50 protein-coding genes and 5 pseudogenes (2 of these 55 only partly in view) are annotated in these 57,671 nt (G+C 35.0%); 54 read left to right on the forward strand and 1 reads right to left on the reverse strand.

Annotation, left to right across the window (positions count from 1 at the left end; genetic code table 11):
• Positions 1-491 carry the start of an NCS2 family permease gene (locus BQ5371_RS05095; protein WP_071132829.1) on the reverse strand. It extends 883 nt beyond the left edge of the window, so 491 of the gene's 1,374 nt are visible here — the first part of the coding sequence; the start codon lies at positions 489-491; its stop codon lies off the left edge, out of view.
• A 212-nt stretch (positions 492-703) separates the two neighbouring features.
• Between BQ5371_RS05095 and BQ5371_RS05100 the strand changes: the two genes are divergently transcribed.
• The 54 genes and pseudogenes from BQ5371_RS05100 to BQ5371_RS05350 all read left to right on the forward strand — a co-directional run.
• The gene (locus tag BQ5371_RS05100; RefSeq protein WP_071132830.1) at positions 704-1,411 is read left to right on the forward strand and encodes an ABC transporter ATP-binding protein; all 708 of its coding nucleotides are present in this window, start codon (positions 704-706) and stop codon (positions 1,409-1,411) included.
• Between the two features lie 26 nt (positions 1,412-1,437).
• Positions 1,438-3,744, forward strand: a complete 2,307-nt coding sequence (locus BQ5371_RS05105) for an ABC transporter permease (protein WP_159428259.1) — start codon at positions 1,438-1,440, stop codon at positions 3,742-3,744.
• A gap of 15 nt (positions 3,745-3,759) precedes the next feature.
• Complete coding sequence (locus BQ5371_RS05110) at positions 3,760-5,181, forward strand: condensation domain-containing protein (protein WP_159428260.1); 1,422 nt, start codon at positions 3,760-3,762, stop codon at positions 5,179-5,181.
• 29 nt (positions 5,182-5,210) lie between these two features.
• The gene (locus BQ5371_RS05115; protein WP_071132833.1) at positions 5,211-8,069 is read left to right on the forward strand and encodes a type I polyketide synthase; all 2,859 of its coding nucleotides are present in this window, start codon (positions 5,211-5,213) and stop codon (positions 8,067-8,069) included.
• Positions 8,070-8,078: 9 nt separating this feature from the next.
• A complete protein-coding gene (locus BQ5371_RS05120) occupies positions 8,079-9,602 on the forward strand; it encodes a class I adenylate-forming enzyme family protein (RefSeq protein ID WP_071132834.1) in 1,524 nt (507 codons plus the stop codon).
• Between the two features lie 2 nt (positions 9,603-9,604).
• A complete protein-coding gene (locus tag BQ5371_RS05125; protein ID WP_071132835.1) occupies positions 9,605-10,363 on the forward strand; it encodes a thioesterase II family protein in 759 nt (252 codons plus the stop codon).
• Entirely contained in the window at positions 10,347-12,317 is a 1,971-nt protein-coding gene (locus tag BQ5371_RS05130) for a non-ribosomal peptide synthetase (RefSeq protein ID WP_071132836.1), read from the forward strand. The genes BQ5371_RS05125 and BQ5371_RS05130 overlap by 17 nt, the downstream gene beginning before the upstream one ends.
• Positions 12,318-12,334: 17 nt before the next feature.
• The gene (locus BQ5371_RS05135) at positions 12,335-13,006 is read left to right on the forward strand and encodes a 4'-phosphopantetheinyl transferase family protein (protein WP_071132837.1); all 672 of its coding nucleotides are present in this window, start codon (positions 12,335-12,337) and stop codon (positions 13,004-13,006) included.
• A 165-nt stretch (positions 13,007-13,171) separates the two neighbouring features.
• Positions 13,172-13,918 carry a 30S ribosomal protein S2 gene (rpsB, locus tag BQ5371_RS05140; protein ID WP_071132838.1) on the forward strand — a complete coding sequence of 249 codons (747 nt, stop codon included), beginning with the start codon at positions 13,172-13,174 and terminating at the stop codon, positions 13,916-13,918.
• Positions 13,919-13,954: 36 nt separating this feature from the next.
• A complete protein-coding gene (gene tsf, locus BQ5371_RS05145; RefSeq protein ID WP_071132839.1) occupies positions 13,955-14,866 on the forward strand; it encodes a translation elongation factor Ts in 912 nt (303 codons plus the stop codon).
• Positions 14,867-14,957: 91 nt separating this feature from the next.
• Positions 14,958-16,157, forward strand: coding sequence for an alanine racemase (alr, locus tag BQ5371_RS05150; protein ID WP_083377438.1), 1,200 nt, complete (start codon positions 14,958-14,960; stop codon positions 16,155-16,157).
• A complete protein-coding gene (locus BQ5371_RS05155) occupies positions 16,150-17,253 on the forward strand; it encodes a Spy0128 family protein (RefSeq protein ID WP_071132841.1) in 1,104 nt (367 codons plus the stop codon). The genes alr and BQ5371_RS05155 overlap by 8 nt, the downstream gene beginning before the upstream one ends.
• A 137-nt stretch (positions 17,254-17,390) precedes the next feature.
• Positions 17,391-18,905 (forward strand): IMP dehydrogenase, encoded by a 1,515-nt coding sequence (locus BQ5371_RS05160; protein ID WP_071132842.1) that lies wholly within the window; start codon positions 17,391-17,393, stop codon positions 18,903-18,905.
• 191 nt (positions 18,906-19,096) lie between these two features.
• On the forward strand, positions 19,097-20,653 hold the full coding sequence (gene guaA, locus BQ5371_RS05165; RefSeq protein ID WP_071132843.1) for a glutamine-hydrolyzing GMP synthase: 1,557 nt from the start codon (positions 19,097-19,099) through the stop codon (positions 20,651-20,653).
• 247 nt (positions 20,654-20,900) lie between these two features.
• Positions 20,901-22,133 (forward strand): PIN domain-containing protein, encoded by a 1,233-nt coding sequence (locus tag BQ5371_RS05170; RefSeq protein ID WP_071132844.1) that lies wholly within the window; start codon positions 20,901-20,903, stop codon positions 22,131-22,133.
• Positions 22,134-22,542: 409 nt separating this feature from the next.
• Positions 22,543-22,785, forward strand: a complete 243-nt coding sequence (locus BQ5371_RS05180) for a hypothetical protein (RefSeq protein WP_071132845.1) — start codon at positions 22,543-22,545, stop codon at positions 22,783-22,785.
• 302 nt (positions 22,786-23,087) lie between these two features.
• Positions 23,088-23,276, forward strand: coding sequence for a hypothetical protein (locus BQ5371_RS06950; protein ID WP_162493128.1), 189 nt, complete (start codon positions 23,088-23,090; stop codon positions 23,274-23,276).
• A 6-nt stretch (positions 23,277-23,282) separates the two neighbouring features.
• On the forward strand, positions 23,283-23,564 hold the full coding sequence (locus BQ5371_RS05190) for a CD1845 family protein (protein ID WP_135354810.1): 282 nt from the start codon (positions 23,283-23,285) through the stop codon (positions 23,562-23,564).
• 90 nt (positions 23,565-23,654) lie between these two features.
• On the forward strand, positions 23,655-24,425 hold the full coding sequence (locus BQ5371_RS05195; RefSeq protein WP_071132847.1) for a replication initiator protein A: 771 nt from the start codon (positions 23,655-23,657) through the stop codon (positions 24,423-24,425).
• On the forward strand, positions 24,422-25,273 hold the full coding sequence (locus tag BQ5371_RS05200) for an ATP-binding protein (RefSeq protein WP_000588833.1): 852 nt from the start codon (positions 24,422-24,424) through the stop codon (positions 25,271-25,273). Before BQ5371_RS05195 ends, BQ5371_RS05200 begins: the two co-directional genes overlap by 4 nt.
• A complete protein-coding gene (locus BQ5371_RS05205) occupies positions 25,270-25,755 on the forward strand; it encodes a PcfB family protein (RefSeq protein WP_000606558.1) in 486 nt (161 codons plus the stop codon). The genes BQ5371_RS05200 and BQ5371_RS05205 overlap by 4 nt, the downstream gene beginning before the upstream one ends.
• Positions 25,752-26,738, forward strand: a pseudogene (locus BQ5371_RS05210) (type IV secretory system conjugative DNA transfer family protein); the annotation flags it as partial. The gene BQ5371_RS05205 and the pseudogene BQ5371_RS05210, both read left to right, overlap by 4 nt.
• A 96-nt stretch (positions 26,739-26,834) precedes the next feature.
• Complete coding sequence (locus BQ5371_RS05215) at positions 26,835-28,661, forward strand: recombinase family protein (RefSeq protein ID WP_071132848.1); 1,827 nt, start codon at positions 26,835-26,837, stop codon at positions 28,659-28,661.
• 130 nt (positions 28,662-28,791) lie between these two features.
• A pseudogene (locus BQ5371_RS07110) lies at positions 28,792-28,914 on the forward strand (TetR/AcrR family transcriptional regulator); the annotation flags it as partial.
• 60 nt (positions 28,915-28,974) lie between these two features.
• Positions 28,975-29,373: a hypothetical protein gene (locus tag BQ5371_RS05220; protein ID WP_000184355.1), complete on the forward strand. Its 399-nt coding sequence runs from the start codon at positions 28,975-28,977 to the stop codon at positions 29,371-29,373.
• A 170-nt stretch (positions 29,374-29,543) separates the two neighbouring features.
• A complete protein-coding gene (locus BQ5371_RS05225) occupies positions 29,544-30,137 on the forward strand; it encodes an MptD family putative ECF transporter S component (protein ID WP_002842188.1) in 594 nt (197 codons plus the stop codon).
• Complete coding sequence (locus tag BQ5371_RS05230; protein WP_000398547.1) at positions 30,138-30,824, forward strand: energy-coupling factor transporter transmembrane component T family protein; 687 nt, start codon at positions 30,138-30,140, stop codon at positions 30,822-30,824.
• A gap of 12 nt (positions 30,825-30,836) precedes the next feature.
• Complete coding sequence (locus tag BQ5371_RS05235; RefSeq protein WP_019132843.1) at positions 30,837-32,252, forward strand: ABC transporter ATP-binding protein; 1,416 nt, start codon at positions 30,837-30,839, stop codon at positions 32,250-32,252.
• Positions 32,253-32,255: 3 nt separating this feature from the next.
• Positions 32,256-33,968 (forward strand): ABC transporter ATP-binding protein, encoded by a 1,713-nt coding sequence (locus BQ5371_RS05240; RefSeq protein WP_019132842.1) that lies wholly within the window; start codon positions 32,256-32,258, stop codon positions 33,966-33,968.
• 1 nt (position 33,969) lies between these two features.
• Positions 33,970-35,712, forward strand: a complete 1,743-nt coding sequence (locus BQ5371_RS05245; RefSeq protein ID WP_019132841.1) for an ABC transporter ATP-binding protein — start codon at positions 33,970-33,972, stop codon at positions 35,710-35,712.
• Between the two features lie 254 nt (positions 35,713-35,966).
• Positions 35,967-36,383, forward strand: a complete 417-nt coding sequence (locus tag BQ5371_RS05250; protein WP_001074479.1) for a sigma factor-like helix-turn-helix DNA-binding protein — start codon at positions 35,967-35,969, stop codon at positions 36,381-36,383.
• A gap of 83 nt (positions 36,384-36,466) precedes the next feature.
• Positions 36,467-36,796 carry a DUF3847 domain-containing protein gene (locus tag BQ5371_RS05255; RefSeq protein WP_009346081.1) on the forward strand — a complete coding sequence of 110 codons (330 nt, stop codon included), beginning with the start codon at positions 36,467-36,469 and terminating at the stop codon, positions 36,794-36,796.
• Positions 36,797-37,039: 243 nt separating this feature from the next.
• A complete protein-coding gene (mobQ, locus tag BQ5371_RS05260) occupies positions 37,040-38,692 on the forward strand; it encodes a MobQ family relaxase (RefSeq protein WP_071132849.1) in 1,653 nt (550 codons plus the stop codon).
• 2 nt (positions 38,693-38,694) lie between these two features.
• Positions 38,695-39,459 carry a phage replisome organizer N-terminal domain-containing protein gene (locus tag BQ5371_RS05265; RefSeq protein ID WP_071132850.1) on the forward strand — a complete coding sequence of 255 codons (765 nt, stop codon included), beginning with the start codon at positions 38,695-38,697 and terminating at the stop codon, positions 39,457-39,459.
• Between the two features lie 173 nt (positions 39,460-39,632).
• Complete coding sequence (locus tag BQ5371_RS05270; protein ID WP_001222545.1) at positions 39,633-39,956, forward strand: hypothetical protein; 324 nt, start codon at positions 39,633-39,635, stop codon at positions 39,954-39,956.
• A gap of 21 nt (positions 39,957-39,977) precedes the next feature.
• Complete coding sequence (locus tag BQ5371_RS05275) at positions 39,978-40,985, forward strand: ORF6N domain-containing protein (protein WP_071132851.1); 1,008 nt, start codon at positions 39,978-39,980, stop codon at positions 40,983-40,985.
• A 111-nt stretch (positions 40,986-41,096) separates the two neighbouring features.
• A complete protein-coding gene (locus BQ5371_RS05280) occupies positions 41,097-41,282 on the forward strand; it encodes a transposon-encoded TnpW family protein (protein ID WP_071132852.1) in 186 nt (61 codons plus the stop codon).
• Between the two features lie 11 nt (positions 41,283-41,293).
• Positions 41,294-42,106 (forward strand): annotated as a pseudogene (locus tag BQ5371_RS05285) (VirD4-like conjugal transfer protein, CD1115 family); the annotation flags it as partial.
• Positions 42,107-42,271: 165 nt separating this feature from the next.
• Entirely contained in the window at positions 42,272-42,583 is a 312-nt protein-coding gene (locus BQ5371_RS05290) for a single-stranded DNA-binding protein (RefSeq protein WP_000807041.1), read from the forward strand.
• 3 nt (positions 42,584-42,586) lie between these two features.
• A pseudogene (locus BQ5371_RS06870) lies at positions 42,587-42,715 on the forward strand (Maff2 family mobile element protein); the annotation flags it as partial.
• 724 nt (positions 42,716-43,439) lie between these two features.
• Positions 43,440-45,308, forward strand: coding sequence for a group II intron reverse transcriptase/maturase (gene ltrA / locus BQ5371_RS05295; RefSeq protein ID WP_456297576.1), 1,869 nt, complete (start codon positions 43,440-43,442; stop codon positions 45,306-45,308).
• A gap of 151 nt (positions 45,309-45,459) precedes the next feature.
• Positions 45,460-45,558 (forward strand): annotated as a pseudogene (locus BQ5371_RS06875) (Maff2 family mobile element protein); the annotation flags it as partial.
• Between the two features lie 19 nt (positions 45,559-45,577).
• Positions 45,578-46,441 (forward strand): VirB6/TrbL-like conjugal transfer protein, CD1112 family, encoded by an 864-nt coding sequence (locus tag BQ5371_RS05300; RefSeq protein ID WP_071132855.1) that lies wholly within the window; start codon positions 45,578-45,580, stop codon positions 46,439-46,441.
• A gap of 17 nt (positions 46,442-46,458) precedes the next feature.
• A complete protein-coding gene (locus BQ5371_RS05305) occupies positions 46,459-46,722 on the forward strand; it encodes a hypothetical protein (RefSeq protein WP_001042378.1) in 264 nt (87 codons plus the stop codon).
• Positions 46,723-46,725: 3 nt separating this feature from the next.
• Positions 46,726-47,115, forward strand: a complete 390-nt coding sequence (locus BQ5371_RS05310) for a PrgI family protein (protein ID WP_000332195.1) — start codon at positions 46,726-46,728, stop codon at positions 47,113-47,115.
• Positions 47,027-49,456, forward strand: coding sequence for a VirB4-like conjugal transfer ATPase, CD1110 family (locus tag BQ5371_RS05315; protein WP_015017150.1), 2,430 nt, complete (start codon positions 47,027-47,029; stop codon positions 49,454-49,456). Before BQ5371_RS05310 ends, BQ5371_RS05315 begins: the two co-directional genes overlap by 89 nt.
• 4 nt (positions 49,457-49,460) lie before the next feature.
• Positions 49,461-51,593 carry a CHAP domain-containing protein gene (locus BQ5371_RS05320; protein WP_071132856.1) on the forward strand — a complete coding sequence of 711 codons (2,133 nt, stop codon included), beginning with the start codon at positions 49,461-49,463 and terminating at the stop codon, positions 51,591-51,593.
• A 12-nt stretch (positions 51,594-51,605) separates the two neighbouring features.
• Entirely contained in the window at positions 51,606-51,842 is a 237-nt protein-coding gene (locus BQ5371_RS05325) for a hypothetical protein (protein ID WP_047200382.1), read from the forward strand.
• Positions 51,820-54,009: a CD1107 family mobile element protein gene (locus tag BQ5371_RS05330; protein WP_047200381.1), complete on the forward strand. Its 2,190-nt coding sequence runs from the start codon at positions 51,820-51,822 to the stop codon at positions 54,007-54,009. The genes BQ5371_RS05325 and BQ5371_RS05330 overlap by 23 nt, the downstream gene beginning before the upstream one ends.
• Positions 54,010-54,107: 98 nt before the next feature.
• Positions 54,108-55,814 carry a DNA topoisomerase 3 gene (locus BQ5371_RS05335; RefSeq protein ID WP_047200380.1) on the forward strand — a complete coding sequence of 569 codons (1,707 nt, stop codon included), beginning with the start codon at positions 54,108-54,110 and terminating at the stop codon, positions 55,812-55,814.
• Between the two features lie 83 nt (positions 55,815-55,897).
• Positions 55,898-56,077: an AbrB/MazE/SpoVT family DNA-binding domain-containing protein gene (locus tag BQ5371_RS05340; RefSeq protein WP_047200379.1), complete on the forward strand. Its 180-nt coding sequence runs from the start codon at positions 55,898-55,900 to the stop codon at positions 56,075-56,077.
• Positions 56,078-56,096: 19 nt separating this feature from the next.
• A complete protein-coding gene (locus tag BQ5371_RS07195) occupies positions 56,097-56,333 on the forward strand; it encodes an AlbA family DNA-binding domain-containing protein (protein ID WP_456297577.1) in 237 nt (78 codons plus the stop codon).
• 3 nt (positions 56,334-56,336) lie between these two features.
• Positions 56,337-57,524, forward strand: a complete 1,188-nt coding sequence (locus BQ5371_RS05345; protein ID WP_456297578.1) for an ATP-dependent DNA helicase RecG — start codon at positions 56,337-56,339, stop codon at positions 57,522-57,524.
• A gap of 86 nt (positions 57,525-57,610) precedes the next feature.
• On the forward strand, positions 57,611-57,671 hold the 5' portion of the coding sequence (locus BQ5371_RS05350; protein ID WP_071132857.1) for a helicase-related protein. The gene runs 8,696 nt beyond the window's last position; 61 of the gene's 8,757 nt are visible here — the first part of the coding sequence; its start codon is at positions 57,611-57,613; its stop codon lies off the right edge, out of view.

Raw genomic sequence — 57,671 nt, forward strand, 5'->3', positions numbered from 1 at the left:
GTAGCTGGGTCAGCTGTTACAATTCCTGCACCTTTTAGACCTATGATTACAATGAACAAACCTATGCCGGCAGTTATTCCATATTTTAAATTCTGAGGAACATCATTAACAAGTTTTTCACGGAAATTAGTAAAACTCAAGAGGACAAAGATTATACCTTCTACAAAAACAGCAGTTAATGCGATTTTCCAAGGATCTTGAATACCAGCTTCCGCCATTGGAATACATACTGAGAATGAAAAGTACGCATTAAGACCCATTCCTGAAGCAAGTGCTACAGGGTAGTTAGCGTAGAATGCCATAATCAGTGTTGCAAAGGCTGCAGATACTGCGGTAGCTGTAAAGACAGCAGCACTATCTAAACCTGAAGCGGCGAGCAAGCTAGGGTTTACAGCAAGAATGTAGACCATGGAAAGAAAGGTGGTCACGCCTGCGACAATCTCCGTTCTAACATCTGTTCCATGTTCATTTAGCTTAAAAAATTTTTCCATTTTTCTCTCCTTGATGAAATATTTAATATCAAAAATACGTATCAATTATATGTTTGAAAGCAAAATTAATCAAGGAAAAAAGAGATAATTTGGTTATAAATATTATAAATATAGGATTGATTTGTATTAAGTGATGGTTTAGTATATGAGTTAGTTCAATTTAACTAATCAAATAATTAAATTAAAGCTTATATCTTAAATAAAGGAGAAATATGAATACGCCGTTAATTGAATTTCGTGACGTTTACCGTTCTTACGGACAAGGAGAGACAGAGTTCTATGCAGTAGAAAACATTAATTTTACTATTAATCGCGGCGAATTTGTCGTAATCCTAGGTCAATCTGGTGCCGGAAAGTCAACGGTACTCAATATGCTAGGTGGAATTGATCAGCCAACAAAGGGTTCTCTCATAATAGATGGCGATGATATCTCAGGTTATAACGAGGATCAAATGGAGGACTACAGGGGAAGAAAGATAGGATTTATTTTCCAATTTTACAACCTACTTACGGGTCTAAGTGCATACGAGAATGTAGCTATAGCTAATGAAATAGTACATCTACCTTTTAACGCAGATGAGATGCTTCAAGCAGTAGGGCTTTCTAAGAAAAAAGGGAAGTTCCCAGCACAGCTTTCCGGCGGAGAACAGCAACGCGTATCGATTGCAAGAGCTCTTGCAAAAGACCCTGAGATTATTCTTGGCGATGAACTTACAGGTGCACTTGATGCAAATACGGGAAAGGATGTTCTGAAACTTGTTATTAATATTTGTAAAGAAAATAACAAGACACTCATAATAGTAACACATAATGCAGCAATAGCAGAATGCGCAGATAAGGTAATACATATGCGCAATGCAAAGATAAAAGAAATAAAGATTAACGAGAATCCACTTCCGGTAGAAAGGCTTGATCTGTGATGTTCATAAAAAAGATGTTGCGTGATATGAGAAAGAACTTGATTCCTTTTGTATCGCTCATGATACTTGCGATGGTTGCCATGGCCGGCTTCACCGGACTAAGCAGCTCAAACATCGGAATGGAGAAAGTTCGTGCAAAATATCATAAGGACACAGTCCTTGCTGATTACTGGGTCTACGGTAAGAGCTTTAATAAAGAGCAGTTAGAAAAACTTACAAACAGTAAGGGAGTAGAGAAAGCACAGTTCAGAACTCAGGTTGAAACGCTCTCTACAGATAAAGACTATCCTATTACACTCTTCATCGAAGATGAAAACAAGGTTAGTAAACCTCTGAACATTAAAGGCGCTAAATTTGATCCCAAGTCAGAAGATGGCATATGGATTAATTCAAGATATGCAGAAGCTAATAAAATAAAGATAGGCGATGAAGTAACACTCAGATATAACGGATTTAAAATTCGTGAGAAGGTAAAAGGCCTGATGATGATGCCTGAATTTGAGTACTATAAGGCAAACAAGGACTCAGATCCGGACTTCAAGGACATAGGATATGCATATATAGGTAAAAAAGCATTTCTTAGAACTATATTACCTTATGGGATGGATCAAAACTTTCTGACAGAGGAACAGGTTGAAACTTTTTTGCCAAACTCCCAGATACTGATTAAATCTAACGAAAGCAGGAGAAATATTGAAAAATCAGTAATAGATGCAATTGGCAGTGATTACATGGCAATTCTAGAGCAAAAAGACCAGGGGGGGATTCAAAATTTTACTGATGAGATAGAACAGCATAAAGTATTTGCAGTCCTATTTCCAATGATATTTTTGCTAACGGCAATAATGGTAATGGTTACAACAATGTCTCGTGTCGTAATGGAACAGAGGGTTCAGATAGGTACAATGAAGGCACTTGGGGTAAAGCGGAAGAAAATCATTCGTCACTACATGTTCTTCGGATTCTTCCTTTCTGCAATAGGTACTGTTATTGGAGCCCTTTTGGGACCTAAGATCATAGGCGAGAAATTCCTAGGATTGATATTGAGCATGCAGTATACCTTGCCTTCATGGATTACCGGATACTCAATTAGTTTTGCTTTTGTAGCTATTTTGATTATAGGGACATGTACAGCAACAGCGTATCTATCTACAAAGAAAATTATAAAACTGAACACAAGAGACATTCTTTATCCGAGAGCACCTAAGACGGTAAGAAAATGTGTATTTGAATACCTGCCTTTTTGGAACAAATTCAGCTTTGCAACAAGATATAATCTTAGGAATTTCTCGAGGAACAAGGGAAGAAATTTAATGGTTGCAATAGGAATTGCAGGAAGCATGGTTCTGGTTCTCGCTTCGGTGGGCTGCATGGATACTTTGGCGTATATGAAGGAATGCAATTTTTCCCATATACAGAATTTTAAGTACGAGATTAGATTGTCAAATGGTATTGATGAAGAAGAGGCAGAAAAAATTGCGAAAGATGTTTCAGGTGATCTGCTTATGCTAGATAAAATTCAGGTTAAGAAAAAAGAAGATGGAGTTTCAAAGAACACAAATGTAACTGTATTAAATAATAAAGATAAATACCGCCTTATAGATGTCAACTTAAAGGAGTATTCATTAAAAGAAGGCGATATTGCAGTGAGCAGGCGTTTTGCTGATCAACATGGATTCAAAAATGGAGACACAATATACTGGAAGGGAATCGGAAGCGATAAATGGATAAAGAGCAAGATAAGTCTTATTAACTGGAACATGAGTAACCAGGGGCTTACGATACTAAAGCCAACCTATATAGATGGAGGAGGAGTATATCACGGGAATGTTTGTCTTAGTGATAAGAACCTAAAAAATTATAAGAATGATAACGTATCAGCTGTCATAAGTCGAAATAGCAGACTTGACGCTTGGGATAACGGGGTGGAAATTTATGAACTCATAATACTCAGTTTCATAGTAATGGCACTGATAATAATGCTCATCGTTATCTATAATTCGGCAGTACTTGCATTTAACGAGCGAAACAAAGAATTTGCGACCCTTAAGGTTCTTGGAATAAAAAAGAGGGGCCTTAGGAAGATAATGATTTCACAAAATATATGGATGACAGTCGTTGGTGGACTGCTGGGAATACCCCTTGGCAAACCGGTTCTAAATCAGATGTTCGTTTCAAATGGCGGAGGGCAGGACTTCTTGACTAAGATATATTTAAAATCTTATTTTATAAGCTTTATTGCCGTATTAATCGTTTCTCTCATTGTAAATTATATATTTACTAAAAAGATGAAGAAGATAGATATGGTTGAATCCATGAAGGCGAACGAATAAATGGAAAGGAGATATATGGATATTAAAACAAAAAGATACTCATTAATGACATATCCAAGGAGAAAATTGATTCCCAGATTGTTTCGAAAAGTTGAGCTTTCATTTATTCCGCAATCTTTTTCCCTCCTTTATAAAACAGTAGGGGGACTAGGAAGCAATAACGCTAAGATACTAGCAAACCTGACATTTCAACTTCCATTGGAAGGAGACCTTGATACAGCACGTCTTGAAAGAAGTATTGCTAGGGTTAGGAATGAGGAAGGCATACTGAGGTCATATTTAATAGGTAAATTTGGGAAGTTCTATGTACAGGAAAAAGAACCTCAGGAATTTAATCTTATAGAGGTTGATCTCCCTGGAGAAGATAGGGATGAAAGAATAGATAGCTGTGAGAGATATCTAGATGAACAAGCAAGGACCCCACTTGACCTATTTGATCCTGATGGAGAACAGGTGAGGTTCAGGCTAATAAAAATCGATGATTCACTTCATTTTCTGATGTTTATGATTTCGCACATAGTTATTGACTACGGTGGGGTAACTTCGATAATAAACAGAATTTTCAGGTACTATAACGATGAAAGTGCTGAGAAATTATTCTGTAAGGGTTTTGATGAGTTTATCAAAAGAGAATACGAATTCTTAGAAAGCCCAAAGAGCAGGGAAGAAAAACAGTATTGGAAGGATTTACTTAAGGGATATAAGAGAAACACACTCAGTAAGGAGCGGTCAAAAAGAAATACTGAGCGGAATAAGGATGTCAGCCTTTACCTTGATAAAAAGGCCATCGAAGAGGTTTCTCGTAGAGAAAAGACAAGCACCTTCAATATGTTAATGCTGGGGTTTCATCTCTCGCTTGCAAAGCTTTTAGATGTTAATGATGTGGTTTCTTCGTACATAATATCAAACCGAGCAGATAAGGAGTTTCGTGATACTCCAGGACTTCTGGCACGACTAATGTATTGCCGTACGGTATTCAACCGTGATGACACTTTTAAAGATGCTCAAGCTATGATCAGAAAGAGTATTGGAGAAGGATATTCACATAGAAGGGCAGCACCTGAATGCGGGCTAAAAAGTTCAATGTTCATACTAGATGAAAACATAGGAGAAATAACAGGTGCACCAAAGTTCAACGACGAACCGATTAACGTACATGCAAGGATAAATATAGAAACATGGGAGGGAATGTTCCCGTCAGGAACCTTTATGGTAATGGTTTTACCGGAAGTGGATGGACTTAGTGTAAAGCTCATAGGAGATAACAGGAAATACGGAGATCAGCTTATAGCGATAAGGGATAACCTTGAACTTGCCATACACTTTATGTCGCATTACAGCAATCGTCCGTTGAGGGAATTTTTTAGATCGGATCTTGAAATGGACAATGTGGATATTGAACAGGATGATTTGGGAATAATGGTGCTGTCGTATTAAAACAGCTATTTGTTATAAAAGAGGGAAAAATGAAGTATAAAAAAATAGCAGTAATAGGGCTTAGCGGACGTTTCTCCGGAGCGGAGAATAAAAGAGAATTTCGAAAGATTTTGAACGATAAAAAGGTACAAATATCTGATCCGCCGAAACATAGGCTGGAATTGGTAAAATTAAACGCTGAAGCAGAATATATGAAATGTGCCTATATAGAGGACATAGAAAGATTCGATAACGACTTCTTTGGAGTACCTGCAAGAGAGGCAAGGCTCATGAGCCCAGAACATAGAATGAGTTTGGAACTTGTTGCAGAAGCTATTCTTGATGCAGGATATTCGCTTTCTGAATTCCGAGGGTCACTTTGTGGAGTATATATTGCCTGCATAAACAGCGAATACAATCAAATGATTAAGAAACAAAGCTCAACATCAATTATAGGTAGCGAAGCCTATATGCTGAGTGGAAGAATCGGATACCAATTTGATTTGAGGGGTTCGAACTACACAATTAACAGTGCTTGTTCATCTTCAATGACAGCACTTAATATGGCGTGTGAGAAATTGACCCTTGGAGAGATTGAAAGCGCAGTAGTAGGAGGAATTACATTATTCATAAATGTTCCAAGAGCTAAAGAAAATATTTACGATGCTATGGGGATAATATCTGATGACTATACGCTCAATTCCTTCGATCAAAGATCAGACGGAACAGTGATGGGAGAAGGTGGAGCATATGTTTTACTAAAGCCTCTAGATGAAGCAATAAAGGCAAATGATCATATCTATGGGGTAATTGTAAGTGGAGCAGTTAACGGTGACGGAGGACGGTGTTCCAATGTTTCTATGCCTAGTATGGAAGCTCAAAGAGATGTTGTTATAGATGCTTGGAAAGATGCAGAAATCGAAAATCTAACAGAAGTAGAGACACACGGAATAGGCGCTATGGTTGGCGATGCCGTAGAAGCAGAGAGCCTTAACAGGGCTGTGAAAAAATATGGACTATCAGATAAGAGACTTCTGATGAGCACTTTAAAACCGAATATAGGCCATCTCTTTGTTGCATCAGGTATTTCTTCTTTTATAAAGATACTAATAGGATATGAAAACGATGAAACCTATCCGATCGCAAACTTTGAATGCCTCAACGATATGGTCAACTTTGACGAAAGTGGATTAGAACTTGTACACAAAACATATAAATGGCCAAAAGATTCCAAGAGGATGACGGGCGTGAGCTGCTTTGGGCTTTCCGGATGCAATACACATCTTGTCGTTGAGAATTATTTAGAAGAAAGAGATGAAGAGGTAAAGAGTAAAGCAAAGGTTCCTGTAAAGATATCTGCCAGGACAAAGGAAGCCTTTAAAGCTCAAGCTAAATCAATTACCGATTATATCAGAGAAGAAAACCCTAGATTTGATGATATTACACTTACAATGAACGTGGGAAGAGATGATTATGAATATAGAGCTTTGATAGAAGCAGGTTCATGCGAAGAGCTTTCGGATAAATTAGCAAGTGTAGAGCCGTATGAGTTGATTGACGGTGGAGAAAAAATCCTTACAGTGTGTGCAATCAAGACAACAACGGATGATGTTAATTCGATTTTGAATGCTTGTAGAAAATATGAGGAATTAAAAAAATCAGGCATAAGAATAGATTTACTTCTTATAGATAAGGGAATTAAGTCAGCTCTCGAATATATGAAGGGTAAAAAGAGCAAGGATGTCTTCTTAAATGAAATGTCATCAATGACACCTGATCTTAATTCTGAAGGGTTTGAAAAGCAGATTGCAAGCCGGCAAAAGAGCGGTGTTAAGACGTTAGTGTTTGATCTTTCGCCAGACAGGCTATCTTGGAAAAACTCTAGCGATGAATCTATAAAGATAGTATTTTCATCTAAAGATGAGAGCAATATAGAGGTTTTGAATGAATGCTATAAGGCAGGTATGGACATTAAATGGAATAACCTCGTAATTGAGGGTGGGAGGAGAATTTCAATCCCATCATATCCATTTTCAAAAAAGAAGATATGGCTTAAGGATACGGACCTCGCAATTGAGGATAAAGAAGATTATTCCCTCTCGCTTGTTGAATCAAGGCTTCTTAACACAGTAAAACTACGCGTTGTTTTTGCCTCGTTTGGTGAGAATGTAGAGAGTGTCAACTTACACAAGGCACCTTACAACAACAGATTGTTCAGGGAAGGGTTTTACCCAGTAACAGGAGCGATAGATGCTGACTACAAATTGGCAATGCTCAGGTATATAGAAAAACACAATATTAGACCGGATGTATTTATATCGGACAGGCTAGGACTTGCTATTTATAAGTACTGGAGAGGGTGGATAAATGACGAATCACTCAGAGACGCTATATTAAATATGGATTCAGATAGAGAGAGTGAAGTTCATAATGCTAAGGAAAAAATCTTAGACATGTCAAAAGAAGGCCCTATATTAGTGCTCGATTTTTCCAAAAGCGGATTATTCAAAGAACTCGATACAGGTGAAAACATAATAGTTCTAAATCTTTTTGAAGAAAGGGAAAGACGCGCTGCAATAGAGGATAGAGGCACCCATGCATTGGGCATTTCAGGGATTGATGAAAACATAGATGTGGATTCATTGAATGAAAAGAGGGATGCTGTAATTGAAAAAAACGAAGAACAGTTAAAGGCTGAAGAGTTTCTGATGAACCTTTGGTCATCGGCATTAAACATAAATGAGGAGATAAAAAAAGAAGATGATTTCTTCGCACTTGGAGGTAATTCACTTGTGATGCAGTCAATGTCAGACAAGATAAACGAGCATTTCTCAAAAAAATTCGACATATTTGAAATCTATGATAATGAAACGATTGAAAAGCTTGCAGCGACAATACTTGCAGCATAAGGAGGATTTATGAAGACCAGTTCTATTTTACGAGATTCTTTATGCGAGAGCATAATCGATATGGTAAAAATTCAGGCAGAAGAAAATGGGGACGAAATTGCAGTATATACGAAAAAAGACTCTATTAATTACAGAGAACTGATTGAAAGAGCTTCGATTATTGCCGGATATATGAAAACCATTGGAATAAAGAAAGGTGACTTCGTGATACTTGAAGCAGTATCTGATATTTCATATGTGCTCACATACCTTGCAATTCAGATAGTAGGGGCTATAAGCTCACCTGTTGAACGCGGAGTCCAGCTTGAAAAGCTCGAATATGAGATAAGTCTTGTCGGTGCCGTATATTATTTTTCAAGAAATGACAACAGAATAAAATCTGCACCTACTATGCACTATGATGAGCTTTTAGCTGAGGCAAATGACTGGAATTTGCCACTTGAGTATGAGAGACCACTTCTTAGCGATATAAGAGAAGTGATTTTTACAACGGGAACAACGGGAAAATCAAAAGCTACACTTCATTCAACTCTAAATATTGAGACAAATACTGTAAACACGGTAAAGGGAATAGGAATAAACAGTTCTGATATAGTTCTAATTCCTCTTCCACTAAACCACTCATTTGGTATGAGAGTCCTTAGAGCTGTGTTCTCAGTGGGAGGGGCGGTAGTCCTTCAGAGTGGAGCTGTTTTCTCTAGTGCAATTATAGAAAATATCAGAAAATTTAACTGTACTGCTATGGCTTCAGTTTCTGCGACAATGGAGTCTGTAATAAGGGAGATTGGAGAGGAAATGGTAAGTAAAGAATTCTCCTCACTAAGATACATAGAGTTCAGTGCAGGTGCTGTTTCCGTTCCTCTTAGAAAAAAATTGCTAAAGCTTCTTCCAAATACAAGACTCTTTAATACTTGGGGTTCATCGGAGAGCGGAGGTTGCGTCTTTATGGAGTTCAGCAAGAGATCTGATAAGATAAATGCCTTAGGTGTGCCGATAAATGGTATTAGACTAGGCATTTGGTCGGACGAAAAAAACGATTTTCTGAAGGGATGCGGGAAAGAGAAAATTGGTAGACTTGCCATAAAGGGTAATATGATCTTCAGCGGCTATCTGCACGAGGACAATAAGTATAAGGAATCCGTTGACAAGGGTTGGATGAAAACTGCAGATCTCGTGTGGCGAGATGATGAGAACTTTTACTACATCCTAGGTCGTGCTGATGACATTATAAATGTAGGTGGAGAAAAGGTTGCTCAGAGGGAGCTGGAAGATATTGCATCGCTCATCCCTGGAATTGAAGACTGTGCATGCATAGGAATTGAAGATAAAAGCGGGCTTCTAGGACATATTCCTGTTCTCTACTATACAGGTAGCGTGGAAATCGATGAAGAGGCGGCAAAGGGAGTTTTTGTCAAGAAAATTGGAAACATGCTTATGCCCAGAGAATACATTCGAATAGAGGAAATACCTAGAAATTATATGAAGAAAAAAGATTATAAGGCATTGAAAAAGATATACGATGGAAACAATTGATAATGAATATGATTGACAGCAAATGGATATATGGAGCTGATAACAAACCGTTATCAAAGGTTAGATTGTTCTGCCTTCCTTATGCAGGGTGCGGCTCATCCATGTATATATCGTGGAAAAAATACTTTCCTGAGGAGGTTGAGCTTTGCCCAATTCAATTACCAGGAAGGGAGAACAGGAGAAAAGAAGACTTATGTTGCAATCTAAGACTTTTGGTCGACGAAATGGCTGAAGGAATTGCAAGCTTTCTAGACAAACCTTTTGGAATATTCGGATACAGCATGGGAGGAGTAATAGCGTATGAGTTAGCTCTAAAGATAAAGGAGAAATATAAGAGGTCTCCGTTCGTGATCTTTATGGGAGCATCGACGGTTTTTATGGACTTAGATAATGTAAGCGGGATGAAGGAAAATGAACTAAAGAAATACTTGAACTTTATAGGCGGAGCTGAACTATCGGAACTGAACAATCCCAGCTTTCAGGAAGAATTTTTTCCTGTGATAAGGAATGACTACAGGATGATTGAGAGCTATCACTTTAATTTCACACCTGCACCATGTAGAATATGCAGTTTTGCATCAAAAGAAGACTGCGCTGTACCTTTTCAAAATATAAGTCTATTAAAGTTTTTAACAGATGAATTCAGCCTAATAACAATGCGCGGTTCGCATTTCTTCATTCGTGATGACGAAAGGGAGATCACCAAAACAGTTTTGATGCATTTAAGGAAAGGAGCATTCTTGGATGGAATTTCAATATAATACAATATGTGAATCATTTATGGCGAAAGAATCGGATGAGAAAGAAAAAAATCAATTGAAGTTTCTTGGACATAATGGTGAAGTTATTGGGATGAGTTATGAGGAGTTAAGACATAAGGCTGTTTCTATAGCTAAGGAGATTTCAAGCTTTATAGATCCACATGACAGGGTTATCCTATCAGTAACAGAGCCATCATTATATATACCTTTCTTCTGGGCAATACTTATTTCGGGTGGAACTGTAGTTCCGTTTTTTTGTTCAGTTGAAAGCCTATCGATGAAAAACGATGCAGATGCAAATAAACTAAAGATAATAACGAGGATAAGCAAGGCGAATAGCATAATTGTAACGGAAGATAAGATAGACACAATTGAAGAGATAATTCCAAATATAGAAATAAAAAGCACTGATGAGATTTTATCATCTGTAAACAGGGACGATGCTGATTATGAAAAAGAGCCGAGATATATTCCAAAGGTCAGCGATCTTGCCATGATACTATTTACGTCAGGCAGCACAGGTGATCCCAAGGGAGTTCCTTTTACACATGGCAAACTGCTTAAGGGAATACTGATAGACCAGAGTGCTTTAGAATATACAGATAAAACGAGATTTTTCAACTGGTTTCCAATGGAACATGTTGCACCTCTCAATTTATTTCATATCTTGCCACTTCTTCTTCGTGCTGAACAGGTTCATATAAAATCGGAGGAGGTCCTACAAGATCCGAAAGCTTGGCTTAAATTCCTTGATAAATTTAAACCCTCTGTTACATGGGCACCCGATTCGATATTCTCTGTACTTATAAGGCAGAGAGAAGAGATAGATAATATGGACATTGATCTTTCATCGCTAAGGGAAATAATAAATGCCGGTGAAATGATAAATTACAGAAATTGCAAGGAGTTCCTAGAAATTATTAAAAACAAGGGCTGTAAAGAGGTTCTTATGCTGCCTTTTTGGGGAATGACTGAAGCGGTAGCGGGTATTACAATAACCAGGGCAATGGGAAAGATAAGCAAGGGGAATATAATATCTGTCGGTAAAGCAATAGATGGATTCCAGCTTCGTATAGTGGATGATCAAGGGGAGGTCATAAACGAAGAGGGTGTGGAAGGAGAAGTTCAGGTAAAGGGAGAACCTATATTCGATGACTATATCAACGATGATATCAACGGGGAATTTCAGGACGGATGGTTTATAACAGGAGATATAGGGTCATGGATTTCAGGAGAGCTTGTGTTAACGGGTCGTAGCTTTGACCGCCTTATTGTAAACGGTGTAAACTATTCAGTTCCAGCAATTAATCAGAAGATTGAAGAATACTGCAATGAACGAGGTTACAGCAATACTATATGTGCAATAGCTTCAATTAACGAGGACTCAAGGCGAGACGAACTTATAATTTTCATAGAAGTAGAAAATGAAAATAAAGAGATAAAAAAAGATCTTTATGGATTAATAAGAGAGGGATTTAAATCCTTTTCAAATATTATGTGTAAAGAAATAGTATTTGTTCCAAATGGAGAAATTCCAAGAACATCAATAGGGAAGATAAAGAAGAAGGATTTACATAGAAGGTTTAGAGAAGGATTCTACGAAGAAAATTCAAAAGATATAGAATCAAAAGCAGATAAACATAGAGAGCCTGGAGAGATTTCAGAGGAGGAAAGACTGCTTGGACTGATCTTTTCAGAAGTGTTAAATATAAAAGAGGAAGGGCTTAACCATAGTGCAAATTTTTTTGAAATTGGGGGGACCTCCGTTCTGGTTCCGATGCTCTTGAAACACGTTTTAAATATGTTCAAGGTCAAGATAAGTCCTATGGAATTTGTAGAAAACGCCGATGTAAAAAGCCTCATGAGCTTTATAAATTATAAGAAGGCTGATATGGAAGATATGGCAGACATATCAGACATAGAGGAAGACCTGTGCGAAGTAGTAGTTATCTAGATACATTGGATGTATACGTGTTTAAAGATTTCGATGGCATATCGATAGAAGTTCTAATGGATAGGTTCTCAAAACTTCCAAGCTCCTGGAGTGGAAACGTCAAAAGGCTCAGGTATGAAAAGGATCAGAAGACAGCTATAATCGCAAGACTTCTACTGGCTTATGCATTAATAAACAGTGATTACAAAATAAGCATAGATTCATTACCTGATTATTCATTTGGAGAGTTTCGAAAGCCTAAGTTTGATAAGGAATCATTATCATTCAATTATTCTCATTGCAAGGCGGCAAGCATCTGTGCCATAAGTAAAAAAAATGTTGGAGCTGATATTGAAGGACTTGATATAGATATCGAAACACTTAGCTTGGCTGTAAAATCTGTAGCAACATCGGAAGAATGGGAAGCATTAAATGATGAAAACGGTTCTAAGGTGGACCTTCTCAGATTATGGACAGCAAAAGAGGCATATGGAAAGTGGCTAGGAGTCGGTCTCAGATACGATTACAAAAACAAGCCTTTTATAGATGTATTAAAAAAAGATTGCAATAAAAATCTAAGAATAATTAAGTTAGAGGACGAAAAAAATCTATACTCAGTACATAATCAAGGGATTGTCTTCAGCATATACGGAGAGGGAAGCCTTAACATAGAGGAAATAAGCTGGGATGAGCTCATTAAAAAAATATAAAAAGCTTGATATTAACAACTTAATTATATATAATACTTAAGCTTGTATTTAAGTAGATAAATACAGGGAAATTAGCACATCAAAGCTTATGCTACGGTGCCCGAGCGAAAATGAGGGTTTAAAGCATTTACGTTTTGGTGGAAGAGAGAAACCGGAGGTTAAATTATGTCAGTAGTTTCGATGAAACAATTATTAGAAGCAGGTGTTCATTTTGGTCATCAGACAAGGAGATGGAACCCTAAGATGGCACCATACATTTTTACAGAGAGAAATGGAATCTACATCATAGATCTTCAGAAGACAATAAGAATGGTCAATGATGCGTATAATTTCGTTAAAGAAGTTGCAGCAGAAGGGCGTCCAATTCTTTTTGTAGGAACGAAGAAGCAGGCTCAGAATGCAATCGTAGACGAAGCAAAGCGTTGCGGAGAATTTTATGTAAATGAGAGATGGCTTGGAGGAATGCTAACAAATTACAAGACCATCAGTGCAAGAATTGATCGCCTTAATCAGATTAATGAAATGGAAGAAGATGGAACTTTCCAGAAATTAGTTAAAAAGGAAGTAATAAAGCTTAAGGCAGAGAGAGATAAGCTTGAAAAATCTCTTGGTGGTATCAAGGATATGAAGGGTATGCCTGGAGCAGTATTTGTAGTAGACCCTAAGAAGGAAAAGATTGCGGTAAAGGAAGCTAGAATTTTAGGAATACCAGTAGTCGGAATGATAGATACAAACTGTGATCCTGACGATGTAGATTATGCGATCCCAGCTAATGACGATGCGATTAGAGCGGTTAAGCTTATAACCTCGCTAATGTCAGATGCTATTATTGAAGCTAAGGAAGGCGAATCTCAGGATGTTAGCGAAGAAACAGAGACAGTAGATTTAGAAGAAGAAAAGGTAGAAGAATAGACCTATCATATTAATGATAATGAGGAGGATAGAGATATGGCTGTAACAGCAGCATTGGTTAAAGAACTGCGTGAGCGTACAGGTGCTGGAATGATGGACTGCAAGAAAGCACTTGTAGAGACTGATGGAAATATTGATAAGGCTATCGAAGTTCTTAGAGAAAAAGGACTTTCTAAGGCAGCTAAGAAGTCAGGAAGAATTGCAGCAGAAGGACTTGTTAGAATTGCATATAACGATGATAATTCAGAATCTGCAATTGTAGAAATTAACTCTGAGACAGATTTTGTAGCAAAGAATGATGAATTTATTACATTCGTTGAAGACATCGCAAACATGGCTCTTTTACATGGAGAAAAGGATATGGACGAATTTATGTCCGTTGACTTTAATGGTAAGCCTATATCTGGTGTTCTCACAGATAAGATTGCAAAGATTGGTGAGAATATGAATATCAGAAGATATAAGAAGCTTGCAACTGATGGCGTTGTTTATACAGGATATACTCACGGCGGCGGAAGAATTGGTGTTATTGTAGGAATAAAGACAGATGCATCCGCTGATGAGATTTCAAGAGTCGGAAAAGATGTAGCCATGCAGATTGCTTCCATGGATCCTAAGTTCATAAGCGATAAAGATGTAGATCCTGAATATCTTGAGAATGAAAAGAGAATTTTGACACAGGAAGTTCTCAATGAAGGTAAGAAGCCTGAGATAGTTGACAAAATTGTTGCAGGTAAGATTAAGAAAGAGTTAAAGGAAGTATGTCTACTAGATCAGCCATTTGTTAAAGATGGAGATATGAGCGTTGGACAGTATATAGCAGGTGCAGCAAAGGAAATAGGAAAGAGCATGGAAGTTGTTGAAATGCTCAGATATGAGGTAGGAGAAGGAATCGAAAAGAAGAATGAGGATTTTGCTGCCGAAGTAGCTGCTCAAATTAACGAATAATTTTAAGATACAAATTTAGTAACATGGGGCTGACGCTTATCCTTATATAATGGATCGTCAGCTCTTGCTTTTTTAAAAAATAGGCAAAAGTATGAATAGACAAGCATGGATTGAAATTAATTTAAATAATTTGAAATATAATTATCAAGAGATAAAAAAACTTGTTACAAAGGGAAGTAAAGAAAATAAATATAATTCAAATAAGCTTTATAATATCCCTAAAATCGCTAGTATCATAAAAGCAAATGCCTATGGCTGTGGAGCTATCAAATGTGCAAAAACACTTGAGAAGCTAGGCTGTGAAATGTTCGCTGTTGCAACAGTTAAAGAGGCGATTGAACTTAGACAAGGTGGAATTAAGGGAGATATTATTTTGCTTGGAATAATCCCCGAAAATACGCTAGAGGATATATTAGAATACAATCTTTGCCCTATTATCAGCTCAAAAAAAGAAGCCCTTGCACTTAATTTTGTCGCGGAGAAAAAAGGAAAGATAATAAAATGTGTAATTGCGATAGATACTGGAATGGGCAGAATAGGTTGGAGAGCTTTTGATGGCTCGGATTTTAAAAGAGCAGACAGATTAAAAGCGATAAATGAAATTAAGGAAATAGATGATTTGAAATCTATAGAAATAACAGGATTCTTGTCACATTTTTCATCTGTAGACGGCGCATCGATGGAATATACAAATTGGCAGCTCAAGAATTTTCTTAAAATATGTGAAGAAATCGAAGAAGCAGGAGTAAAAAACAAGTGGAAGAGTATTGCGAACTCAGGTGCCATTTTAGAATATCCTGAGAGTTTTCTTGATGTAGTAAGACCGGGAATAATAATGTATGGATGTTATCCATCTAGCGAGGTAGATAGGGAGAAGCTCAATTTAAAGCCTGTGATGTCAGTTAAGGCAGAAATCGTACACATAAAGACAATTGAAATTGGTGATTTTGTGGGTTATGGCAGGTTATTTAAGGCAAAAAGAAATACAAAGATTGCTACAATTCCTATTGGATATGCGGATGGCTATTCTAGACTATTGACAGGAAAAGCTGAGGTTCTTGTAAAAGGGAAGCGTGCGAAGGTCGTCGGTGCTATTTGCATGGATCAATGTATGATTGATGTAACCGACATTTATGGCGTTGAAATAGGTGATGAAGTTATAATAATGGGTGAAGATGTGTCAGGAAATAGGATAACATCTTGTGAAATTGCAAATCTTGAAGGAACGATAAATTATGAGGTCTTATGTAGTTTTGGAATTAGATTACCACATAAGTACATAGGTGAATAAAAAACTAAGAATAAGCATTTTGATTTCGCTTGTATCAATCTTTATGCTAGTTATGCCAATGGGCATATTTGCTGACAATCCTAATTTCCTAACTGATGAAGTAACTGTAAAAAAGATTGTAAAGCAGAATGGACAAGAGGCACCTGGAAAAGAAGAATTTAAATTCGGGCTTTTCCCTCAAGATGGTCAAAAATCACCATCTGAAGCGGGAGTGTTTTTAGATACGAACACAATCGAGACAAATGGAGCTAATGAATTTGAAACAAATCTTAAAGTATCTGTAGATCCTGATAAGATTAAGGAAGAAAATGGATGGAAGCCAAATCAGCGACGCACGACTTTTATTATCGCTTATAGGATAAAAGAAGTTAAAGAAACAAAGCTCGGGTGGCAATATGGAAATGATGAGTATGACCTAGTTATTTCTTACGATCCGCAGAATAAAACGATTTGGCCAAGATTATACGAGGTAGGAAATGATACATTTGGAAACACATTCACTAATACCTTCAATGGTACAATGATTTCTGATTCATTTAAAATTAAGAAAATTGTTAAGCAGGGCGGAGATATTGCACCTGGTAAGGAAACTTTTGAATTTGATATTATTCCTTTAAATAAATTAGCTATGCAAAATGACACAGGAATAAAAGTAACGAGTAATAAGGTTCAGACTAATGGAGCTGGAGAGTTTGAGAGTGAATTTACTTTTACATTAGATGGAAATAAGGCGGGAGAGGCAAATGGCTGGACTGCTTTCGGTAAAAATAAACAAAATTACTTGATAGCATATAGGCTTCAAGAAAAGAATAATATGAAAAAGGGCTGGGAGTATAGCAACGAACAATATGATTTAGTTATCTCTTACTATCCTGAAGAAAATTCAACATTTACAAGGATATATGAAGTTGGTACAGATGCATCGGCTAATGCGACATTTGAAAACACATATAAGATGATGAAAGAGCCTGTAAAACCTGTAGTAAAAGAAAATCCTAAGACAGGAGATACTAATTCCTTTATAGATTTAATTTCGCTATCAATCATAGGAATTGCAGGGCTATTTATGGCAAGAAATCTTAGAAAAGATTCATAATTAGAATATAAAATTAATTAATTATAAAAGGCAGATTTTATATCTGCCTTTTATCTTTATTTGAACGATTTATTGTGTTATACTCGATTTAATTTAAATTAAATCGAGACTTTTATATATATAGAAAGAGGTGTGTGATGGCAAGAATACTTACAGAACCTTCAAGAACATTTGCAGAATATTTGTTAATACCAGGATATACGAGCGTAGATACAATACCTGAAAATGTATCACTTAGAACGCCAGTAACAAAATTCAAAAAAGGTGAAAAACCTGAAATCAGCATGAATATTCCCCTTGCTTCTGCAGTAATGCAGGCTGTATCTGATGATAATATGGCTGTTGCCCTAGCAAAAGAAGGAGGAATTTCTTTTATATTTGGTTCACAGTCAATTGAAAGTCAAGCGGCAATGGTAAAGCGTGTAAAGGATTATAAGGCAGGTTTTGTAAAAAGCGATTCAAACTTAAGACCGGATCAGACACTTAAAGATATACTTGATAAGAAGAGAGAAACAGGCCACTCAACTGTAGCAGTAACAGAGGACGGAACTTCAGAGGGAAAACTTGTCGGCATAGTAACGAGCAAAGATTACCGCGTTAGCCGTATGGATCTAGATACGCCAATATCAGAATTTATGACACCTTTTGATAAGTTAGTATATGGAAAAAGTGGAATAACGCTTTCAGAAGCAAATGATTTGATATGGGATAATAAGGTAAATCAACTTCCGGTAATAGATGAAAATCGCAGGCTTACAGCCTTTGTATTTAGAAAAGATTATAATAGTCATAAAGAATTTCCTAACGAGCTTCTTGATGATAATAAAAGCTATATCGTTGGTGCAGGAATCAACTCAAGAGACTTTAAAGAAAGAGTTCCAGCACTTATAGATGCGGGAGTAGATGTCCTAACAATTGATTCATCAGAAGGTTATTCAGAATGGCAAGCGATTACTTTGAAGTGGATAAGGGACAACTATGGTGATAGAGTTAAGGTTGGAGCAGGTAATGTAGTAGACAAGGAGGGTTTTGATTTCCTCGTTAAGTCAGGAGCCGATTTTGTAAAAGTTGGAATTGGAGGAGGCTCTATCTGCATTACAAGAGAGCAAAAAGGAATAGGCAGAGGTCAGGCATCTTCAATAATTGATGTTGCAAAGGCTAGAAATGAATATTTTGAAAAAACAGGAATCTATGTACCTATTTGTTCTGATGGTGGAATAGTATATGACTATCATATGACACTTGCATTAGCAATGGGAGCAGACTTTATAATGCTGGGAAGATATTTTGCTAGATTTGATGAGTCACCATCTGCAAGAGTTATGGTAAATGGAAGTTATATGAAAGAATATTGGGGAGAAGGCTCAACCAGAGCAAGGAATTGGCAGAGATACGACCTTGGCGGTGAAGGCGGGAAGATGAAATTTGAGGAAGGCGTTGACTCATATGTGCCTTACGCAGGGCCACTCCACGACAATGTTTTACTTTCCCTAAATAAGATTAAATCAACAATGTGTAATTGCGGTGTTTTGACGATAAAACAGCTACAAGATGAGGGAAAATTAACTCTTGTATCATCTACAAGCATTGTAGAGGGCGGTGCCCACGATGTCGTATTAAAGGATAATAGCCAGCCACAGGTCAGAAGGTAAGTGATAATAAAATATATAAAAACATATATAAAAGCATATAATTATATAAAAGAATATAAAGAATATAATGAGGAAATTATTTACAAATATTGAATTAATAAATATGCATTTAAAAACATTGATAACTTGATAACTGATAAAGATTATATTTTGCTAAATAAAAAATATTAAAAGAGCAATAGAGGTAATTTATGAATAATTCTAATATCAAAGAAAAAATTCTCATAATAGATTTTGGAGGGCAATATAACCAGCTTATTGCTAGAAGAGTCCGTGAACTCAATGTGTATAGTGAGGTAAAAGGTTTTGAAAATATAAGCCTAAAGGAAGTCCTTGAATTTGAGCCAACAGGAATCATATTTACGGGAGGACCGCAAAGTGCATATGGAAAAGATGCTCCAAGTATAGATGAGAAGATTTTTGAGATTGGAGTTCCAATACTCGGAATATGCTATGGAGCACAATTAATGGCTCATATACTTGGTGGTAAAATTGATACAGCACCAACTAGCGAATATGGACATACAAAGACATTTATAAAGGACAAAAATTCTATTCTAAATGGACTTGATGATAATACAGTAGTATGGATGAGTCATACCGATTGTATAAGCAAAGTTCCACAGGGCTTTGAAATTACAGCATGTACAGAAAACTGCCCTGTTGCAGCCATGGAAAATCGAAATAAGAAGCTTTATGCTGTTCAATTTCATCCCGAGGTAAATCATACCATTCAAGGAAGAAAGATATTAGAGAATTTTGTCATTGATATTTGTGGCTGCAGTGGTAGCTGGCAAATGGGGATTTATGCAGATGACCAAATCAAAATCCTTAGGGAGAAAATTGGAAGTGGCAAGGTGCTATGTGCATTATCAGGCGGTGTAGACTCAAGTGTTGCAGCAACGCTACTCTCAAAAGCAGTGGGTAAACAGCTTACCTGCGTATTTGTTGATCATGGACTTCTTCGCAAAAATGAAGCAGAAGAGGTATCTCAGGTCTTTGGACCTAATGGTAAATATGAGCTTAACTTTATAATGGTTGATGCCAAGGATAGATATTATGAAAAACTCAAAGGGGTTACTGAGCCGGAAGAAAAGAGAAAAATAATAGGCGAGGAATTTATAAGAATATTTGAAGAAGAGGCTAAGAAGATAGGAGCGGTGGATTATCTTGTTCAAGGAACAATTTATCCAGATGTTATAGAGAGCGGACTTGGAAAATCTGCAGTTATAAAGTCACATCACAATGTGGGCGGTCTACCAGATTATGTAGATTTTAAAGAGATTGTTGAACCGCTTAGAATGCTTTTTAAAGATGAGGTTAGAAATCTAGGTAGAGAGCTAGATTTACCGGAATACATCGTAAGCAGGCAGCCGTTCCCAGGCCCTGGACTTGCAATAAGAATTATAGGAGAGGTGAATGCTGACAAGGTAAAGATTGTTCAGGACGCAGATGCAATTTATAGAGAAGAAATAGGAAAAGCAGGACTTGATAAAGAAATCAGCCAATACTTTGCAGCACTTACTAACATGAGATCTGTCGGAGTAATGGGAGATTTTAGAACATACGACTATGCCATTGCCTTGAGAGCTGTAAAGACCTCAGACTTTATGACGGCAGAAGCATATGACATCCCATGGGAAGTGCTCCAGAGGATAATGAATAGAATAGTGAATGAAGTTGACCATGTGAATAGGGTAGTCTATGATATAACTTCAAAGCCACCAGGGACGATAGAGTTTGAATAACAGAATCAAATATGTTACTGTTACAAAACGCTTGGGAATACAGTATTTCAGCGTTTTGCAGGAGCAAAAATCTCCTCAGTGATACTGTTTTGATACTAAAAATAGGAAAAAATAGGTCTGAAAGGGAGTTGTTGAATTTAGGTGAATTATTTATAAAGCCTTCTATCATTTTGTGTGGTGGGAGGCTTTTGTCTATATAGTGATTTATGTAGAAAAATTACTTTATTAATTTTTGTAGGAGGTAAAATTGGAAAATAATAGAATGGAATTTCCTATTGATGTTTTTGTAGATACACAAATTTATGAAAATCAAAGTTTTGATTTTAGTGAAAGAGGCAGATTAGAGCTTTTAAAAAAACAAGTAAAAAGAGGAGTGATAAACTTACTAACAAGTGCAATTGTTGTGCAAGAAGTTAGAAAACACATAAAGGATAATGTTGAAAAGAAAGTAGATGAAATAAATAAAAAATATAATAGTCGGGAATTAGCTATTTTTAGAAATAGTAGATATGAAAACTACTTTAAGGAACTTGATAGCCAAGAATTAGTTAAAGAAGCGTTGGATAGATTTGAAGGTTATCTATCGGACACTAAAGCTGTTTCTCTTGACATTAATACCGTTGCAATAAGCGAGGTATTGGATGACTATTTTAGTGGTAGTAAGCCATTCGGGAGCAAAAATAAAAAAAGTGAGTTTCCAGATGCTTTTAATATTTCAATGGTAAAAGAATATAAACAAGGTGATACTCCAATATATGTTTTAAGCGGTGATAGTGATTTTCAAGATATAGAAGGAATTTATGTCTTTAAGACTATTGATGAGTTATTGAATATTATTAACATAGAAAAAGTTATTGCTCAGCAAGCATTAAAGTATATTGCTGAGAAATATGAACATGGATTCGAAGAAGATATTAAAGAAGCATTTTTTAATAATGAAGATAGTATAGAGATAGACGGTTATGAGTACGATCGTAAGGGAATTGAGGGGGGATATGAATATGAAGAATTTTATCTTAAAAGTGTTACTCCAATAAGCTATACAAAACCTGAAGTAATAGATTATGATTCTAAAGATCAAAATGTTATTATTACTATGCAATATATAGTGGAATTTATTTTTGATTGTAAATTTTTTGATGAAAATAATTCTACATGGGATTCTGAGAATAAAGAATATTGCTATAAAGAATATGGAAATATAAGGGAAAATCACACTAAGGAAATTGAGGTAAAAGTGAGTTTGTTCTATGAATATGATACTGATGATTCAGATAGCTATCCAGAGTTTACAGTTGATAGTGTTGAAATAGATACTTATCAAAAATTTACACAAAGAACATTAAATGAAAAAGGTAAAGAAATTTTAAATTTGCCACAATTAGTTTGGGAGAATTACTGCCCAGATTGTGGATGTGGATTAACTATTTCTAATGATGCTGGAAATGGATTTTGTATTAATTGTTCGCATAATCATTAAAACTAATACTCATAAATTATTAAAAAGCACATAATTTTAAGACCTAAAAATCTTTCAGCTATGTTTTTTTTGTGCCTATTTTATATTTGGTGGAATTTTGGCTCCAATGCCACCTTTATAGAACTTTGCATTGCTTTCCTCAAAAGGAACATAATCTTTTTTCAGGCTGTCTGGATAGTTTGCCTCCAATCCTGCAAGGCTTCTTTGGTAATTTCGTTATTTTCATATTTATCTTTCATTTTCTGCCACTGTTCAAGCATATTACGGATTCTAAGAATAGCTTCACTGCCGAAATATATACCTGTGGTAGTGTATTAAGGATCTTCATCATTTAGGATAACAGGTCGTATATTTACTTCAATACTATCATCCAGCTTAAATAAAAATCGCATTAAATCATGTCCTGTATATGGATAATCAGGTTCTTTCAAATACTCTTTGTTTACATGCAGTACAGCAGAAATTTACCAGAGCAAAGACCATTGGAGCGAATTATACTGAAGAAAAAACCCAAAATAGAATCCGAAATAAAGACAAAGAAATTGGAAATATCATTGATATTAAGAAAAGCGAAAAAGCAAGATCAAGCAAAGGCTACGAGCAGTGGGCAACAAGACACAATCTTAAAACAGCAGCATCTACCCTTGTTTAAATCAGAAACAAAGGATTTAATTCAATGAAAGAATTGGAGCGTGGTATTAATCGAATATCAATCGGAAAGAATGAGTTGAAGCGATAGTTTGATAGGCTGTCATGGGAGCAAAAAAGGATAAAGGAAGTGGTAAAGCAAATTCAAATCTGTATGAGCAAAAGAGAACATTATGAAGGATATCGTAAAAATCCGAACGATAAAATTTATATGATGATGAATCGAGAAGATGTAGAAGCTTATAAGAAGTCTTATGTAGAAATAGATATTTTTCTTAAGAAATTTCCACATTTGAGACATGTGGAGTGCATAGCGTTGATACAAAGAGTGAAATCGTGAAAATCCTGCATTTTAAGCAGTTTTACAAGCATTATGTCTTTAATGGAGATGGCGATGGAGGAAGAAAAAAAGTCCTAAAAAATTATATTGATGTTTATGTTTGCATTGATATGGTGTGTGGAGATACAAAGGGTGAATTGGGAAGTGAGGAATAAGAAATGATGAGATGGATAATAAAAATAATCTTTTTCCCAATCAGCTTCCTGCTTAGTATTCTCACTGCGTTTCTGACATTCTTACTCGGAATAGGAACGGCACTGCTATATTTGCTGATGATGTTTTGCATATTTGGAGCAATTGCATCTTTTCTGCAAAAAGAAGTTACCATCGGAATAGAAGCATTGATTATTGGATTCTTAGTTAGTCCATACGGAATACCGATGGTTGGTGCAACTGTTATAGCTTTTTTACAAGGTATCAATGAAGCAATAAAATCAATCTAAAAAATTTAATACAAATGGTTACCAAAGGCGATAGAAGAAAAAACTATCGTCTTTTTCTTTGTAAATTTTTAAGGAGGGAGGTGATCCTGCATGGACTTTGACTATTTCTATAACAGAGAAGCAGAGCGATTTAACTTTTTGAAAGTGCCTGAAATATTAGTAGATGGAGAAGAATTTAAGGGGTTGTCAGCAGAGGCAATTATCCTTTATTCCATGCTTCTAAAACGAACGGGAATATCTTTTAAGAATAACTGGATAGACAAAGAAAATAGAGTATTTATCTATTTTACCGTTGAAGAAATTATGAGAAGAAGAAATATCTCAAAGCCGACAGCCATAAAAACATTGGATGAGTTAGACAGTAAAAAAGGAATCGGACTGATTGAAAGAGTAAGGCTTGGACTTGGAAAACCTAATATCATTTATGTAAAAGATTTTATGAGTGTATTTCAAGGAAAGGGAAATGACTTTCAGAAGTCAAAAAACTTTACTTCAGAAGTAAAAGATGTTGACCTCAGAAGTAAAGAAAATGAACTTCAGGAAGTTAAAAATGTTGACTCTAACTATATAGAGAATAATAAGAGTAAGTATAGTAAGAGAGAATATAGTTTTTGCGAAAACGGACTTGGAACATTTCAAAATGTTTTTTTAAAGAATGAGGATATAGGCGAATTACAAATAAAAATGGCAGGAGAGCTTGATAACTACATTGAGAGATTATCAACCTATCTTCAAAGTACTGGAAAGACATATAAAGACCATAAAGCAACAATTCTTTCTTGGTTTTATAAAGATCAGGGAAGTAAGAAAAAAACCAATATCCCTACATGGGAGGAATATAACAAGGGAGTACATTTATGATTAAAGAATTAGAGAAAGTGATGATAGAAGATGTGGAATACAGCTTCAATCCTGAAAAAGAATACATCAAAGACGGACACGCCTACTGTAAAGTGTGCCATGAAAGAAAAGATGGAAAAGCATTAGACTTTTTCGGAAAGCAGATGATATTTAAGACAGCTTGTAAATGCGATAGAGATAGAGAAGCAAAAGAAAAAGAAAGACAAAAGCAGCTTGAAATCGAGAGATTAAAAAGTATCTGCTTCACATCCATGATTCAATGGGCATATACATTTGAAAACTATCAGGGAAAAGAAAATCAGAGTCTTATCATCGCAAAGAATTTTGTAAAAGATTACGAACTGATGAAAAAAGAAAACATCGGACTCTTGTTTTATGGTTCGGTGGGTAGCGGAAAGACCTATCTTGCCTGCTCTATTGCCAATGCACTGATTGAACAGTATCAGATAAGCGTTAAGATTAGAAACTTTTCACAGATAATCAACGAACTGCAAAAAGGCGGATTTGACCTTGATAAAAACGCATATATCGAATCCCTTGTAAACACTTCCGTTCTCATCTTAGATGATTTAGGAATTGAAAGAGATACAAGCTATGCCAAAGAGCAGGTATATAACATTGTGAATAACAGATACCTAAAGCACAAGCCAACAATCTTTACCACAAATCTTTCATACAGCCAAATTGAAAACTGTACGGAGAGTGTGGAATACCAAAGAATTTACTCAAGAATTATCGAGATGTGTATTCCTGTGATGGTACTTGGAGAAGATTACAGAAAAGTTATTCAGGAAGAAAAATTAAAGAGGAATAAAGAAAGATTACTGACTGGAGGTGAGAGAACTTGATCAATGAAGAAATCGCAAGAAAAACGCTTAACATGGAAGTGAAAGCTGCTAAAGTAACAGGAAAGCTAATTCTGAACTTATTAAAGAAACTGATGAAAGAGGCTGAAAAACTTGGAGGACTGGAAAAGCTGGTTAATGCTAACGGAAATGAAGTAAAGCTCAAAGATATGGTTAAAAAGGGACAGCTTGAAGAAATTCCGGTAGAAGAAGCAGAGCTGAAGGAACTGAAAAAGGAACTTAATCGGTATGGGGTAAAGTTTTCGGTGATGAAAGATAAAGAAAGCGGTAAATACTCCGTATTCTTTCAGGCAAAAGACATGAAAGTCATGGATAAAGCCTTCAAACACGCTCTTGCAGAATCAGAAAAGAAAACGGAAAGAAAAGAATCTATCCACAAGAATATTGAGAAGTTCAAGGAGATGGCAAAGAACACTGTTTCTAAAGATAAAGTTAAGAATAAACAAAAGGAGCAGAGCCTATGATAGATAAGATACTAAAAGACATCAAAGGCTTATTTAAGGTGCAAGATAAGGCAAAGTTGCTAAAGCAGAATATTCCCTATCTTGCATTTTTCTATGTTGGCAATATCTTTTCTCATCATGTAAGAGCCTATACTGGTGGAGATGTGATAGACAAAATCTTTCAAGGAATATTAGAACTTAATACCATGAGCTTTATTCCAAGTATTCATCCTTCTGACATTTTAATGGGCGTGGGAGTGGCAGCTCTAATTAAATTTATTGTCTATACCAAAGGGAAAAATGCAAAAAAGTTTAGGCAGGGGAAAGAGTATGGTTCAGCAAGATGGGGAACGAGAAAAGATATAGAGCCGTATGTGGATGAAAAGTTCCAAAACAATATCTTGCTTACTCAAACAGAGCGATTAACCATGAATGGCAGACCGGCAAATCCAAAGTATGCAAGAAATAAGAATGTACTTGTTATTGGTGGTTCTGGCTCCGGAAAGACGAGATTTTATGTAAAGCCAAACCTAATGCAAATGCACTCGTCATATTGCGTAACAGATCCAAAAGGAACAATAGTCATTGAGTGTGGCAAGATGCTTGAAGATAATGGCTATGAGATAAAAATCTTAAATACCATCAACTTCAAAAAGAGCATGAAGTACAATCCATTCGCTTACATCAGAAGTGAAAAAGACATACTGAAACTGGTGCAGACAATTATTGCGAACACTAAGGGAGAGGGAGAAAAAGCAGGAGAAGATTTTTGGGTGAAAGCCGAAAAGCTCTATTATACAGCTCTTATCGGATATATCTTCTATGAAGCTCCAAGAGAAGAAAAGAACTTTGCGACACTACTGGATATGATAGACGCTTCAGAAGTCAGAGAAGATGATGAAACCTATATGAATCCCATTGATAGACTGTTTGAAGCATTGGAAAAGAAAGAGCCTACGCACTTTGCAGTCAAGCAATATAAGAAATATAAGCTTGCAGCAGGAGTAATAGAATTAAGGAGAACACTTAATCACTGTTTTAGTGAAACATGTACTTCTTAATTCTTTTTTATTTAAGAAATTAAGAGAAAGGAGGAAAAAGTGAGGAATTTTGAAAAGATAACAGCACTCTATGAGAGATTAAGTCGAGATGATGAACTTGAAGGAGAAAGTAACTCAATCGTTAATCAAAAGAAAATCCTTGAAGAATATGCAAGTAAGAATAATTTAACCAACATCATCCATTTTACAGATGACGGAATAAGCGGGACACAGTTTGATAGACCAGGCTTTATGGAAATGATGAATGGAGTAAATACTGGAAATATCGGTTGTATCATCGTAAAGGATATGAGTAGACTCGGCAGAGATTATCTCAAAGTCGGTCAATGTATGGAGATACTAAGACAAAATGGCGTAAGACTAATCGCTATCAATGACAATGTAGATAGTTTTTACAGAGAAGATGATTTTACCCCTTTTAGAAATATCATGAACGAATGGTATGCAAGAGATACATCAAGAAAAATCCAATCGACTTTCAGGTCAAAAGGCGAAAGTGGGAAACATACTGCAAGTACACCGCCTTATGGCTATATCAAAGATGAAAAAGATAAAAACAAGTGGATAGTAGATGAAAAAGCAGCAGAGATAGTAAGGCGAATATTTAACCTGACCATGCAAGGAAATGGTCCGTATCGAATAGCAAAGATATTGGAGAGTGAAAAAGTAGATATACCAGCCTATCATCAACAGAAATTAGGCTATGGACTATATCAAAGCAAAAACTTTGAACATCCCTATCGTTGGTGCAGCTCAACCATAGCAAGCATTTTAAAGAAACAGGAATACTTGGGACATACAGTCAATTTCAAAACAAGAAAACACTTCAAGGACAAGAAAAGCAAATATGTATCCGAGGATAACTGGCTTATTTTTGAAAATACACACGAGCCAATTATAGATCAAGAAACCTTTGACAATGTGCAAAGGATAAGAGGAAATGTAAAAAGGTATCCTGACGGTTGGGGAGAATATCACCCACTCACAGGACTGATGTATTGTGCAGATTGTGGAAGTAAAATGTATGTTCATAGAACAAGCAATTACAAAAATATACCCTATTACACTTGCAGTGCCTATACTAAAACACCTTGTGGCATGCTTTGTCCATCAGCACACAGAATAAAAGCGGAAGTAGTCTTAAATTTAATACAAGACACACTAAAAGATATTAAAAAATACCTTGATGAAGATAATGAAGCCTTTATCTGTTCCATTCAAAATGAAATGGAAGAAAAAGAAAAAATAGAGATAGAAAAGAAAAAGGTAAGATTAACGGAAAGCCAAAACAGACTTAGGGAACTCGAACGACTTATGTGCAGAATTTACGAAGATATGATCCTTAACAAAATACCAAATAGCAGATATGAGATACTAAACAATCAATATGAAACAGAGCAGATAACTTTAAGCAAAGAGATCAAAGATTTAGAGCAGCAGGTATCAAGATATGAAAAAGAAACAGACAGAGCAAGAAAATTTATATCTCTTATCAGTCGTTATGAAAACTTTGATGAACTTACAACTACAATGATAAATGAGTTTGTAGAAAAGATTATCGTACATGAAAGAGATAGAAAAGGAAGTCAGACATCAAAGCAAAAGATAGAAATTTACTTTAATTTCATAGGTAATTACGAACTACCACAGGCGGAGTTAAGTGATGAAGAAAAACAAAAACTTGAGGAAGAAGAAAGAAAAATCGAAGAAAGAAAAGACAAGCTACATCAAAATTACCTGAAACGAAAAGCAAGCGGAAAACAGAAAGAGTATGAGGATAAATATAAGGCAAGAAGGGAGCAGAAGAAACAAGAGAAATTAAAGGTTTTGAAAAGAGAGGGGATACCGGCAAGAGATTTTCAGTAAAGGCAAGAGATTTTCAGTAGAATATTGTGGATTGACTTTGAGGTTAGATTATGCTAAAATAAAGTAAACGGTGTTATCTTAATTTGGGAGGTGAAACTTACTGAGAGACAAAGATGTTACAATAAAGAAAATATTAAAAAGTGCAAAAAGCGAGTTTACAGAGCATGGATTCGAAGAGGCTTCTATTCGCACTATTGCTAAAAATGCAGGAATTACACCTGGTGCAATATATAAGCATTTTAAATCTAAAGAAGATATTTTTAAGGTACTTGTAAGTCCTATACTTAATCACTTATACAGAAGAAGTAAAGAATTGACAAATCAAGCGATTGAAGAAATTAAAGTAAATGGTTTACAAGCTTTTGGAGAAAAATCTGATGATAGTAATAGGGAATTATTGGAATTTATTTACCAAAACGATCCTATAGTTAATCTTTTGTTTAACTGTTCTCAGGGTACGGAATTTGAATCAATTCGTCATGATTTAGTGAATCTTGAAGTGCAGGGTGCTAAGAAATTGATCGAGGTTCTTAAAGAAAAAAAGATTGAAGTAAATGATTTGAATGATGATGAACTTCATGTTCTTTATACAATGGCATGTACACCTTTATTTGAGGTAATCACACATAGGTATTCATATAATGAAGCCTTGAATTTTATCGATATGATGGAGGCAGCAATGAATTTTGGTTGGAGGAGGATTATTAAATGAAAACATAATATAAAATTAAAAATAATAAATTTTGAAATCGGGTTAATCCCGATTTTCTGCGTTTTATGGAAAGTAAACAAAAATAAGAAAAATTTACCAGTAAAGATTATTTTGAATCAATCATATTGCAACTGGTGAATAAATATAAAAATTTAAATGGAGGTATTCAAATGAATGAATCAAAATTAAAAACAAAAGATTTAGTTAACATCGGCATTTTTTCAGTGATTTATATGGCGTTATCCATGGCGGTAATGTTTATTCCTGTGTTTTCTCCGATACTTTGGTTATTATGGCCAGCAATGACAGGCATAATATGTAATTTTATTTACATGTTGTTGGTCTCTAAGGTGCCAAAACCAGGAACGGCTTTACTTTTGATAGCAATTACAGGGATTATATATTTTGCTATAGGAGAATGCACTTTTACAATTGTCATAACTTGCGTTATTGCAGGGGTTTTAGCAGAAATTACTAGAAAAATTTTGGGATATAAAAGTCAAAAAAGCGTAATAGTATCTTCAGGATTGATTTGCATTGGGTTGATTGGCTCACCATTGCCTATGTGGTTGTTCCAAGAATCTTATATGAAGTCTATTATTAAAATGGGAATGAGTCCAGAATATGTAAATAAATTACAAACTTTAATTTCAATTCCAACACTTATCGGGATGATCATTACTGCATTTATTGGAGGAGTCATTGGTGCATATATAGGTAAAGCAATGTTCAAAAAACGTTTTGAGAAAGCTGGAATTATGTAAATGGAGGGTATTGTAAGAGGCATTATAAAGCTAAATCCACTAACTGAAATCATTTTTTTGATTTCAGTTAGTATTATTAGCTTTGCAAATAATAGCTTAAAATTAGATTTTTTTATTCTTTTAATTGTTGCTATTATAGCGTTATTTATGGGACTTGTTAAAATATCTTTAAAGGCATTATCTATGTTTGTATTATTACAGGGATTGAAATATTTTGTTTTGCCGATTCTACCAGATGTCATATCAGCACATTTTGGATTATTGGTGATTCATGCTCCTAAGTTAATACCGATTTTTTTAGTTGGTCAAATTCTTGTAAAAACTAATCCTATACGAAATATTATGTATGCCTTAAAAATGATGCATTTTCCAAAAAGCCTAATTATTTCTCTAGCAATAGGCATCAGATATTTTCCATCTTTAAGAGAAGAAAAAATATTAATCTCAGATGCAATAAAAATAAGAGGCGTGACTGGATTTAAAAAGATACAATTAGGACTAATATCATTAATAGTTACAGCTTCTAATACCGCAGATGAATTAGCTCAGGCTATTACAGTAAGAGGAATAGAAAATCCTGCAAGAAAGACTTTTATGGATGATGCAGGATTTAACATTTGGGATCTAATAATTATTCTATTATGCATTCTGATGTTCTTTAATTTAAAGTTCAAGTTATTTTTATAAGAGGTACGAAACATGATTAATATAAATGAAGCTTCATATTCCTATAAGAGAAGCTTAGAAGAACAGTTAAAGAAAATTTCAATAAAGATTAATCAAGGAGAAGTTATCTTATTATGCGGAAAATCTGGTTCTGGGAAAACAACTATAACAAAATTAATCAATGGATTGATTCCTCATTTTTTAGAGGGAAATTTATTAGGAAATATTTTTATAAATGGGATAAACACAAAACAAATGAAGATATATGAAATTTCTGAAAAAGTGGGAACAATTTTTCAAAACCCCAAAACACAGTTTTTTAATTTAGATTCAGATAGTGAACTAACATTTGGATTAGAAAATTTAGGTGAAAACCCTGATAAAATAAAAAGACAAGTTTTTAAAGTGGTACGTGATTTGGGAATTGAAAGATTAAAAAACAGAAATGTTTTTATGATGTCAGGTGGAGAAAAGCAATTACTTGCTATTGCATCTATTTATGCTACCAATCCAGATGTATATGTGTTTGATGAACCTTCTGCAAATATTGATGAGTATGGCATTGAAAGAATAAGAGAGATGCTTATAAATCTTAAAACTCAGGGCAAGACAATTATTATTTCTGAACATAGACTCTATTATTTAATGGATTTAATTGATAGAGCTATTTATTTACAAGACGGAAAAATAAAATATGTTTTTTCAAATGTGGAATTTTCTTCAATTAGTGATGACTCACGAAAGAAACTAGGACTTAGAACTTTTGTAAGAAAGAAAAATGATGATTTTGCAAATCCTGTCACATTTTGTGAATCTGATGACTTTGTAGTTTCAAATTTAGAATATGAAAATAAGAAACAAAAAATTTTAGATAAGATAAATATTTCCGGAAACAAGGGAGATATTATTGCAATAACAGGTAAAAATGGTCAAGGAAAAACAACATTAATGAGAATTTTGTGTGGACTGTTGAAAGAAAACGAAGGAAAAATAAGCTATAAAGGAAGTCCCATAAAATATAAAAAACGAAGAAAACTTTGTTATATGGTTATGCAAGATGTAATTCATCAGTTTTTTTCGGAATCTGTAAGAGATGAATTTAGTTTATTTGATTCTAAAATAGATGAAAAGCAAATAGATAATATTCTAGAAAAATTAGATCTTAAAAAATTAGATCATCGTCATCCTATGTGCTTATCAGGAGGTCAAATGCAGAGACTTTCTGTAGCATTGGGGATGTTAATGAATAGAGAAATTATTATTTTGGACGAACCAACGAGTGGACTTGATTATACAAATATGCTCGAAATAAGCAAAGTCATTAAAGAATTTTCAAATAATAAAATTATATTTATTGTTACGCATGATAATGAATTGATTGATAGTACATGTAATAAATTATTGGAAATTTGCGATGGCAGAATAAAAAGATTTTATGAAAGAAGGTAAAAGATGGATATCTTAAAGGGACATAAAAGCAAGATTTTCGCAGCTGTATTCATTGCGATAATAGGAGTAGGATTTGGTGTAATACCTTATTTTTCTGTAGCAGCCATTATTAATAACTTGGTTGCAAAAAATACAAATTTAAATAATTATTATCCATATATTTTTGCTGTATTTTTGGGATTTTTAGCAAGTATATTATTTCATGAAATATCTACTATTATTTCTCATAATCTTGCCTACAGGATTATTGAAGATAAAAGAAAGTTATTAGCTGACAAATTAAGTAAAATTTCTATGGGAGAAGTTGAAAGAAAAAGCAGCGGACAGTGGTCTCAATTTATGGTGGAAACACTTGATAAAATGGAAAAACCGATTGCTCATGTGATTCCAGAAGTTATTGCTAATATATTTATTCCTATAGTATTGATCATAACAATTTTTATAATGGACTGGAGAATAGGAATTGCAAATTTACTTACAATTCCATTGGGATTATTGTTCTCAATGTTAATGATGCGAGGTTATGAAGAAAAATCTAAAAGATACCAAGAAGCAGCTAAAGCTATGAATACGACAATGGTTGAATATGTAAATGGTATTAAAGTTATAAAAGCATTTAATAAATCAGCATCATCATTTGGGAAATTTAGAAAGACTGTTGAAGAAAATAAGAACGCAATGCTTGATTGGTACTTGAGTGTTTGTTTTTCAATGACAGCAACTATGGAAACTATCCCGTCAACTATGGTATTCGTTTTACCAGCTTCCTTGTATTTCTTTATGAAGGGTAGTGTTGAAGTAGGGACTCTTATCATGTGTATATTGCTATCATATGCTTCATATAAACCATTAATAAAAGCTATGAGTCATATGGAAACAATAGCAAATATAAAAGTTGTATTTGAAGAAATAAAAAAGATAATGGAAATTCCTAACTTAAAAAGAGGAGAAGAAGTAAGAGACATAAAATCTTATGATGTAGAGTTTAAAGATGTTACATTTGCATATGAAGAGTCAAAGAATGTATTAAATAATATTTCGTTTAGAGCAAATGAAAATGAGTTAACTGCAATCGTTGGAAATTCAGGTAGTGGAAAGTCTACTATTACAAAACTAATCGCAGGATTTTGGAATGTTTCTAATGGAGAAATTTTAATTGGAAAAACAAATTTGAACGAATTGCCTTTAAAACAGAATATGGAGCTTGTTAGCTATGTGTCACAAGAAAACTTTCTTTTTAATAAAACAATATTAGAAAATTTAAAGATGGCGAAGGAAGATGCGAGTATGGATGAAATTAAAGAGGCTTGTGAAAAAGCGAGTTGCTATAATTTTATAAAGAGCCTACCAAATGGATATGAAACTATTGTAGGAAAGGGAGGAGCAAATCTTTCTGGAGGAGAAAAGCAAAGAATTGCAATAGCTAGGTGTTTTTTAAAGAATAGTCCTATTGTACTACTTGATGAAGCAACAGCATATTCTGATCCTGACAATGAATCAGTTATTCAACAGTCTATTGATAAGTTAATTAAAGATAAAACAGTGATTATGGTAGCTCACAGGTTATCTACAATTGTAAATGCAAATAAAATAATTGTGGTGGATAATGGAGAAGTAATTGAAGAAGGCACTCATAAACAATTACTAGAGTTAAATGGGAGATACAAAAAAATGTGGGATGTATATACAGAATCTAAAGAAATCGAGGTGATATAAAGTGAGAGAATTGATAAAAACTTTATATGAGGTGTCAGGGTCATATTCAAATAAAATAACAAAAATGCTTATTTTTGATATATTTAAGGGAGTATTTGAAGGAGTTTCTTTAGGTGCAATTCTATTATGTTTGACCAAAATTTGTGAAAATATATTCACGAACCAAAGCATTTTAATGAAAGATGTGTATATTGTTTTTATTATTGCAGCTATAAGTGTGGTGGGAAAAATTATATTTGGATATCTGGCTGATAAAAACAAATATATTGCTTCGTACAATTTAGGAGCAGAAAATAGATTATATATTGGTGATCGTTTAAAAAATGTAAACATGGGATATTTCAGCACAAATTCTTTAGGGAATATAGCAGGAGCATTGTCAACTGTTATAGGTGAACTTGAAACAATAGGAGTTTTTATTATTGAGCAAATGCTTGTAGGTACAATACAGACATTAATTATGGTTATTTTCATACTACCTTATGATTTTGCAACAGCTATAATTATATTGTTGACTTTGATTGTTGGAACCTTAGTAAACTTATTTACACAAAAAAGCACAGATCAACTAACAGAGAGATTGTTAGGACTTAAATTGGATTTAAGTGAAAAAATGCTTGAGTATGTAAATGGGATAGGAATAACTAAAGCATTTGGAAAAGATCAAAATACAGTTAAGGAACTAAACGAAAGTATTACAAAAAGTCGCAAAGGCTTCCTTGCTGTAGAAAAAATTTTAGTTCCAACACAGTTTTTATTCTTGTTAGTATTTAAACTTGGTATTTGTGTGATAATTTTTAGTTCTATCATAAGATATTTATCAGGGGATATTGAAGTTACTAAAGCTATTATATTAATTGTTATGAGTTTTGTTGTTTTTTCTGGATTTGAATTAGCAGGAAGTATGCAGAGTATTAAGGGTGTTGCTGTACGAAATCTTAATACTGTTATAAATTTAAGAAATTTACCTGTAATTGAAGAAGGTGAAATGACAGAAGTAGATAAAGCAGAAATATCAATGAACAATATTTCATTTTCTTATGGAAAAGAAAATCTTTTCAATAATCTAAGTATGCTTGTTCCAGATGGAAAAACAACTGCTCTTGTTGGATTTTCAGGAAGTGGTAAAACAACACTTTGCAATTTAATGGCGAGGTTTTGGGATGTAAATTCTGGCGAAGTAAAAGTTGGAAATCTAAATATTAAACAGTACAAGTATGATGAATTGCTTTCAAATTTTAGCTTTGTTTTTCAAGACGTGTATCTTTTTGATGATACCATAAAAAACAATATTAAGTTTGGTAATCCAAATGCAACAGATGAAGAAATGATAGATATTGCCAAAAAAGCTCAGTGCCATGATTTTATTATGAAATTGCCAAAAGCTTATGATACTGTTTTGCAAGAAGGGGGTTCAAACCTATCGGGAGGTGAACGCCAGAGAATATCTATTGCGAGAGCTATGTTAAAGCCAAGTAAATTTGTAATTCTTGATGAGGCAACTTCAAGCGTAGATCCAGAAAATGAAAAACAATTATTGATTGCTTTGAAAAACTTATTAAAAGGCAAAACTGTTATTGTAATTGCACACAAGCTTTCTACTGTAAAAAATGCAGATCAGATAGTTGTTTTAAAAGACGGTGTTATAAAACAAGTAGGAACACATAGTGAACTTGTATCTAAACATGGAATATATAAGGATTTTATTGAAATCAGAAAACAATCTGAAGAATGGGTAGTTTAGAAAGGTTTGATATATGAATATTAGATAGATGTAAGAAACGGGGGAGTAAGATGAAAAAGACTTTTCATATAGAAGAAAGAAATAACAAAAAATTCTTCTTGCCTTATAGTTTCTTATTATCTCAAGCAACTAAATATATCTAAAGAAAAGATAGATTCATTTCTTTTCGGAGGACTATTTACACCAAAGTGTAGAAGTCCTCCTTTTTTTATTCTCAAAACCAAAACAGAGAACTTAAAAAGGAGGATGACTAAGTGGCAAAGAAAGAATATTACCTTTATGTAAAAGGCAAAGCCGTACCTGTAAGTGAAGAAGTCTACAAAGCCTATTGGAAGATAACAGAGCATGAAAAGTATCTCCAAAGAAAAGATTGGAAGCATAATGTAATACCATTTTCGGCACTGGATCATGATGGACACTTTGTAGATAACATCATAGATGAAAAGATAGACTTAGAAAAAATTGTAGAAGTAAAAATGCGAATTGAAGAACTTCATAGAGCATTAAATACTCTTACAAAAGAAGAACGAGAACTAATGGAAGCCATCTTCTACAAAGAAGAAAGTCTAAGGTCAATCAGCAGAAGAGAGAAAGTTACACATCAAGCAATCAGTGGGAGGAGGGATAGGATTTTAGAAAAACTGAGAAAGATTTTAGAAGATAAAATCTAAAAACTTGGAAAGGTTAAGTGTCAAAAAAGGTGCTTAACCTTTCTTTATGGAAACAAGCAGATACCAAAACGGAGGAATTAAAAATGAAGAAAGAAAAAACATTACAGGAAGTACAGGAACAAATTTCTGAACTTCAGGAAGAAAGAGAAAAGTGCGATGTAAAGCTGAAACAATTACAAAATCAAGGCAAAAAATTAGAAAAACTGGCAAATGAAAAGGAACGAAAAAGAAGAAATCACAGGCTCATACAAAGGGGATTGATAGTAGAAAGGGTCATTAAAAATCCTCTAATATTTACCAATGAGGAGATAGAAAAACTGTTAAATATCTCTACTCACACAGAAGAATACAGACAAGCCTATGAAGAAATGATAAATGGGAAAGATATGGAAGATGAAACGGACATAGAGTAGATAAAATAAAAGACCTTAGTTTTTTCAGAAGCTCCCTGCAAGGGCAAAAAGCTCCGCAGGACGCAAAGCACCCTTTAGGGTGTATAATTGCGCCCTTAGTAAACTAAGGGATTTTGGCAAGTCTTTGAAAATCCAAAACTTAATAAAAACATACGGATAAAGCAGATAGGAAAAGATACAAAAAATAACCTGTCTGCTTTTTCCTTTACCTGAAAACAAACAAAAAATGAAAGGAGCTTAAAAGTGGCAGAAACATTTCACTTTAATATTTCTATGATAAGCAGAGGAAAAAGTAAATCGGCAGTTGCAAGTGCAGCATATATCTCTTGTGAGAAAATCAAAAATGAATGGGACGGAGAAGTTCATGACTATCATAATAAAAAAGGACTTTTACATTCAGAAATCTTCTTGCCGGAGAATGTCCCTATAGCATTAAAAGATAGAACTACATTATGGAACAGCGTTGAACTAAATGAGAAAGCAAGCAATGCACAGCTTGCAAGAAATTTTATCATTGCTCTACCAAAAGAATTATCCTTTGAAGAAAACAAGAAACTCATTACCGACTTCATACAAGAAAATTTTGTATCAAAAGGAATGATAGCAGACCTTGCAATTCATGATGAAAGTGCTGAAGAAAATAACAATATCCACGCTCATATTATGACTACTCTTAGACCGATCAATGAAAAAGGAGAGTGGCTGGCAAAAAGCAAAAAAGAATATGTTCTTGATGAAAAGGGAGAAAAGATAAAACTAAAAAGTGGTAATTACAAAACAAGAAAAGTAGAGCTGACAGATTGGAACGATAAAGGCAATGCAGAGAAATGGAGAGAGAATTTTGCAAGTCTTTGTAATCAGTATTTAGAAAAAAATCATCAGGAAAAGAGAGTAGATCATCGTTCCTACAAAAGACAAGGGATAGAAGAAATCCCAACCATTCACATGGGAGCAAGTGCAAGTGCCTTAGAGAAAAAAGGAATCGAAACCGACAAAGGAAACATCAATAGAGAAATCAAAAAGCATAATTTCTTAGTAAAAGCCATCAAGAACAAGATAAAAGAAATTACCTCTTGGATAGATGAGTTACTTGGAAACCTGCAAGCAAAATACGATGAGTATAAACAGACTAAAAAAGATGAACTGGAGAATAAAGCAGAACTCTTTAACCTCTATGAATATATTTCTATCTATAACGAGATACAGGGAGAAAAAACAAAAAATCTATCCTACTATGGACAGATAAAAAAGGGAAATGCAGACCTAAAGAGATTTGTAAAAGCAATCTACTATCTAAAAGATAATCATCTTCAAACCATAGCAGACCTACAAGAAAAAGTCTTTGAACTGGCAAAGCAAAGTAAAAAGATAAGTGAAGATATTCAAAGCAAAACCCAAAGAATAAAGGAGTTAAATCGTTGCTTTATTTGTGCAGACATCATCAAAGAAAATAAGGCGGTATATCAGGAATATAAAGATAAAACTTTTCTTAAAGATAAATTTTACAATTCACATAAAGATGAAATTGAAAACTACAAAAAAGCAAGAAAGACTATAGAAAAATTTACTGGAACATCAGCTATAAAGTCGAGTGATTGGCAGAAAGAAATATCAAGCCTTGAAAAAGAGATACAAGACTTAACTGAAGATAAAGCTAAAGTTCAAGACGAATTTAAGCAGATAGATCATATCAAATATGCAGTAAAGATTGTCAATGATGAGTATGGAATAGATTTATCTATAGAGATAGACAAGGCAATTAAGAGGGGAGATAAACCAAGTGTAATTGCACAACTGAAAAAATTTCAAGAGCAAGAGGAAAGAAAGGGTCAGTACAAACAAAAAGCAAAAGAAAAGGCTAAAGAAAATTATAAAAATAAAGGGGAGGAAAGATAAAAATGGCAGACAACAGAAGATACTATTGGTTAAAATTGAAAGAAGATTTTTTTACAGGTAAGAGAATCAAAAGGCTAAGAAAAATATCAGGAGGAGATACCTATACAATCATCTATCTTAAATTGCTTTTACTTAGCTTAAAAGATAGTGGGAAGCTGTATTATGACGGAGTAGAAACAGACTTTATCAAGGAGCTTGCATTAACGATTGATGAAACGGAAGATGATGTAATGGTTACAGTAAATTATCTTGTAGGACAAGGATTGATGGAGATAATCACAGAAAATGACGAGTATTTTTTAACAGAAATCCCAAGTCTTATAGGTTCAGAAACAGCGTCTACAAGGCGTTCGAGGAAATCAAGAGGACAAAAAGCGTTGCAATGCAACACTGGTGCAACATCTTGCAACCTTTTGCAACAAAACTGCAACGGAGAGATAGAGAAAGAGAAAGAGATAGATATAGATATAGATATAGAGTTAGAAAAAGAGGGGGAGAAAGAAAAAATATCCCCCTCCCTTTATGGAGAATATAAAAATGTTTCCTTAACTGATGAAGAATATGGAAAATTAAAGGATAAAATGCAAGGTCATAGGGATAAAATGATAGAGAAGCTGTCAACCTATATGCAAAGCACAGGAAGAAACTACAAAGACCATTATGCGACCTTAGTTCATTGGTATGAACAAGACAAAGGGAAATTAAAGGAAAACAGTAAATCAAAAGTATATACCTTTGAAGATTATGACAAGGGGGAACACCTGTAGACCTCGTATAAGACGGTGGAAAGGTGTTTTTAGAGCGTTAATGATAAAATAGGTATCAGACTATAGCTAAGTGTAAAATAGGGCTTAAAATTGCAGTATGGAAAAAATATCGTATTTATGATAAAATGATAATGATATGGTAATAAACTCAGTTATAAGGAGAGGATATATAAATGCGAATTCAATTTACTGTAACCGATGAAGAACTTGAAATTTTAACTAAAAAAGCAATAGAGGGAGGTTTCCCAAGCGTTACTGAATATTGTAAGTGTAGCAGTTTACAAGAAAATACAAGCTATGCTGACCTATATACTACCTTATTAAACAAAATTAGCTCTTTACCGAAAGGCAAAGAATTTGTTTTGAGAGAGTTAATCGCAACACCGCCGGCATTGATTGGCAGATGGTTTTATGAAAATGTAAATAAGAGACTTGTAAAAAATGTGGAACACATCGGAAAAGCTGAAGGCGGAGTAGAAAAATATAAAAGAATTTAGATAATGTTGGAGGTGCATTTCATGGCAGAAGAAAATAAAGAGATAGTTATTGTAGATGATAAAACTATACAAGAAAAAATATATCTTATTCGTGGGCAAAAAGTAATGCTTGATGCAGATTTAGCTGAAATATATGGTTATGAAACAAAAAACTTTAATAGACAGGTGAAAAACAACGCAGAAAAATTTGAAGGTGAAGACTTCATGTTCCAATTAACGGACGAAGAAATGGTAGAACTTTCAAGGTGCAAAAATTTCACCTTGAACAGAGGGACTGGTAGAGGAAGTAATATTAAATACAATCCTTATGCCTTTACAGAACAAGGAATCTATATGCTTATGACTGTACTAAGAGGTGAACTTGCTGTTAGGCAAAGTAGAGCTTTAGTTAGAACATTTAAGCAAATGAAAGATTTTATCATAGAAAACCAAGATTTTATCGGTTCAAAAGAATTAGTTCAAATAGCAGTACAGACAAATCAAAATACAAAGGATATAGCTGAAATAAAGTCGCAAATGGCTACAAAAGAAGATTTGAAAAAGGTTATGGATAATTTTATAGATCCGGACACATACAAGCATTTCCTTTTAATGAACGGAGATAAGATTGAAGCAGATGTTGCCTATACAAAAATATATAAGTCTGCAAAGAAAAGTATTTATGTGATAGACAACTATATAGGCTTGAAAACCTTAGAATTATTAAGGGCTGCAAAAGACAATGTTGAAATTATAGTCTTTAGCGACAATGTGAAAAACAAGGATATGCTGACAAAAAATATCCTAAACGATTTTAGAAAAGATTACCCTAATATCAATCTGAAGATGAAAATTGCAGGTAAAAAGTATCACGATAGATATATTGCCATTGACTACGGAACAGACAGTGAAGCCTTTTATCTTTGCGGAGCGTCATCAAAGGACGCAGGAAATAAAATATCAAGTATTACAAAGATAGAGGAATCTTCCAAGGATATGTATCATACGATGTTTGGCGGAATGCTGAACAATAAGGATTTGAAAATTTAATATGTAAATGGTAAAGCGTTATTAAATGAATAGCTATAAGACTTGTGAAAGGCGGTAGAAATAAAACTCTATCGTCTTTTTTTGATTGCAACTAACAGGAGGGAAAATAATATGCACGAAAATAAAAATGAACATAATACAGGAACAAAGACTATAAAAAAGATTGGAAAAGCAACTTATGAGGTTATTGTCCATTTTAATGAAAATGCGACTGAAACTATGCAAGATAAATTGAAAAGGATAATGCTTAGAGAAATGGAGCGAGAAAAAGATAAAAAACCTCATAAAAATGATTAGAAAGTCCTTGACAAGTTGTTACAGGGAAAACTGCCAAGTCTATTCTAATATCTTGTGGAGCAAGACTTGCTCCTTTTGACATAAGAGAGCTTAGAGAACTAATGAGTGAAGATGAACTTGAGCTTGATACACTGGGAGATAGAAAGACAGCACTCTTTGTCATTATCTCCGATACAGATGATACTTTTAACTTTGTGGTATCTATTATGTATTCTCAGCTATTTAACTTGCTATGTGATAAGGCAGATGATGTGTATGGAGGAAGATTACCTGTTCATGTAAGATGCCTACTTGATGAGTTTGCAAACATCGGCTTAATTCCAAAGTTTGAAAAACTGATAGCGACAATCCGTTCCAGAGAAATATCAGCGAGTATAATTCTTCAAGCACAATCTCAGTTAAAGGCAATCTATAAAGATAATGCGGACACAATTGTGGGCAACTGTGATAGTACCTTGTTTCTTGGTGGCAAGGAAAAGACCACATTAAAGGAACTTTCCGAAACACTGGGAAAAGAAACGATAGATTTATATAATACATCGGAAACAAGATCAAATGCTAATAGTTATGGACTCAATTACCAAAAGACAGGAAAAGAGCTTATGAGTCAAGATGAGATAACGGTTATGGATGGCAGTAAATGTATCTTTCAGCTTAGAGGTGTAAGACCGTTTTTATCAGATAAATTTGATATTACAAAGCATAAGAATTACAAGTTACTTGAAGATTTTAATAAGAAAAATGCCTTTGATATTGAGGAATATATCAAGAGAAAAGGGAAAGCAAAATTAAATAGAGAAACGGTTATTACAAGAGTGCAGTAAGTCTAAAGAACATAGATTTGCTGCTTTTTTATTACTCAAAATCAGGAGGAAAGATGGTAAGGATAAGAAGTCCCACTAAGGAAAACTAAATAGCAAGAGTATCAGCGATTGGAAAAGAAAAACTCCGATCGCTTTTTTTATTTAAACGAAAAGGAGAAATTTTTAATGAAGCAAGAAATGATTAACATCAATGCCAATTTATTGGCGGAACCAACTTTTTCAAGTTTTGACAAAGAGGGAGAAACTGTTGAGGTTGCAAACTTCACGCTTGTAAAAAAGTACGGGAAAGGCAAGGAGTATATCAACTGTGCAGCCTATGGAGAAAAATCGGAGAAAGCAAAGGACTTTGAAAAAGGCGATTTGATTCATATCTTTGGTTACTTTAAGAAGCGTGAAAAAGAGGGAAAGACTTACAAAAACTTTGTAGTGAAGTCATATAACAAGATTGAAAAGAAAGAAGAAAGCGAGGAGGAATAAATTATGGAATTTTTTACACAGGCAGTTAATGTATTAAAGATTTTGGTAATGGCAGTAGGTGCAGGACTTGGAGCATGGGGTGTTATCAACCTGATGGAAGGATATGGTAATGACAATCGTGCGACACGTTCATAAGTGAAAAGCTTATGCACTAAGTCGAAGGACTGAAAGTTCAAAACTTAGGAGAACTGGCAATCTGATAGGTAGAATGACGGGGTAACGCCCTGAAATGCCTACACTGATACTCCGATTGGCAATGAATATTAGACTATTTCATTGTCAAAAGCTCGGTGAAGTCGGCAGAGAGTAGCCGTAAGACTGATATTAACATCAGACACGAAAGCTGTTCAGAGGTGGACGGTGCTACCTATATGTCGGGTGTCGAATACGCATGGTGAGAATGTGTATACCAAAGCACTGACGTACTTCCGAATGTAAGGGTCTAAACGTTTGAATTTGCCTAACGGCAATTCCCATCAAAGATGGGGTGTTTGTGGATGAGTAAGAATGGTTGTTATGAAAATCCATATATCGTTACAGGCGATATGGTGAAAACTAAACACAGGCTTAGAGGAAGAACCTAAACGTATTCAAAGATAAGATTGTCGGAACGTGGTAAGCCAAGAGCATGGAAGCAGTCTAATGCTAATGAAGTGTTGAATGGGAAAATGACTGAAAAAAAAAAAAAAACAGCATATAACCATTCTTTATCTCGGTGAAAGTGGTGGCACAGTACCTATGAAGCGAAAATAATAAGTTCGTGGAGGGATAGCCACCAGTCACATGAAAGTACAAGAACTGAAATTAAGACAAACACAGCTTCGAGTATGACAAAGAAAATCAAATCCGAAAGGAGATGGTGACTGTGTCCACTTCGAAACAAACACTGAAACAAAGCAAAATCCGTTATACGGAATACTATGACTTGCAAAAAGTCCTTGATGATTTATATGAAGATAGCGGTAATAATAAAGTATTTTCAAATTTAATGGAGTTGATAACTTCAAGAGAAAATATTAAACTTGCCTATCGTAGTATAAAAGGGAACAAAGGAAGTCATACGGCTGGGGTAGATGGCAGAACAATAAAACATCTATCAAGGCTAAATGAAGAAGAATACATTTCTCTCATACAAAAACAGTTTCATTGGTATAAGCCACGCCCTGTAAAGAGAGTGGAAATGCGAAAGCCTAATGGGAAAATTAGACCTTTAGGAATACCAACTATTGTAGATAGAATTGTACAACAATGTATCTTGCAAATATTAGAGCCGATATGTGAAGCCAAGTTTCATGACAGTTCCTATGGGTTTCGACCTAACAGGAGTACGGAACACGCTATTGCAGAATGTGCAAGACTAATGCAGATACAGCACTTACACTATGTAGTCGATATTGATATACAAGGATTTTTCGATAACGTATATCATGCAAAGCTCATAAGGCAGCTTTGGAATTTAGGAATCCAAGACAAAAAGTTACTTTGTATCATTAAGGAAATGCTTAAAGCAGACATAGTTATGCCCGATAAAAAGGTAATTACACCAACAAAGGGAACACCACAAGGCGGAATATTATCACCGCTACTATCTAATGTAGTCTTGAACGAATTAGATTGGTGGGTTTCATCTCAATGGCTGACAATGCCTACGCATTATCCATATAAACAGAGAACGAACAGTCAAGGAACAGAGATAAAAAGCCATACTTACAGAGCTTTAAGAACAAGCAACCTAAAAGAAATATACATTGTAAGGTATGCTGATGATTTTAAGATATTTTGCCGTAATTACTACGATGCAAAAAGAACCTATCAGGCAGTTACAAAATGGTTGCAAGACCGATTAAAACTAAATGTGAGTGAAGAAAAATCTAAAATAACAAATCTAAAACAAAGGTATTCGGAGTTCTTAGGATTTAAGCTTAAGGTTAAACCAAAAGGCAAAAAGTTTGTTGTACAGTCGCATATAAGTGATAAGGCACTGAAAAATGCAAAAGAAAATATTTCTAAATGTGTTGCGGATATAAAAAGACCTGCAAACGAAAAGGAACAGTACAAAGCAATAGCCAAGTATAATGCCACTGTTTCAGGCTTGCATAATTACTACCAAATAGCAACAAATGTAAGTTTGGACTTTGCTAAAATAGCCTTTCACATTAAAAAGCAGATGAACAACAGACTTGATATTAAAACCAGTGGAACGCTAAACAAAGGATTTATCAAAGAAAAATATGGAAAAAGTAAACAGCTTCGCTTCCTTAATGGACATCCGCTAATTCCAGTTGGATATATTAGGACAAAGGACGCAAAACACAAGAAAAAGGTTGTAAATAAATACACTGTAAAGGGCAGAGCTTTTATTCATAAAAATCTGCAAATTGATGTAGATACACTTGTTTGGTTGATGAGACATCCTGTACTTGATAAGAGTATAGAGTTTGCAGACAACAGAATCTCGCTCTTTGCAGCTCAATATGGCAGATGTGGGGTAACAGGTGTAAAACTTACACCAAACGATATACATTGCCATCACAAGATACCGTTTGAACAAGGCGGTACAGACAGTTATAGCAACTTAATTCTTGTTACAGAAGCAGTTCATATACTTATCCATGCAACAAAAGAAGATACAATCCAAAAGTATATAAAAGAGCTTGGCTTAACGGTCAAGCAGATCGAGAAATGTAATAAGCTTAGAAAAATGGCAGGATTGCCACTAATTTAGAAAAAAATAATTTGTTACGAAGTGTGTAAGTCTTAGTTAAAACGTGAAAATCTTTCTTGTGATGGAACGCCGTGTGCGGTGAAAGTCGCATGCACGGTGTGAAGTGGGGGAAAATCCGGAGATAACATCAAAGGATTACCTATCACTATCGGGTGCAAAATCTCAGGGCATTAAGCAGCTTATGGCAGGAGGCGGCATTGTCCTTATCGGATTAAAGCTGATTCCGCTTCTTGCAAATGTACTCAAGTAAGAAGAAAAGGAGAAATTAAATGTTTGGGATATTCGACAAGATAGAGGAGTTTTTCAAAGATCTTCTACTGGGCGGTATCCAAGCAAACTTAGAGTCCATGTTTCTTGACATCAACGATAAAGTTGGTGCGATTGCAACGGATGTGGGAAAGACACCGATGGGGTGGAACGGACAGGTTTTTAGTTTTATCAAAAGCATTAACGATTCCGTCATTATTCCCATAGCGGGACTAATCATCACAGCAGTCCTTTGTATTGAGCTTATCAATATGGTAATGCAAAAGAACAATATGCATGATACGGACACCTTTGAATTTTTTAAGTACATCATTAAGATGTGGATTGCCGTATGGTTAGTGTCTCACGCTTTTCAGTTTTCTATGGCAGTCTTTGATGTGGCACAGCACATGGTAAATAAAGCGGCAGGGGTAATTAACACCTCTGCCGTTATCTCCGGAGATCAGATTGTAACGATGGTAGAAGGCTTAAAAGATAAAGGTCTTGGAGAGCTTGTCATGATACTCTTTGAAACCTCGCTCATAAAGGTGGCAATACAGGTCATTTCCATTGTGATTATGCTTGTGGTATACGGCAGAATGTTTGAGATTTATGTTTACTCATCCGTTTCAGCCATTCCTTTTGCCACAATGGGAAACAAAGAGTGGGGACAAATCGGAACAAACTATATCAAAGGCTTATTTGCACTTGGGCTACAAGGACTCTTTTTAATGGTTTGTCTTGGAATATACGCAGTATTAGTTAAGACAATACAGATAACAGATATACACACAAGTACCTTTACGATACTTGGATATGCGGTTTTGCTGGGGTTAATGATGCTAAAGAGCGGAACACTGGCCAAAAGCGTATTAAATGCACACTAAAAGAAAGGAAATATATGATGAATAAAAGAAAAACAGTATTGATAGCAGTAGCAGTTGGAACAAGTATTATGGCAGTTATGGATAGAATCAGGCTTCATAGCAAGGTGAATGACTTGGAAGCAAGAACAAAGGATATCGGTCGCTGCCATAATGATTTTTGTCTAATTCAGGAAAGATATAACAGAAGCACAGATGAACAGATTGCAAGTATTCAGGAAGAAATCGGCTCCGTATATGAACATATAGAGGAGCTTTCAAAGGGTAAAGAAGATGGGAGGTAAGTTATGGCGTATGTACCTATCCCAAAAGACTTAAAGAAGGTAAAAACAAAGGTTGCATTTAACCTGACGAAAAGACAGCTTATCGGTTTTACGATTGCAGGACTGATTGGAATACCAATCTATTTATTTATGCGAAAGGTCGTTCCAAATGATATAGCAGTTATCTTTCTCATTGTGTCCACTCTTCCAATATTTTTCATCACTCTTTTTGAAAAGGACGGACTTAGCTTTGAGAAATACTTTAAGTGTATTTACCTTCACAAATTTTATCAGCCACAAAAAAGAGTGAGAAAGGAGGTTTATCTTGAAAGACAAAAGAAAGATTCAGCAGCTAAAGTTAGAACAAAACCAAAAGAAATTAAGAAGTCAAAAGCAGGACTTAAAGCAAAATAAGGGGAAGTCTAAAAAAGATAGGGGCGGATTACTTGACCTTATCTTTAGGAAAGAACCGAAAAGATACACAGTTGAAGATACCATTCCCTATCTTAGATTATTAAAAAGCGGGATATGTCAGATTGATGAAAAGCATTTTAATAAGAGTATCGCTTTTGAGGATATAAACTATCAGCTTGCTTTAGAAGAAGATAGGGATTTGATTTTTAATCAGTTTGCAAACTTTCTTAATTCCTTTGATCCAAGTGTCAGCATAGAGTTTTCATATATCAATCAGCTTGGTAGAAACGAAGAAATGAAATCAGCCATTCAAATACCGGATAAAAAGGACGGGTTTGACGATATACGCCTTGAGTTTCGAGAAATGCTGAAAAGTCAGATTGTAAAGGGAAATAACGGACTGAAAAAATCAAAGTATGTAACCTTTACGGTGGAAGCGGATAATTTAGAGCAGGCTACTTCAAAACTGGAAAGACTGGAGATAGATATATTATCAAGTCTTAAAAGTATGGGAGTAAGAGCGGAAAGCCTGAACGGAGAGGAAAGGCTAAAGATACTTCATGATGTTTTAAATCCCAATAAGACCTTTGAATTTTCATATAAGGACTTAATGAAGAAAGAAAGCACAAAGACATACATTGCTCCTGATGAATTTAACTTTACACCGTCAAGGTATTTTAAGTTTGGAAAATTTATCGGAGCGGCAAGTCATTTTCAAATCCTTGCAAGTGAGCTTTCAGACCGTATGCTTGCAGAGTTTTTGGATATAGACGATAACATCAATATCTCTTTTCATATCAAGGCAATCGAACAGTCGGAAGCCATCAAGATGGTAAAAAGAAAAAATACCGATATTGACAAGATGAAGATTGAGGAAAACAAAAAGGCTGTAAGGTCGGGATATGATATGGACATTCTTCCAAGTGATTTAATTACCTATGGAGAAGATGTAAAAAGTCTTTTAAAAGACCTCCAGACAAGAGATGAGCGTATGTTTGTCGTAACCATTATCTTTATGAACTTTGCAAAGACGATTCAAAAGCTGGATAATACCATTTCTCAAATCAGCTCCATTGCCAATAAGCATAATTGCAAGTTAAAAAGACTTGATCACTCACAGGAACAGGGCTTAATCAGTGTACTTCCACTTGGGGTAAATAAGATTGAAATTGACAGAGGACTAACCTCATCATCTACGGCTGTATTTATGCCATTTACCACAGAGGAGCTTTTTATAAATTCGGCAAACAGTTTGTACTATGGACTAAATGCCCTAAGTCATAACCTGATTATGGCAGACAGAAAGAAACTGAAAAATCCAAACGGTCTAATTCTCGGAACTCCGGGAAGCGGTAAATCCTTTAGTGCAAAAAGAGAAATGGCAAATGCCATTCTTACAACCGATGACGATGTAATTATCTGCGATCCGGAAGGCGAGTACGGAAACCTTGTGCGTCAGTTTAAAGGAGAAGTCATAAAGGTTAGCAGTAAGTCAAAAGACTATCTAAATCCCCTTGACATCAATATGAACTATGGCGATGGGGACGCACCACTGAAAGATAAGGCAAACTTCATTATGTCTATGCTTGAGCTTGTAGTTGGTGGTAGTGGACTTACGGCAGAAGAAAAGTCGGTTATAGATAGATGCCTACCTAAGATTTACGAAAAGTATTTTGAAAATCCAGAACCTTGTAATATGCCTATACTTCAAGACCTATACGATATGTTAAAAGGACAGGAAGAAAAAGTTGGTAAAAAGCTGGCAACGGAAATGGAGATTTATGTAACAGGCTCTCTTAATGTATTTAACCATCAGTCCAATGTGGACTTAAATAAGCAGCTACTTTGTTTTGACATTAAGGAGTTAGGCTCGCAGCTTAAAAAAATCGGAATGCTTGTTATTCAGGATCAGGTGTGGAACAAGGTATCGCAAAACAGAGGGAATAAGGCTACAAGGTACTATATCGACGAGTTTCACTTATTGTTAAAAGACGAGCAGACAGCTTCCTATTCCGTCGAGATTTGGAAAAGATTTCGTAAGTGGGGAGGAATCCCGACAGGCATTACACAGAATGTCAAAGACCTACTGATGAGTAAGGAGATAGAAAATATCTTTGATAATACGGACTTTGTCTTAATGCTTAATCAGGCTTCAGGCGATAGAGAAATTTTAGCAAGGAAACTTAAAATCTCACAGCCACAGCTAAGATATGTAACCAATTCCAATGCAGGAGAAGGACTTTTGTTTTTTGGAAATACCATTGTTCCTTTCCTTGATAAGTTCCCGAAAGACACAATCCTTTATCAGAAGATGACAACTAAGCCTGAAGAAGTGAGGTAGGCTTATGGGAAAGAAACTGAAAAAGGACTTTAAGGAAAGGCAAAGGGCAAGGATTGAAAAGGAAAGGCTGCAAAGTAATGGCAGCATAGAGCCTGAAGAAAATAAACTAAAGCATAATGATGATTACAGAGGGAAAATCGTCCATGACAAAGACAGATTTCAAGATAAGGTTCATGAAAAGGTCAGTAAGAGAAGTGCAGAAACTGAATTAAACGGAAAAACTTCTAAAAGAAATGCAAGGTATAGAAGTCCTGAAACAGGAAGCATAAGTCAGGAAGAAATCGGGAAAGCGGATTATGATACTGAGGTTAAGGATGGAAAAATCTATGATCCTTTAGGAAAAGATCTCGACAATGACGGGATTATAGACAGATATGACAATGACTTTAGGGACAGCGACTATTTTGAGTCAACCTATGATGTAGAGGACAACCTTCATCATAAAGTAGAAGATACAAAAGGCTTTTCAAAAAGCCAAAAGGCTCAAAAGAAAAATTATAAGAGAAAAAACTATTCCGATAAGCTCTATACCAGAAAAAAGGACAAAGAAGCCAAAGAGGAAAAGGCTGACAATAAAAAAAGCAGAAAAGAAGCCATTCTTGATAGAGAAAAGAAAAACAGGCTTTCTAAAGAACAGGAAAGAACTTTTAGGGATAAGGCTTCTAAGGTGTCCGCTTTATCAGGACTTGCTAAAGGAAGTGAAACCGTAAGAGATTACCTATCTCATGGAAGCGATGAAAATCAAGGGGTAGAGGCAGGAGAAAAAACAGCCGATACAAGCTCAAAACTCATTCATGGAATTAAAAACTATTCAGATAAGAAAAGAGCCAAAAAAGGATATGACCTTACGAATAAGGACTATAAAATCAGAAAGCGAAAATCCAAATTGGAGTTTCGAGATGCCAAAGAGGAGCTAAAAAAGACACAGGAGTATCAAAAAGCAAATAACTTTAAGCGATTTCAAAAGCGAAAGCAGATGAAAGATTCCATTAAAAGGCAGAATAAGTCAAGGCTTAGAGATCGCATTAAGGAAGGGCTTATAGGAAGTCTTAAAAGTTCAAAGGAAGTCATATTAAGAAAAGCAAAGAGACTTATGGTTATTTTCATAGGTCTTATTATTTTGGGAACTTTCTTTATCAACTTTGCAGGAACGGGAATGACAGGCTTTATGAACTCCACAAGTTCTGTTCTTACAACAAGCTATTTGTCAAAGCCAAATGTCCTAAATGAAATCAATCAGAACTTTTCCGCTATGGAAAGTGAGCTTCAAAGTGAGGTTGACAATGTCGAAGAAAATTATCCCGGATATGACGAGTACATCCTAAATAATACAGAGTACATCGGTCATAATGTCCATGAGCTTTTATCCTACATTACATCAAGGTGCGGAGAAGTAAAGAATGTATCGGAAGTAAGCTCCGTATTAAATGAGCTTTTTAAGTCCATGTATGACCTTGAGTATAAGGAAGAAGTAGAAATCAGATACAGGACAGTTACAGAAACCTATACCGATGAAGATGGAAATGAATATACCGAAAGCCATGAAGAACCTTACGAGTACAAGAAACTGATTGTAACCCTTCATAAAAGGGAAATGGACAGCATCATAAAGGAAGTCTTTGCAAACTATCCTGACAATCTAAAACACTATGAAGCCTTATTCCTTGCTCAAGGCAATATGGGAGAAGCCTTTGGCAATAGCGATCTGATTGCTTCAAATGGAGGTATCGGAGGTGGAAAAGAGTATGAGGCATCTACGGAAGTTCAAAAGAAGATTGTAAATGCTGCATACATTACGCCATCTCCGGGTGCAGGCTGGTGTGCTATGTGGGTATCGCAGGTCTATCAAAATGCAGGACTTGGATATATCGGAGGAAATGCCTGTGATATGTACCGAAACTATACCTTTACATCAGATAAATCAAAACTCAAGGTAGGAATGCTTGTTGCAGTTGAAAGTAGTAGTAGCGGAAGTACAGCAGGACTTACCTATGGTCATGTAGGAATTTATATAGGCGATGGCAAGGTGATAGATAATATCGGGAGAATCAGAGTAACTACCTTAGATGATTGGATAGCATCTTTTTGTCAGCATCATCCCGTAGGCTTCGGCTTTCCGCCAAATGTAAACAGATAAGGAGGACACAATTTGAAAAAAGAACTGACAGCAGTAAAAAATAGAATAAAGAAGTTAAAGGATAAAAAGGCTCTAATTGATGAAGAATTGGAGCCTTTGTTCATTCGTGAGGAAGAACTTGAAAACGAAGAAATTATTGCCATTTGCAGAAAGAACAACATTGCAATCAGTGATTTAATGGCAAAAGTAAACAGAGAAAAAGCAGAAGTGAAAAAGGAGAAAACAAATGAAAACCAGTTTGAAAAATAAAAGAATTACAGCCATTGTTGTAGCTTTTACCCTGTTAATGGGTGGAGTTTTAGGGGTGTTAAAAGTTGGTGCAAAGACAGTGTTTGCGTCAAATGAACCGCCTGAAAAATATGAAACATATTATGAACTGAAATTTGAGGATCATACTTCAGATGACACCTTTAGAGGATTTTATTATGTCGGAAAAGAAAATAAAGAAGGTCAGCCATTGAACTTTAAATTTTCCTTATCAAAATCCTTTGAAGAAAAGGGCGGTGTGGTTGTCGATAAGTATAATGAAACCTTTACCAATGAGAACATGGACAAGGAAAATGAGTTAGATGATCTAAGATACATGACAAAGAAACCCTATCCATATTATCGAATTCATAATGTAGGGACAGGTGCTTTTACAAGTATCGTTTCTCCAAGAGATAAAGATAATTACTATATTGGAGATATTACAGAAAAAGCAGAAGAACGAACCATAAAAGGAAAGAAAGCAAATGTCATTGTCTATACCTGCCCTGTTCTACAGTTAAATAGAAATATTGAGAAAGTAACAGTTGACTATGAGGGAGAGCTTAAAGAGGAAACAAAGAACGCTATTATTGACAGAGTAAAAGAAGTAAATCCCAATATCAACAATGTAAAAGAAATTAAGATTGTTAAGAACAAGCTGATTATTGAAACATGGAACAGATTTCATACAGGTGTCCCATACCTTGAATTACCTTTAGAGGATTTATATAAGAGAGTAGCGAATGCGTCAGCTCAAACAGACAATAAGGATACAAAGGATCAGGAAAGTCAGACAAAAAGTGAAGTAAAGGTCAAATATCAATATCAGGATGGAAAGGTATATAAGGAGTATTCAGCTTATTTTGATAAAAATCAGGTGATTGACGCTTCTGATCTTGAAATGCTTCCTGATAACATGAGCTTTAATGACAATTTTGTAAGCTACAAAGTAAAATGTGATGGAAGCGATAGTATTATCCGAATTGTAAAAAAGTTAGAAAGTAATGCTCAGACGCAGACGGAAAAGCAAAAAACAGAAGATAAGGGAACTCAAACAGAGCTTAGCAAAGATGATATTTCCAAAATGGAAAAGGAATCTAAGGAACTTCAGGAAAAACTTGATAAGCTAAATCAAGAGATTAAGGACAAGGATAAATTAAGCGACAAGCAAAAGGAGAAAATCAAAGACCTTGAGGAAAAAATAGATAAGCTGAAGGAAAAACTTGAAAAGGGCAAAGACGATAAGGACTTATCGGCGGATATGAAAAAGGAGATTGAGAAGCTAACTGAGAAAATTAAGGAGCTTGAGAAAAAGACGAATGAGGTTGGCAAGGCTACAGTTACGCATAATCCTACTGTAACACCAATCAGCCCTATCTCCGGAATGAAAACAGGAACAGGAAACTTCCCTCAAACATCGGTAAGTGATATGGGAAAAGGCTCATCATCACAGGATAATACAGGAAAGATTACAAAGGACACAAATGTTGACAAGACCGATGGAAAAGAAAAAGAAGTTCGTTATCCCAATAAGCTGACACCGAAACAGCCTGCCAATAACAGCAGTCAGGATTTCTCTATGGATGGTTCAAGTAAGACAGTAAATACCAATAAAGGAGTTGCGTCAGCACCATCAAAGGCAAGAGGAACTGTTACGGAAAATAAGGATAATGCGAACAATGATTATCCAATTCATCATGGAGATAGCAGTGATAAGGGAGAAACGGATATGTATTCAGCGGATGCAAGACAGTTTGTTACCTTTACTACTAAGAATGGCAAGACTTTCCATCTAATCATCAATCACGATGAGGATAGCGAGAATGTTATGCTCCTAACAGAAGTATCCGAAGACGATCTTCTTAATATGGTTGAGAAAAAAGAAGCTCCGAAACAGGAAATTACAAAGGAAGAACCACAAAAAGAAGAACCTAAACCTGTGAAAAAAGAAGAAAGCAGTAATACAGGAACCTATTTAATTCTAATTCTTGTAGTAGCAGGAGCATTAGGTGCAGGATATTATTTCAAGGTCGTTAAGAAAAAGGAAGATAAGGAGCTTGAAAGCTTTGAGGAGGAAGATGATGATTTCTTTTCAGAAGCGGAAGAAAGTGAAAATGAAGTAGATGAAGCAGAAACAGAAGATAAGGAAGATGATGATTTGGAATAAATTTGCACCCAAAACTATCTCATATTTGGTGCAAAAGACAGGGCGGGAGAGTAAAATCTTTCGCCCTCTTATTTTGAAAAACAGGAGGAAAAATATAGATGAAACTTGTAATTGCCGAAAAGCCAAGTGTTGCAATCTCTATTGCAAAAGTAATTGGAGCAACAAAAAAGAAAGACGGATACTATGAGGGAAACGGATACAAGGTGAGCTGGTGTGTCGGACATTTAATTCAGATGGCAAATCCAGAAAGCTATGATGAAAGGTATGCAAAGTGGAATATGGCGGATTTACCGATTATCCCAAGAGAATATAAGTATGAGATTACAAAGTCCACAAAGAAACAATTTACCATTCTTAAAAAGCTGATGAATGATAAGGACATAGACATCGTGATAAATGCTTGCGATGCAGGGCGTGAGGGAGAAGCAATCTTCAGGCTTGTATACAATCAGGCAAATTGCAAAAAGCAGATGAAACGCCTTTGGATTTCATCAATGGAAGATAGTGCCATAAAGGAGGGCTTTGATAACCTGAAAGACGGAAGTTTTTACGATAATCTATTTGAATCATCACAAGCAAGGGCGATTGCAGATTGGCTTGTGGGAATGAATTTAAGCAGACTGTATTCGTGTCTATACAAGCAAAATTACAGTGTGGGCAGAGTTCAAACACCTACCCTTGCCATGATTGTAAATAGAGATAATGAGATAGCAAATTTTAAGAAAGAAAAATATTTTACAGTCGAACTTTCTATGAATGGCTTTACACTATCAACAGATAGAATTGATGATGAAATAACAGCGGAACAGCTCTTAAATTTAGTAGGCGATAAGATAGAAATTACCGATGTTATTCAAAAGGAAAAGATAACAAAGCCTGAGCTGCCATTTGATCTGACAACGCTTCAAAGAGAGTGCAATAAATATTTTGGATACTCAGCTAAGCAGACACTTGATTATGCTCAAAGTCTTTACGAAAAGAAACTGATTACCTATCCAAGAACAGACAGCAGATGCCTTACTGAAGATATGATTGTAAGTACGGTTAATAACATTTTAGGAAAGAATGATTTTGACACAGAGCGTATCAAGACGGTATTTAATTCTAAAAAGGTTACAGACCATCATGCGATTATACCGACAGCAAGCAGTATGAATGAGAACTTAACTTCTCTTCCGGAAAGTGAATTGAAGGTATATGAACTTATTTTAAATAAGCTACATGCAAGTGTAGGCTATCCTTTAATTGAGAATACAACGAAGATTGTGGCTGAATTTGATGGATTTGAATTTACAAGTAGTGGAAAGGTGATTGTAGATGAGGGCTTTACCAAATACCTAAACGAATATGCGAAAAAGAAAAATGAAGATACAGTGCTTCCGGATGTAAAGATTGGTTATAGTCTTGATATTAAAGATAAAGAGATAAAAGAAAAATATACTCAACCAGCTAAACATTTTACGGAAGATCTTCTCCTAAAGGCGATGGAGCTTGCAGGAAATGACGCATTGGAAAAAGGTGTAGAAGTTGAGCGAAAAGGACTTGGAACACCTGCAACAAGAGCAGGAATCATTGAAAATTTAATCTTTAAAGGTTTTATTGAAAGAGATAAAAAGAACCTTATTGCTACACATAAAGGAATCAGCCTTGTAACTATTGTAGCCGATACATTTAAATCGGCAGAAACAACAGCAAAGTGGGAAATGGAGTTATCGGATATTGCACAGGGAAAATCTTCAAAGAAAGAATTTTTAGAGGCGATTGAAAATGAGATAAAAGAAGTGGTTTCAACTTATATCAAGTAAGATGGCACTAATTTCAAGGTGGAAAAAATGCCTTAAAAATGATATAATCTTTTGTAGGAAAAGTAGGGCGAAAGGAAACGGGTATGAAAGATACATTTATAGATACTGCAAAAGTTATGTCAAAAGGGCAGGTTACTATTCCGAAAAGGATAAGAGAGCTTTTGGACTTACAAAATGGAGATTATGTTACTTTTGTAGTTCATAAAGATAAGGTGCAAATTCAAAACTCCAAGACTTTTATTGAAGAAAACATTGATAAATAAAGGTGGTGAAATAACACAGATGACAATAGATGAAATAAAAAAGTTAATTCAAAATGGAGAAAAAATAGATGTTGAATTTAAAGAATCGAGGAATGCTTTAACCAAAGATGTCTTTGATACAGTATGCTCTTTTAACAATAGAAATGGAGGACACATCTTACTTGGTGTAGATGATAATAGAGAAATTATTGGTGTCAACGAAGATAAAGTTAATAAGATTATTAAAGAATTTACAACATCTATTAACAATTCGTAGAAGATGTACCCACCACTTTACTTATTGCCGGAAGTATTTGAGATTGACGGTAAAAAAGTGATTTATATCCAAGTACCTGAAGGTTATCAGGTATGCAGGCATAATGGAAGAATATGGGACAGGTCTTATGAAGGAGACATCAATATTACAGACCATGCAGAACTTGTCTATAAGCTATATTCGAGGAAACAGGGAAGCTATTTTGTGAATAAGGTGTATCCAAACCTCGATATAGAATTTCTTGATACTGATGTTATTGATAAAGCCAAGAGAATGGCAGTAGCAAGAAATAAAAATCATGTCTGGGAAAATATGAGTTATGAGGAACTGCTCCGAAGTGCAAATCTCATTCTGACAGATCCTGAAACAAAGCATGAGGGCATTACATTAGCGGCAATTTTGTTATTTGGAAAAGACAACTCTATTATGTCTGTTCTTCCACAGCATAAAACTGATGCAATATTTAGAGTTGAAAACAAGGATAGATATGACGATAGAGATGTAGTCATAACAAATCTGATTGATAGCTACGATAGGCTTATTGCGTTTGGACAGAAGCATTTGAATGACTTATTTGTCTTAGACGGAATTGTAAATGTCAATGCAAGGGATAGAATACTTAGAGAAATTGTTTCTAATACATTGGCTCACAGAGATTATTCAAGTGGTTTCCCTGCAAAAATGATTATTGACGATGAGAAGATTATGATTGAAAACAGTAACTTAGCTCATGGCATGGGAGCATTGGATTTACAAAAGTTTGAACCTTTTCCTAAAAATCCGGCTATTTCAAAAGTATTTAGAGAAATAGGACTTGCTGATGAGCTTGGTTCAGGTATGAGAAACACCTATAAATATACAAGGCTATATTCAGGTGTTGATCCTCTGTTTGAGGAGGGAGATATATTTAGAACGATTATTCCTTTGAAGAAAATAGCGACTCAAAAAGTTGGAGGAAGCGGTGTCGCTCAGGATGTCGCTCACAGTGTCGCTCAGGATGTCGCTCACGATAAGATAGCTCTTGCAGAGTTTATAAAAGAAAAAATAAGAGGAAACAACAAGATTACAAGAAAAGCAATTGCAGATGAAGCTGGAGTTAGTGTAAAGACTATAGAAAGAACCATTAAAGAAATGGATAATCTACAATATGTAGGAAGTGGAAATAATGGTCATTGGGAACTGAATGAATAGCAGTAAGTTGCAGCACATAGAATTGAAAGGTGATTAGAGTAAAATCTAATCGCCTTTTTTGTTTGTAAAAAAAGAAGGAGGTAAATATGCGAATAAATGATTTTCATAACATTTTGGAGCTAATAAAACAAGATGTTCTGCAGAGTG

This window comes from Alterileibacterium massiliense, assembly GCF_900104645.1.
Taxonomy (GTDB): Bacteria; Bacillota; Clostridia; order Peptostreptococcales; family Anaerovoracaceae; genus Alterileibacterium; species Alterileibacterium massiliense.

Bases quoted from the DNA above. Each gene is read 5' to 3' on its own strand.
- BQ5371_RS05100 (WP_071132830.1), top strand. From the start codon at position 704: ATGAATACGCCGTTAATTGAATTTCGTGACGTTTACCGTTCTTACGGA.
- BQ5371_RS05105 (WP_159428259.1), top strand. From the start codon at position 1,438: ATGAGAAAGAACTTGATTCCTTTTGTATCGCTCATGATACTTGCGATG.
- BQ5371_RS05110 (WP_159428260.1), top strand. From the start codon at position 3,760: ATGGATATTAAAACAAAAAGATACTCATTAATGACATATCCAAGGAGA.
- BQ5371_RS05115 (WP_071132833.1), top strand. From the start codon at position 5,211: ATGAAGTATAAAAAAATAGCAGTAATAGGGCTTAGCGGACGTTTCTCC.
- BQ5371_RS05120 (WP_071132834.1), top strand. From the start codon at position 8,079: ATGAAGACCAGTTCTATTTTACGAGATTCTTTATGCGAGAGCATAATC.
- BQ5371_RS05125 (WP_071132835.1), top strand. From the start codon at position 9,605: ATGAATATGATTGACAGCAAATGGATATATGGAGCTGATAACAAACCG.
- BQ5371_RS05130 (WP_071132836.1), top strand. From the start codon at position 10,347: ATGGAATTTCAATATAATACAATATGTGAATCATTTATGGCGAAAGAA.
- rpsB (WP_071132838.1), top strand. From the start codon at position 13,172: ATGTCAGTAGTTTCGATGAAACAATTATTAGAAGCAGGTGTTCATTTT.
- tsf (WP_071132839.1), top strand. From the start codon at position 13,955: ATGGCTGTAACAGCAGCATTGGTTAAAGAACTGCGTGAGCGTACAGGT.
- alr (WP_083377438.1), top strand. From the start codon at position 14,958: ATGAATAGACAAGCATGGATTGAAATTAATTTAAATAATTTGAAATAT.
- BQ5371_RS05160 (WP_071132842.1), top strand. From the start codon at position 17,391: ATGGCAAGAATACTTACAGAACCTTCAAGAACATTTGCAGAATATTTG.
- guaA (WP_071132843.1), top strand. From the start codon at position 19,097: ATGAATAATTCTAATATCAAAGAAAAAATTCTCATAATAGATTTTGGA.
- BQ5371_RS05180 (WP_071132845.1), top strand. From the start codon at position 22,543: ATGGATAATCAGGTTCTTTCAAATACTCTTTGTTTACATGCAGTACAG.
- BQ5371_RS05190 (WP_135354810.1), top strand. From the start codon at position 23,283: ATGAGATGGATAATAAAAATAATCTTTTTCCCAATCAGCTTCCTGCTT.
- BQ5371_RS05195 (WP_071132847.1), top strand. From the start codon at position 23,655: ATGGACTTTGACTATTTCTATAACAGAGAAGCAGAGCGATTTAACTTT.
- BQ5371_RS05200 (WP_000588833.1), top strand. From the start codon at position 24,422: ATGATTAAAGAATTAGAGAAAGTGATGATAGAAGATGTGGAATACAGC.
- BQ5371_RS05225 (WP_002842188.1), top strand. From the start codon at position 29,544: ATGAATGAATCAAAATTAAAAACAAAAGATTTAGTTAACATCGGCATT.
- BQ5371_RS05230 (WP_000398547.1), top strand. From the start codon at position 30,138: ATGGAGGGTATTGTAAGAGGCATTATAAAGCTAAATCCACTAACTGAA.
- BQ5371_RS05235 (WP_019132843.1), top strand. From the start codon at position 30,837: ATGATTAATATAAATGAAGCTTCATATTCCTATAAGAGAAGCTTAGAA.
- BQ5371_RS05240 (WP_019132842.1), top strand. From the start codon at position 32,256: ATGGATATCTTAAAGGGACATAAAAGCAAGATTTTCGCAGCTGTATTC.
- BQ5371_RS05255 (WP_009346081.1), top strand. From the start codon at position 36,467: ATGAAGAAAGAAAAAACATTACAGGAAGTACAGGAACAAATTTCTGAA.
- BQ5371_RS05265 (WP_071132850.1), top strand. From the start codon at position 38,695: ATGGCAGACAACAGAAGATACTATTGGTTAAAATTGAAAGAAGATTTT.
- BQ5371_RS05270 (WP_001222545.1), top strand. From the start codon at position 39,633: ATGCGAATTCAATTTACTGTAACCGATGAAGAACTTGAAATTTTAACT.
- BQ5371_RS05275 (WP_071132851.1), top strand. From the start codon at position 39,978: ATGGCAGAAGAAAATAAAGAGATAGTTATTGTAGATGATAAAACTATA.
- BQ5371_RS05280 (WP_071132852.1), top strand. From the start codon at position 41,097: ATGCACGAAAATAAAAATGAACATAATACAGGAACAAAGACTATAAAA.
- BQ5371_RS05290 (WP_000807041.1), top strand. From the start codon at position 42,272: ATGAAGCAAGAAATGATTAACATCAATGCCAATTTATTGGCGGAACCA.
- ltrA (WP_456297576.1), top strand. From the start codon at position 43,440: ATGGTGACTGTGTCCACTTCGAAACAAACACTGAAACAAAGCAAAATC.
- BQ5371_RS05300 (WP_071132855.1), top strand. From the start codon at position 45,578: ATGTTTGGGATATTCGACAAGATAGAGGAGTTTTTCAAAGATCTTCTA.
- BQ5371_RS05305 (WP_001042378.1), top strand. From the start codon at position 46,459: ATGAATAAAAGAAAAACAGTATTGATAGCAGTAGCAGTTGGAACAAGT.
- BQ5371_RS05310 (WP_000332195.1), top strand. From the start codon at position 46,726: ATGGCGTATGTACCTATCCCAAAAGACTTAAAGAAGGTAAAAACAAAG.
- BQ5371_RS05320 (WP_071132856.1), top strand. From the start codon at position 49,461: ATGGGAAAGAAACTGAAAAAGGACTTTAAGGAAAGGCAAAGGGCAAGG.
- BQ5371_RS05330 (WP_047200381.1), top strand. From the start codon at position 51,820: ATGAAAACCAGTTTGAAAAATAAAAGAATTACAGCCATTGTTGTAGCT.
- BQ5371_RS05335 (WP_047200380.1), top strand. From the start codon at position 54,108: ATGAAACTTGTAATTGCCGAAAAGCCAAGTGTTGCAATCTCTATTGCA.
- BQ5371_RS05340 (WP_047200379.1), top strand. From the start codon at position 55,898: ATGAAAGATACATTTATAGATACTGCAAAAGTTATGTCAAAAGGGCAG.
- BQ5371_RS07195 (WP_456297577.1), top strand. From the start codon at position 56,097: ATGACAATAGATGAAATAAAAAAGTTAATTCAAAATGGAGAAAAAATA.
- BQ5371_RS05345 (WP_456297578.1), top strand. From the start codon at position 56,337: ATGTACCCACCACTTTACTTATTGCCGGAAGTATTTGAGATTGACGGT.